At 72.3% G+C, this 54449-nt stretch carries 43 protein-coding genes and 1 pseudogene (1 of these 44 cut by a window edge); 21 read left to right on the top strand and 23 right to left on the bottom strand.

All coding sequences use genetic code 11. From position 1 onward, the window contains the following. Positions 1–131 precede the first annotated feature (131 nt). The gene (locus ACZ60E_RS18480) at positions 132–929 is read right to left on the bottom strand and encodes a hypothetical protein (RefSeq protein WP_469441666.1); all 798 of its coding nucleotides are present in this window, start codon (positions 927–929) and stop codon (positions 132–134) included. A 241-nt stretch (positions 930–1170) separates the two neighbouring features. Further along, the gene (locus tag ACZ60E_RS18475; RefSeq protein ID WP_384802360.1) at positions 1171–1410 is read right to left on the bottom strand and encodes a chaplin; all 240 of its coding nucleotides are present in this window, start codon (positions 1408–1410) and stop codon (positions 1171–1173) included. Between the two features lie 388 nt (positions 1411–1798). Between ACZ60E_RS18475 and ACZ60E_RS18470 the strand changes: the two genes are divergently transcribed. From ACZ60E_RS18470 to ACZ60E_RS18430, 9 genes are all read left to right on the top strand, one after another. Beyond that, a complete protein-coding gene (locus ACZ60E_RS18470) occupies positions 1799–2920 on the top strand; it encodes a DUF3344 domain-containing protein (protein ID WP_453792698.1) in 1122 nt (373 codons plus the stop codon). Positions 2921–3001: 81 nt separating this feature from the next. Continuing rightward, positions 3002–4201, top strand: coding sequence for a glycosyltransferase (locus ACZ60E_RS18465; protein WP_469441662.1), 1200 nt, complete (start codon positions 3002–3004; stop codon positions 4199–4201). Beyond that, positions 4198–5718, top strand: coding sequence for an exopolysaccharide biosynthesis polyprenyl glycosylphosphotransferase (locus tag ACZ60E_RS18460; RefSeq protein WP_469441660.1), 1521 nt, complete (start codon positions 4198–4200; stop codon positions 5716–5718). Before ACZ60E_RS18465 ends, ACZ60E_RS18460 begins: the two co-directional genes overlap by 4 nt. Before the next feature lie 4 nt (positions 5719–5722). After that, a complete protein-coding gene (locus tag ACZ60E_RS18455) occupies positions 5723–7063 on the top strand; it encodes an O-antigen ligase family protein (RefSeq protein ID WP_469441659.1) in 1341 nt (446 codons plus the stop codon). After that, positions 7060–8988 (top strand): murein biosynthesis integral membrane protein MurJ, encoded by a 1929-nt coding sequence (murJ, locus tag ACZ60E_RS18450; protein WP_469441658.1) that lies wholly within the window; start codon positions 7060–7062, stop codon positions 8986–8988. The genes ACZ60E_RS18455 and murJ overlap by 4 nt, the downstream gene beginning before the upstream one ends. A gap of 82 nt (positions 8989–9070) precedes the next feature. Further along, positions 9071–9790: a polysaccharide deacetylase family protein gene (locus ACZ60E_RS18445; protein ID WP_384802621.1), complete on the top strand. Its 720-nt coding sequence runs from the start codon at positions 9071–9073 to the stop codon at positions 9788–9790. Further along, complete coding sequence (locus ACZ60E_RS18440) at positions 9787–10929, top strand: glycosyltransferase (protein ID WP_469441656.1); 1143 nt, start codon at positions 9787–9789, stop codon at positions 10927–10929. The genes ACZ60E_RS18445 and ACZ60E_RS18440 overlap by 4 nt, the downstream gene beginning before the upstream one ends. Then, a complete protein-coding gene (locus ACZ60E_RS18435; protein WP_469441654.1) occupies positions 10926–11582 on the top strand; it encodes a YveK family protein in 657 nt (218 codons plus the stop codon). The genes ACZ60E_RS18440 and ACZ60E_RS18435 overlap by 4 nt, the downstream gene beginning before the upstream one ends. Beyond that, positions 11579–12748, top strand: coding sequence for a GNAT family N-acetyltransferase (locus ACZ60E_RS18430; protein WP_469441651.1), 1170 nt, complete (start codon positions 11579–11581; stop codon positions 12746–12748). Before ACZ60E_RS18435 ends, ACZ60E_RS18430 begins: the two co-directional genes overlap by 4 nt. A gap of 46 nt (positions 12749–12794) precedes the next feature. Here the strand turns inward: ACZ60E_RS18430 and ACZ60E_RS18425 are convergent, their stop codons facing one another. Beyond that, positions 12795–14105: a glycoside hydrolase family 26 protein gene (locus ACZ60E_RS18425; protein ID WP_469441650.1), complete on the bottom strand. Its 1311-nt coding sequence runs from the start codon at positions 14103–14105 to the stop codon at positions 12795–12797. A 157-nt stretch (positions 14106–14262) separates the two neighbouring features. Between ACZ60E_RS18425 and ACZ60E_RS18420 the strand changes: the two genes are divergently transcribed. Together ACZ60E_RS18420 and ACZ60E_RS18415 are read left to right on the top strand one after the other, a co-directional pair. Continuing rightward, entirely contained in the window at positions 14263–15564 is a 1302-nt protein-coding gene (locus ACZ60E_RS18420; RefSeq protein WP_469441648.1) for a carboxylate--amine ligase, read from the top strand. After that, positions 15564–16823: an NAD(P)-binding domain-containing protein gene (locus ACZ60E_RS18415; RefSeq protein WP_469441644.1), complete on the top strand. Its 1260-nt coding sequence runs from the start codon at positions 15564–15566 to the stop codon at positions 16821–16823. The genes ACZ60E_RS18420 and ACZ60E_RS18415 overlap by 1 nt, the downstream gene beginning before the upstream one ends. A gap of 93 nt (positions 16824–16916) precedes the next feature. Here the strand turns inward: ACZ60E_RS18415 and ACZ60E_RS18410 are convergent, their stop codons facing one another. The 3 genes from ACZ60E_RS18410 to ACZ60E_RS18400 all read right to left on the bottom strand — a co-directional run bounded on the left by ACZ60E_RS18410 (position 16917) and on the right by ACZ60E_RS18400 (position 18873). After that, the gene (locus ACZ60E_RS18410) at positions 16917–17831 is read right to left on the bottom strand and encodes a chaplin (RefSeq protein ID WP_469441642.1); all 915 of its coding nucleotides are present in this window, start codon (positions 17829–17831) and stop codon (positions 16917–16919) included. Between the two features lie 104 nt (positions 17832–17935). After that, positions 17936–18193, bottom strand: a complete 258-nt coding sequence (locus tag ACZ60E_RS18405) for a chaplin (protein WP_384802322.1) — start codon at positions 18191–18193, stop codon at positions 17936–17938. A gap of 263 nt (positions 18194–18456) precedes the next feature. Further along, positions 18457–18873, bottom strand: a complete 417-nt coding sequence (locus ACZ60E_RS18400) for a rodlin (RefSeq protein WP_384814202.1) — start codon at positions 18871–18873, stop codon at positions 18457–18459. Positions 18874–19125: 252 nt separating this feature from the next. Here ACZ60E_RS18400 and ACZ60E_RS18395 point away from each other — a divergent pair, with 252 nt between their 5' ends. Further along, positions 19126–19539, top strand: a complete 414-nt coding sequence (locus tag ACZ60E_RS18395; protein WP_107016148.1) for a rodlin — start codon at positions 19126–19128, stop codon at positions 19537–19539. Between the two features lie 195 nt (positions 19540–19734). Continuing rightward, on the top strand, positions 19735–20145 hold the full coding sequence (locus ACZ60E_RS18390; RefSeq protein WP_107016147.1) for a rodlin: 411 nt from the start codon (positions 19735–19737) through the stop codon (positions 20143–20145). A gap of 34 nt (positions 20146–20179) precedes the next feature. Here ACZ60E_RS18390 and ACZ60E_RS18385 read toward each other — a convergent pair whose 3' ends face one another. Continuing rightward, the gene (locus ACZ60E_RS18385; RefSeq protein ID WP_469441636.1) at positions 20180–22219 is read right to left on the bottom strand and encodes an AMP-dependent synthetase/ligase; all 2040 of its coding nucleotides are present in this window, start codon (positions 22217–22219) and stop codon (positions 20180–20182) included. Positions 22220–22362: 143 nt separating this feature from the next. Here ACZ60E_RS18385 and ACZ60E_RS18380 point away from each other — a divergent pair, with 143 nt between their 5' ends. Next, complete coding sequence (locus tag ACZ60E_RS18380) at positions 22363–24123, top strand: arabinofuranosyltransferase AftB family protein (RefSeq protein ID WP_469441635.1); 1761 nt, start codon at positions 22363–22365, stop codon at positions 24121–24123. Between the two features lie 383 nt (positions 24124–24506). Here the strand turns inward: ACZ60E_RS18380 and ACZ60E_RS18375 are convergent, their stop codons facing one another. From ACZ60E_RS18375 to iolC, 7 genes are all read right to left on the bottom strand, one after another. Continuing rightward, on the bottom strand, positions 24507–26198 hold the full coding sequence (locus ACZ60E_RS18375) for a vWA domain-containing protein (protein WP_469441633.1): 1692 nt from the start codon (positions 26196–26198) through the stop codon (positions 24507–24509). A 212-nt stretch (positions 26199–26410) separates the two neighbouring features. After that, complete coding sequence (locus tag ACZ60E_RS18370; protein WP_469441631.1) at positions 26411–27274, bottom strand: ABC transporter permease; 864 nt, start codon at positions 27272–27274, stop codon at positions 26411–26413. After that, on the bottom strand, positions 27271–30030 hold the full coding sequence (locus ACZ60E_RS18365) for an alpha/beta fold hydrolase (RefSeq protein WP_469441629.1): 2760 nt from the start codon (positions 30028–30030) through the stop codon (positions 27271–27273). Before ACZ60E_RS18365 ends, ACZ60E_RS18370 begins: the two co-directional genes overlap by 4 nt. Before the next feature lie 294 nt (positions 30031–30324). Then, positions 30325–31761, bottom strand: a complete 1437-nt coding sequence (locus ACZ60E_RS18360; RefSeq protein ID WP_384814231.1) for an APC family permease — start codon at positions 31759–31761, stop codon at positions 30325–30327. A gap of 269 nt (positions 31762–32030) precedes the next feature. Beyond that, a complete protein-coding gene (gene mmsA, locus ACZ60E_RS18355) occupies positions 32031–33551 on the bottom strand; it encodes a CoA-acylating methylmalonate-semialdehyde dehydrogenase (protein WP_469441626.1) in 1521 nt (506 codons plus the stop codon). Positions 33552–33585: 34 nt separating this feature from the next. After that, complete coding sequence (gene iolD, locus ACZ60E_RS18350; RefSeq protein WP_469441625.1) at positions 33586–35481, bottom strand: 3D-(3,5/4)-trihydroxycyclohexane-1,2-dione acylhydrolase (decyclizing); 1896 nt, start codon at positions 35479–35481, stop codon at positions 33586–33588. 372 nt (positions 35482–35853) lie between these two features. Then, complete coding sequence (gene iolC / locus ACZ60E_RS18345; RefSeq protein WP_469441622.1) at positions 35854–36828, bottom strand: 5-dehydro-2-deoxygluconokinase; 975 nt, start codon at positions 36826–36828, stop codon at positions 35854–35856. Positions 36829–37440: 612 nt separating this feature from the next. Between iolC and ACZ60E_RS18340 the strand changes: the two genes are divergently transcribed. Further along, positions 37441–38799 (top strand): family 43 glycosylhydrolase, encoded by a 1359-nt coding sequence (locus tag ACZ60E_RS18340; RefSeq protein ID WP_469441620.1) that lies wholly within the window; start codon positions 37441–37443, stop codon positions 38797–38799. Positions 38800–38817: 18 nt separating this feature from the next. On the opposite strand, the gene ACZ60E_RS18335 is transcribed toward ACZ60E_RS18340, so the two are convergent. Next, positions 38818–39588, bottom strand: coding sequence for an SDR family NAD(P)-dependent oxidoreductase (locus tag ACZ60E_RS18335; protein ID WP_469441618.1), 771 nt, complete (start codon positions 39586–39588; stop codon positions 38818–38820). Positions 39589–39742: 154 nt separating this feature from the next. On the opposite strand from ACZ60E_RS18335, the gene ACZ60E_RS18330 reads away from it, so the two are divergent. Continuing rightward, the gene (locus ACZ60E_RS18330) at positions 39743–40381 is read left to right on the top strand and encodes a TetR/AcrR family transcriptional regulator (RefSeq protein ID WP_469441616.1); all 639 of its coding nucleotides are present in this window, start codon (positions 39743–39745) and stop codon (positions 40379–40381) included. A gap of 175 nt (positions 40382–40556) precedes the next feature. Beyond that, positions 40557–40802, top strand: a pseudogene (locus tag ACZ60E_RS18325) (putative immunity protein); the annotation flags it as partial. A 45-nt stretch (positions 40803–40847) separates the two neighbouring features. On the opposite strand, the gene ACZ60E_RS18320 reads toward ACZ60E_RS18325, so the two are convergent. The 3 genes from ACZ60E_RS18320 to ACZ60E_RS18310 form a co-directional block, all read right to left on the bottom strand. Next, positions 40848–41888 (bottom strand): NAD(P)-dependent alcohol dehydrogenase, encoded by a 1041-nt coding sequence (locus ACZ60E_RS18320; RefSeq protein ID WP_469441614.1) that lies wholly within the window; start codon positions 41886–41888, stop codon positions 40848–40850. Positions 41889–41955: 67 nt separating this feature from the next. Next, entirely contained in the window at positions 41956–42759 is an 804-nt protein-coding gene (locus ACZ60E_RS18315) for an SDR family NAD(P)-dependent oxidoreductase (protein ID WP_384814252.1), read from the bottom strand. Positions 42760–42766: 7 nt separating this feature from the next. Continuing rightward, the gene (locus tag ACZ60E_RS18310; protein ID WP_453792673.1) at positions 42767–43435 is read right to left on the bottom strand and encodes a TetR/AcrR family transcriptional regulator; all 669 of its coding nucleotides are present in this window, start codon (positions 43433–43435) and stop codon (positions 42767–42769) included. Positions 43436–43761: 326 nt separating this feature from the next. Between ACZ60E_RS18310 and ACZ60E_RS18305 the strand changes: the two genes are divergently transcribed. Beyond that, positions 43762–43962, top strand: a complete 201-nt coding sequence (locus ACZ60E_RS18305; protein ID WP_384814258.1) for a helix-turn-helix transcriptional regulator — start codon at positions 43762–43764, stop codon at positions 43960–43962. A 123-nt stretch (positions 43963–44085) separates the two neighbouring features. Here the strand turns inward: ACZ60E_RS18305 and ACZ60E_RS18300 are convergent, their stop codons facing one another. Then, positions 44086–45156, bottom strand: a complete 1071-nt coding sequence (locus ACZ60E_RS18300; RefSeq protein WP_469441611.1) for a zinc-dependent alcohol dehydrogenase family protein — start codon at positions 45154–45156, stop codon at positions 44086–44088. Between the two features lie 142 nt (positions 45157–45298). Here ACZ60E_RS18300 and ACZ60E_RS18295 point away from each other — a divergent pair, with 142 nt between their 5' ends. After that, positions 45299–45538, top strand: coding sequence for a heavy-metal-associated domain-containing protein (locus ACZ60E_RS18295; RefSeq protein ID WP_453792671.1), 240 nt, complete (start codon positions 45299–45301; stop codon positions 45536–45538). 85 nt (positions 45539–45623) lie between these two features. Then, complete coding sequence (locus ACZ60E_RS18290) at positions 45624–47987, top strand: heavy metal translocating P-type ATPase (RefSeq protein ID WP_469441607.1); 2364 nt, start codon at positions 45624–45626, stop codon at positions 47985–47987. A 669-nt stretch (positions 47988–48656) separates the two neighbouring features. Here the strand turns inward: ACZ60E_RS18290 and ACZ60E_RS18285 are convergent. From ACZ60E_RS18285 to ACZ60E_RS18270, 4 genes are all read right to left on the bottom strand, one after another. Further along, positions 48657–49946 carry a citrate synthase gene (locus ACZ60E_RS18285; RefSeq protein ID WP_384807998.1) on the bottom strand — a complete coding sequence of 430 codons (1290 nt, stop codon included), beginning with the start codon at positions 49944–49946 and terminating at the stop codon, positions 48657–48659. Positions 49947–50334: 388 nt separating this feature from the next. Next, positions 50335–52596, bottom strand: coding sequence for an SF1B family DNA helicase RecD2 (recD2, locus tag ACZ60E_RS18280; protein ID WP_469441604.1), 2262 nt, complete (start codon positions 52594–52596; stop codon positions 50335–50337). An 85-nt stretch (positions 52597–52681) separates the two neighbouring features. After that, entirely contained in the window at positions 52682–53479 is a 798-nt protein-coding gene (locus ACZ60E_RS18275; RefSeq protein WP_469441601.1) for an SAM-dependent methyltransferase, read from the bottom strand. A gap of 73 nt (positions 53480–53552) precedes the next feature. Continuing rightward, positions 53553–54041, bottom strand: coding sequence for an ATP-binding protein (locus tag ACZ60E_RS18270; RefSeq protein ID WP_469441599.1), 489 nt, complete (start codon positions 54039–54041; stop codon positions 53553–53555). A gap of 262 nt (positions 54042–54303) precedes the next feature. Between ACZ60E_RS18270 and ACZ60E_RS18265 the strand changes: the two genes are divergently transcribed. Then, a protein-coding gene (locus ACZ60E_RS18265) for a helix-turn-helix domain-containing protein (RefSeq protein ID WP_469441598.1) crosses the window boundary here: on the top strand, positions 54304–54449 show its start. The gene runs 706 nt beyond the window's last position; only the first 146 of its 852 coding nucleotides appear in the window; it begins with the start codon at positions 54304–54306; its stop codon lies beyond the right edge, outside the window.

Here is a 54449-nt window from a genome sequence, read left to right as displayed (position 1 = left end):
TGGATAACCACAAACTACCCACACAAACAAACCCAAAAATCAAACCATGCAATAACGGCGGGCCCCCCCCGGGGCGCGCCCCCGGGGGGGCCCCCCCCCCCCCCCACGGCCGGGGCGGTGGCTGCTTCGCCTCAGCCACCGCTCCCCGACGGTGCGGTCACGTTCGTCGGCAGCTTGGGCAGTCCCGGCAGGTTCGGCGCGGGCAGGGCGCCGCCCACCGCCACCGCTGCGACGAAGTTGACCAGACCGCTCACGACCTGCTTCGCGGCCACCCCCAGAGCGGTGGCGTCTCCGGCGACCGCCGCCTCGGTCAGGGAGTCGACCGAGCTCTGCAGGGCCTTGAGCGCGTCGGCCCTGAGGTCGGGCGCGGCCACACGGCTCGCCGAGTCCGGCGCGGGCAGCGCGGGGGCACCGGGAAGCGCGGGCAGGATCGCCGGCGGGGCGGCCGGGATCTTGGGATCGGCCGGGCTCTGAGGAACGGCCGGGATCTTGGGATCGGCCGGTGAGTTCACCGCCGGTGTCTGCGGAACCGTCGGCGTCTGCGGCACGGCCGGTGTCTTCGCCGGCGGGGTCTGCGGGGCGGCCGGAGCGGACCCGGCGGCCTTGGCGATGGCCTCCTTCACCGCGTCGCCGAGCTTCGTGGCGTCGGCGGCGGGCAGCTTCCCGCCGTCGGCCTTGAGCGCGGCGGTGAGCAGGTCGGTGACCGGCTTCAGCACTCCGGCGACATCGGCGAGGCCGGCGGCCTGTGCCAATAGGGCGTCCGCCTCGGGCACCGGTGCCCGGACCGCTGTCGCGGGCGGGGCCGCCGCGGACCGGGCGTCGTGCGCCGGGTCGTGGTCGGCGGCCACGGCGACGGGTCCGGCGATCCCCAGCAGGAACGTGGCGCAGAGTGCGGAGGTCGCGATACGCCGCGCGGGCAGAGCACGCATGAAGGGTCCTTTCGATGGTGCGTCGGGTCCTGTGCCCACCGTGGAATCGGTGACCGCCGCCTGCAACCGATCACCCGCGCACCGCGGCGGCCCGCACCCACCGCCGTGACCGTTGTCCCTGATGAGCCGCCATGCCCGGCCCCGCCGAAGGCACTTGCCTGCCCTCCCCCCATTCGGGGCAACGCGGATCGGCCGCCCTCCCCTGGGGGGAGGACGGCCGATCAGGGGCCGGGCTTCGACGTCAGTCGTTGGCGCACTCGTTGCCGAACGCCGGGTTCAGCAGCGCGATGACGTTCACGGTGTTGCCGCACAGGTTGATCGGCACGTGGACGGGGACCTGCACCAGGTTGCCCGACAGGACACCCGGGGAGTTGGTGGCGGCGCCGTGCGCGTCACTGTCGGCGGCGGCGATGCCGGCGGTGCCCGCCATGGCGGCGGCGGCAACGGAGGTAAAGACCAGGCCCTTCGCGATACGCGACATGGAGAGGTGCTCCTTGGGATTGAAACAACAACCGGGCGGGATGCCCGGCTCTGGAATCAACGCGTGGCGACGGCGCGGGTTGTGCCTCCAAAAGAGTGACGCTCCGGGCCGTTACCAGAAGCGAGCCAGGCGGTTATTCCGAGACATGCACACGATTCCGACACACTTGACAGGTTTCACCGATAAATACGGATAGCGGCTACAGTTGCGTTCCTCCTCAGATCGTCACAGACCGCCCCAGATCACCTCAGATCACTTGAAACAGACGGGGAGTCATGTCGGCACCCGTGTGATGTCCGCGTCCCGTCCGCCGATGTCCCCGTCCCACCGGTCCGCAAGGGCCGGAACCTCCGCCGCCGCAATTCCCCCCGAAAGGGCAACGCCGGTCATGCGCAATTCCCTGGGTCTTCTGCTGCGCCGTGGGATGGTGGGAGCTTTTTCCCTCGCCTCGTTGTGGGTGCCGGGCGGACCGGCGTCGGCCGCCCCCGCCCCGCCGGGCGCCACGGTCGCACCGCCCGCCGCCGAGGCGGAGAGCCTGACGTTCACCCAGCGGTACCGCGCGCTCCGGCACGGCGGGATCGTCCGGGCCGCCAACTCGTCGATCACCTGCCGCACACCGGTCGCGCCGACTGCGGTGTCGTGCCCCGCGGCCCGCGCGGGTCTGGCGGCCGCGAACGACGGCTTCGACATGTTCTACACGGACATCGACAAGGACCCGAACACCTACAACTCCAGCAGCGCCGAGGTCCGTCTGCCGTCGGGCGCCCGCGTCTCGTACGCGCGGCTGTACTGGGGCGGCAATCTGCGGGTCGGTGAGCAGAAGCCGCCCAAGGACAACGGACGGGTGCTGATCGCCGAGGCCGGCGGCCAGTACAAGGAAGTGCTCGCGGACACCCTCGTCGGGCACCGGGCCGCCCGTGGCGCGGACGCCTTCCAGGCCTCGGCGGACGTCACGCGGCTGGTGCGGTCGAGCGGCGCGGGCGCGTACACCGTGGCGCAGGTCAATGTGGCGATGGGGCACTCGGCGGCCGGCGCCTGGGGCGGCTGGACGCTGATGGTGGCGTACGAGAAGAAGTCGGAGCCGCTGCGGCATCTGGCGATCTGGGACGGCTTCGGCCCGCTGGGGCCGGACGACGACCGGGCGGTCCGGGTGGGCGGCCTGCCGTTCCCCGCGGGGGCCGCGGGCCGTGTGGGGCTCGTCGCCTACAACGGCGACCGCGGGCGGACCGGCGACTCGCTCACCGTGTCGGACGGACGGGGCAGGGCGGTCCCGCTCGGCAACAGCGCCAACCCCCGTGACGACGTACTGAATTCGACGATCGGCGAGCCCGACGGGACGGCCGCCCCGCGGACGCCTTCGTATCCGAACACGCTCGGGTACGACTCCGACGTCCTCGATCTCCGCGAGGGCCTGCGGCGCGGCGGGGACCGGCTGGACTTCCGGCTGGTGTCGCGGCGGGACGCGGCCTGGGCCGGCGCGCTGTTCGTCGCCGTCGACGCGAAGCACTGATGCCCCTCCCCTCCTGTCCCGGCCCCGACCGAGTTCCACCCGCGCTCCCCGTGAGCGCCGCCCGTGAGCGAGGAAGCCCTCATGCGACTGTCACCGACCGGCCCAGGACCGAGGCCACGGGTCCTGCACGTCTCCCAGCCAGTGGACGGCGGGGTGGGCCGCGTGGTCACCGACCTGGTGCGGGCACAGCTGGCCACCGGCGCCGACGTCACCGTCGCCTGCCCGCCGGACGGCGGCCTCGCGACGGCGGCCGAGCTCCTGGGCGCGGGCGTGCGGCACTGGCACGCGACCCGCTCGCCCGGGCCGGGGCTCGCCCAGGAGGTACGGAGTCTGCGCCGGCTCGTGAGGGAGGTGCGGCCCGACGTCGTGCACGCGCACAGCGCCAAGGCCGGACTCGCGGCCCGGCTCGCCGTTCGCGGGCAGGTGCCGACCGTGTTCCAGCCGCACGCCTGGTCGTTCGAGGCGGTCGGCGGGGCCACCGGCCTCTTCGCCCTCAACTGGGAGCGGCTGGGGGCCCGTTGGGCCTCGCGGGTGGTGTGCGTCAGCGAGGCGGAGCGGCGCACCGGGCAGCGGTCGGGGATCAGGGGCCGGTGGAGCGTCATCCCGAACGGCATCGACACCCGCGGCTTCCACCCGGCGCCCGTGGAGACCGTACGGGCCGGGATTCCGTTGCTGGCGGGCGTCGACGCGGCGGCACCGCTCGTGGTGTGCGTCGGGCGGCTGTGCCGGCAGAAGGGACAGGACGTCCTTCTGGAGGCGTGGCGCGAGGTGACCCGGCGGGTGCCGGCCGCGCGGCTCGTGCTGGTCGGCGACGGGCCGGACGCGCAGGCGCTGCGGGCCTCGGCTCCCCCGTCCGTGCTGTTCGCCGGGGCCGTCACCGACACCATGCCCTGGTACCAGGCCGCCGATCTGGTCGTCCTGCCGTCCCGTTGGGAGGGCATGGCGCTGGCGCCGCTGGAGGCCATGGCCTGCGGGCGGCCCGTCGTGATCACCGATGTGGACGGGTCGCGCGAGAGCCTGCCGCCGGGCCAGGGGCCACGCTGCCTGGTGCCGTCCGAGCGGCCGGACGCGCTGGCCGGGGCCGTCGCCGAGCTGCTTCTCGACCCGCTGCTGCGCGAGTCGCTCGGTCACCAGGGACGCCGGTACGTAACGACCACGCACGACGTGCGGCGCACGGCCGCGGCCGTCGCCGACGTGTACCGCGATCTGATCGGCACCTGGCCGACCGGGCGGACCAAGGGCGTGGACCACACCGAGTACAGGGAGTCCATCCACACGTGACTGCGGAAAGTACCGTTCCCTCCCCCGGCGGCCGGCCGCGGGCGGCGGACCACGGATTCTCGCCCGTCTCATCCGTCTCGTCGGCCTCGTCGGGCTCGCCCGTCTCGGTCATGCCGCCACGCGAGGCCGTCGGCGGCTTCGCGTTCCCCAGCGGCAGACGGCCCTTCGTGCACCGCGTACGTGCCGTGCACCGCGTACGGGCCGTGCCGCGGCCCTCACGGCTGCCCCTGCCCGCCGTGGACATCGGCGCGGCGCTGGCCGGCGGCGCCCTCGCGCTGCCGTGGCCGCATCCGCTTCCGCTGGCCCTGCTGGTGCTCGCGGTGCTCCGGCTGAACGCGCACGCGTCGCTGTACCGCGCCACGTCCACCCCCGCCGTACCGGCCTTACTGGACGAACTGCCCGCCGTCTGCGCCCGGATCGCGGTGGGCTGGTGCGCGCTCGCGGCCCTGCTGGCCGCGTACTCCCCCGAGCACGCGCTGTCCGCCAGCGCCCTGGTCCTCGGCTGCGCGGTGCAGTCGCTGGTGAGCTGCGCGGGCCGGGGCGTCGTGCACGGCCACCGGCGCCGGACGCTCCAGCGGCGCCCGCGCGCGGCCCTGGTGGTCGGCCGCACCGTCGACGCGCAGCGCGTGGCCGCCGCCTTCCTGCGGCAGCCGGACTGCGGGGTACGGCCGGTGGGGGTCGTCGCCGACGAGGCGAGCGACGGCGAGGGCCTGCCGGTGCTGACCACCGGCGAGGAGGTCCAGCGGGCCCTCATCCAGAACGGCGTGCAGGACGTGCTCGCCGTGGCCCCCTCCACCTGGCCCGAACAGGCCTCGCTGCTGCGGACGTTGGGCGAGTCGGGCTGCGCCGTGTGGGAGGTGCGCGCGGACTCGTCGGCGTACGGGCGTTCCGACCGGCTCGCCGGGTTCGCCTGCCGCCGGCTGTCCCTGGGGCGCCGGTACGGGAGTGCCGGGAAGCGGCTGCTCGACGTGCTGGTCTCCGGCGCCCTGCTGCTGCTGGTCAGCCCGATGCTGCTGGTGTGCGCGGTCGTGCTGCGGGCCGTCGACGGGCCCGGTGTGGTGTTCCGGCAGGAGCGCATCGGCAAGGACGGGCGGCCGTTCACCCTGCTGAAGTTCCGTACGCACCGGCCGGTCGACGCGCACGAGGCGGCGACCCGCTGGAGCGTGGCGAACGAGCACGAGATGGTGTGGTTCTGCCGCTTCCTGCGGCGCACGTCGCTCGACGAGCTGCTCCAGCTGTGGAACGTCTTCTGGGGCGACATGAGCCTGGTCGGACCGCGCCCCGAACGGCCTTTCTTCGTCGGCCAGTTCAGCCAGACGTACCCCGGTTACGCGGCCCGCCACCGGATGCGTACCGGCATCACCGGGCTCGCGCAGATCCACGGGCTGCGCGGCGACACCTCGATCGAGGACCGCTGCCGGTTCGACAACGCGTACATCGACGACTGGTCGCTCTGGCAGGACGTCTGCATCCTGGCGCGCACCGCGGTATCGCTCGTGCGTCCGACGGGGAGCTGAACCGGTGACCCAGGTCCTGCCCGCCCCGCCGCTGGTCGCCGTCGTGGCCGCGGCGCCCCGCCGCTTCCTTCCCGTGCTGCCCGTGATCGCGCTGATCGTGATGCTCGCGCTGCCGGTCTCCGGGGACGGCGGCGGCACCCTGGCCGACGCCGTGTCCGGGCTGGTCGTGGTCTGCTGCGCGCTGCGTCTCGTACGCGGCCGGCGGCGCCCCCTGTCCCGTACCGCCGCGGTCGTGCTCGGGCTGCCCGTCGTCGGGGTCGCCGTCGCGACGGCCGACGCGGCTTCGGCCGGGGTGGGGGCCGAGGGGCTCGTGCGCTATCTGCAGATCTTCGTGCTGGTGCCGACGGCGGTGATGCTGCTGGTACGCGACCGCCGTGACGCACGCCTGGTCGCCTGGTCGCTCGTCGGGCTCGCGCTGTGGCAGGGAGGGCTCGGGGTCCACCAGTTCGTGACCGGGACCGGGGCCTCGTACCAGGGCGAGATGATCCGGGCCGTGGGCACCTTCGGGGCCACGGACATCATGGGCATGGCGGCCGTGGTGGCGTTCGGGCTGGTGTGCGCGCTCGGTCTGGCGCTCGGGTCGGGACCCGCGCGGCAGCGGACCGCGGCGGCGGTGTGCGCGCTGGCGCTGCTGCTGCCGCTCGCGCTGTCGTTCAGCCGGGGCGCGTGGATCGCGACGGCCGTGACCTGCGGGGCGCAGCTCGTACTCGCCGGACTGCGGCGGGCCGTGCAGGTGTTCGCGGCGGTCGCGGCGGTGGCGGTGGTCCTGGTGGGCGGGCTCGGGGTGGGCTCCGCGATGCTCCAGGAGCGGATCAGCAGCATCACGCAGGTCGCGGACGCGCCGGACCAGTCGGTGACCGACCGGTACACGATGTGGACGGCCGCCGTCGACATGTGGCGCGATCAGCCGCTGACCGGGGTGGGGCTGAAGGGCTTCCCCGACCATCGCGACGGGCACGCCTCACTCGCGCTGTCGTCGGGCAGTGACACGGACGGGGCGGGCGCCGGTTTCCAGCGCCAGCCGCTGCTGTCGCCGCACAACATGTATCTGCTGATCCTCAGCGAGCAGGGCCTGCTGGGGCTGCTCGCACTGGCCGGGAGCTGGCTGGCGCTGCTGGTTCTCGGGCTCCGGAAGCTCTTGCGCGCACGGCGTTCCGCGAGCGGCCTCGACTGCGCGCTCGTCGCCTGCGGGCTGCTGGTCTGGCAGCTGGTCGACTTCGTGTACGCCGACATCGGCGGCCCCTCGACCGTGCTGACCGCGCTGGTGCTCGGCTTCGCCGCGTGGTGGGCGCTGGCCGACGAGAACGCCCGCGACAGCGCCCACGAGAGGGCCGGAGAACGATGACGGTGACGCCTTCCCGGGCCGGGGACGAGGGAACGACGGCGCGAAGGGGCGGCCGTCGGCGGACGGGGGCCGCGAGCGACCCCTCCGCCCAGGACCACGGCACGGCCGTCGGGACAGGGGAGGAGGTCCTGCTGCCCGGCGCCCGCGCGGCGTCGGCCGGGACCGCGCACCCGGCCGCCACCGAGGCCTCCGCTTCCGGCGCCGCCTCCGGTGCCGACGTCGGCACCGAGCGGAACGGCCCCTCCGAAGTCCCCCCGCCCACCCGGGGATTCCTCGCCAAGGCCACGCTCGTCACCGCCGCCCTCTCCATCGCGGGCGCGCTGCTCGGTCTCGGCCGGGACCAGGCGCTCGCGCATCTCTTCGGGGCCGGGACCGAGACGGACGCCTTCCTGGTCGCGTGGACGGTGCCGGAGGTCGCGGCGACGCTGCTGATCGAGGACGGGATGGCCTTCGTGCTGGTCCCGGCGTTCAGCCTGGCCGTGGCACGGCGGGCCCGCGGAACCGGCGGCGGCGACCCGGTCCGCGCACTCGTCGCCTCCACCCTGCCCCGCATCGCGCTGGTCCTCGTGGGGGTCTCCGCGCTGCTGATCGCCGGGGCGCCCTACCTGGTCGCGGGGCTCGCGCCGGGACTGCCCGACCCCCGGCTCGCGGTCGACTGCACGCGGCTGACGGCGACCTGCGTCCTGAGCTTCGGACTCGCCGGCTACTGCAGCGCGGCACTGCGCGCCCACCGCCGCTTCCTGGCCCCGGCCGCCATCTACGTCGCCTACAACACCGGCATCATCACGGCGATGTTCGTCCTCGGCGGCCACTGGGGTGTGCGGTCGGCGGCCATCGGTGTCGCGCTGGGCGGCTGTCTGATGGTGGCGGCGCAGACTCCGTCCCTCGTACGGCAGTTGTTCGGCCGCCGGTCCGCGACGGCGGCCGTGACCCCGGCGGGAGCCGCGGCGGGGACCCGGAAGGCGTCGGACACCGAAGGGCCGGACGCCGCGGGGCCGGAGGCGGAACGGTCCGCGGAGCAGCCGCCGAAGCAGTCGGTGACGCACTCGGTGAATCTCGCCCTCGTCACCCCGGTCCTGCTCTTCGCCCTCTGCCGGCAGTCCCAGGTCCTCATCGAGCGCTACCTCGCCTCCAACCTCCCCTCCGGAGCCATCTCGCACCTGAACTACGCGCAGAAGGTGGCCCAGATCCCGATGACCCTCTCGCTGATGCTCTGCACGGTCACCTTCCCGGTGCTGGCGCAGGCGCTCGCCGAGGGCGACACCGAGCGGGCCCGCAACCGCGTCGAGCACGACGTCTCGGTCGCCGCGTGCATAGTCCTGCTGGGCGCTGCGGCGGTCTTCGCGTGCGCACCGCAGATCATCGAACTCCTCTTCCAGCGCGGCGCGTTCACCGCGCGGGACACGGCGGCGACGGCGACCGTCATGCGGGTCTACTCGGTGGGGCTGCTCGGCCACACCCTCGTGGGCGCGCTCGTACGGACGTACTTCTCGGCGGGCCGCCCCACCTGGTACCCGCTCGCGGCGATGACCGCGGGCATCGTGGCCACCTCGTGGATCGGCGCCGCGACCGTCGGTGCCTGGGGGGTGTCCGGGATCGCCGCCGCCAACGCGATCGGCATCACCCTCACCGCGGCGCTGCTGCTGTCCGGCATGAACGAGCGGCGCAGCGTGCCGATCCGCACCCGCCGGGTCGTCCACGAACTCAGCAAGCCGCTCCGCGCGGCCGGGTGCGCGGCCGTGGCGGGCGCCCTGTGCGCGAGCCGCTTCGATTCGCCCGCGCTCGCCCTGCTCACCGGTGGTCTGACCGTCACCCTCGTCTACGTACTGCTGCTCCGGTTGCTCGGCGTCCAGGCCGTCGCACCCGCCTTCCGAACCGCCCTCCGCTCCGTCACCCGAAGGCTGCCGCATGCCCGTTTCCGCTGACCCGACCGATCCCGTCGGCCCGACCGACGCCACCCGTACCGAGAGCCGCGCCCGGCCGGTCACGGCGCCCCTGTGGGTGGCGATGTACCACTCGGTGGGCGACTGTTCCGACGATCCGTACCGCATCACGGTCTCCCCCGACCGCCTCGACCGGCAGCTGGGCTGGCTGCACCGGCGGGGCCTGCGCGGGGTGGGCATGGCGGACCTGCTCGCGGCCCACGCCCGGGGCGAGGGCCGGGGCCTGGTGGGCCTCACCTTCGACGACGGCTACGCGGACTTCGCCGACAACGCCCTGCCCCTGCTCAGACGCTGGGGTTTCGGCGCCACCGTGTTCGTCCTGCCGGGCAGGCTCGGCGGCACGAACGAGTGGGATCCGCTCGGCCCCCGAAGACCGCTCCTCACCGCCGACGGCATCCGCCGGCTCGCGGACACCGAGGGCCTGGAGATCGCCTCGCACGGCCTCACCCATGTCGACCTCACCCTGGCCGACGACGCGCTGCTCGGCGCCGAGCTCGGCGGCAGCCGGGCCCTGCTCTCCGAGCTGACGGGCCGTGCGGTCCAGGGCCTGTGCTACCCGTACGGGACGGTCGACGAGCGGGTCGCCGACGCCGTCCGGGCCGCCGGTTACGGCTACGCGTGCGCGATCGACCCCGGCCCGCTCACCGGCCTCTTCGCCCTGCCGCGGGTGCACATCGGGGAGAACGACACCTCCTGGCGGCTGCAGCTGAAGTACCGGCTCAACCGGCTGCGCCGACGCGCGGTCCCCCTGGCGGCCGGCCCGGTGACGGAGGCGGCCCGGTGAAGGCCCTGCACGTCATCACCGGGCTCGGGGTCGGCGGGGCCGAGCAGCAACTGCGGCTCCTGGTGCGGAACCTGCCCGTCGAGTGCGACGTGGTGACCCTCACCAACCCGGGCGCGGTCGCCGAGGGCCTCGTCGCGGACGGCGTGCGCGTCACCCACCTCGGCATACAGGGCAACCGCGACCTCGCGGCGCTCCCGCGCCTGGCCCGGCTCATCCGCCGTGGCCGCTACGACCTCGTCCACACCCACCTCTACCGGGCCTGCGTGTACGGCAGGACCGCCGCGCGCATCGCCGGGGTGCGGGCCGTCGTCGCCACCGAGCACTCGCTCGGCGACTCGCAGATGGAGGGCCGCCGCCTCACCCCGGGCGTCCGGGCGCTCTATCTGGCCAGCGAGCGCCTCGGCCGTTCGACGGTCGCGGTCTCGCCCACGGTCGCCGAACGGCTGCGCCGCTGGGGCGTGCCGGGCCCGCGCATCGAGGTCGTCCCGAACGGCATCGACGTGGACCGCTTCCGCTTCGACGCGGCCCGGCGCGAGAGCACCCGGCGGCGGCTGGGGCTGCCGCAGGGTGCGTACGTCGTCGGGGGTGTCGGGCGGCTGACGGCAGGCAAGCGGTTCGAGGTGCTCGTGCGGGCGCTGGCCGAACTGCCGGACGACGTCTGGCTGCTGCTGGTCGGCGGGGGCCCGGAGGAGAACGTGCTGCGGCGGGCGGCGCAGCGCATGGGGGTCGCCGACCGGGTGCTGTTCACCGGCGAGCGCCCGAACGGGCCCGCGTCGCAGGGCGCTGCGGGCGGCCCCGACCTCGACCTGCCGTCCCTGACCGGGGCCATGGACCTCCTCGCCTCGCCGTCCGCGGAGGAGGCCTTCGGGCTCGCCGTCGTGGAGGCCCTGGCGGCCGGTCTGCCCGTGCTCTACGTCTCCTGCCCGGCCGTCGACGACCTTCCCCGGGACGCGGCGCCGTTCGCCCGGCGGGTGCAGGGCGGCGCCGACTCCTTCGTACGGGCCGTGCGGCAGGCGCGTGCGCAGGGCCCCGGGCCGCGCTCCGCGCCGGAGGCCGCCCACCACTACAGCATCGCCCGCAGTGCCGACCGGCTCATGGACATCTACACGGCCGCAACTCTGGGAGTGAGTTCCACATGACCGACAACCCCATCCGTGTCACCGGGCGGCCGGGAACGGCATTCGCGCGCGCCAGGGCGCTCCCGCCGTGGTCCCTGCTCGCGGCGGGCGCCCTTCTCGGCGGAGTGCTCGGCGGCTCGTACGGCGTCCTGAAGACTCCGCAGTACACCGCCACGAGTTACGTCATCGCCGTCCCCACCGAGCAGTCGGACCCGGCGGCGGCGCTCGGCTTCGCGCAGGCGTACGGGCGGGTCGCCACCCAGCTCGCGGTGCTCGGGGACGCCCAGGTGTGGGCGGGCGTACCGGTGTCGACCCTGCGGGAGAGCGTGCGGACGGCGACCTCGCCGGACGCGCCGATGGTCGCCGTGACCGCCACCTCCACCCGGCCCGACCTCGCCGCGGACATCGCCAACGCCGTGTCGCGCTCGCTGACCCGGCACGCGAACGACACCGAGAGCAGCACGCATGTGGAGCTGCTGCAGTTCTCGCGGGCGATCAAACCCACCGAGGCCTCCTCGGCGTCCGCGTCGGTGACCGGTCTCGTCGGCGCGAGCGCCGGCGGACTGCTCGGCGGACTCGCGCTGCTGGTACGCCCCCGCCGCGCCCCGGGAACCGCGCCCACGGCCTCGGTGCCGGGCCCCGCCACCGCCGCCGACGTCCACGGACAGCTGTGAGAGCCGCCGCGCCGCGGACCCGGCCGCGGACCGAGCTGCGTACGGAACTGTGCACGGACGAGCGGGAGTTCGGGCGGCTGGCCGAGGAGTGGGGAGAGCTGTACCGGCACTGCGGCACGGCGACCCCCTTCCAGAGCCACGCGTGGCTGCACTCGTGGTGGCTCTCGTACGGCACGCCCGGCCGGCTCCGGCTGGTGCTGGTCCGCGACGGCGGCGACCTGGTGGCCGCCGCCCCGCTGATGCTCGTACGGCAGCCGTGGCCGGCCCTCGTACCGCTGGGCGGGTCGATCTCCGACTTCGGGGACGTGCTGATCGAGGACGGCGAGCGCGCCGACCGGGCGGCCTCCGCCCTGGCCGACGGGCTGGCCGCGGCGGCGCGCACCGCGCTCATCGACTTCCGTGAGGTGCGGCCCGGTGGCGCGGTGGAGCGGGTGTACGCGAGCTGGCGCGGGCCCCGGCGGCAGGTGCCGGACTCGCTGTGCCTGGAGCTGCCCGCCGTGCCGATGGACGACCTGATCGGACGGCTGGCGACGGCCAAGGCCCAGCAGCGGGTCCGCGCCAAACTGCGCAAGCTGTCCACGCTGGGTGTCGAACGGCGGGCCGTACGCCCCGACGACGTCGACACGGCACTGCGCAGACTTCTGGAGCTGCACCGGCTGCAGTGGCAGGGCCGCAAGGTGACCACCGAGCATCTGCAGGATCGCTTCGCCGAACACCTGATCCGTTCGGTGGGACCGATGGTCCGCGCCGGGGACGCGGTGGTGACCGAGTTCCTGGTGGACGGGACCGTGGTGGCGGTCGACCTGACGCTCCTGTCGGACCGGCTGGCGGGCGGCTATCTGTACGGCGCGCATCCCCAGCTGCGGGAGCGCAAGGCGGACGTGGCGACGATGCTGCTGCACGCCTGCGCCCAGCACACCGGAACGGGCAACGGAACGGGCAACGGGACGGGCGGGCGCCGGGTGCTGAGCCTGCTGCGCGGCAACGAGCCCTACAAGCACCACTGGCGCCCGCAGCCCGTCGTCAACCAGCGTTTCCTGCTGGCCAGACGGCGGACGTCACCGCTGATGTCCGCCGCCGTCTGTGACGTGGCCGCCCGCAACCGGGGCAAGAAGCTGCTCGACCGGTTCCTCGACTGGAGGGGACGCGGTGGCGGCAGGCCGTGACCGGCCCGCCGCCTCCGATTCCTCCGCCTTCGTCTTCGCCTTCCGGTCAGCGGTTGCGCGACCACCAGTCGAAGCGCAGGCACAGCTTCCCGCCGAGCCAGTACTCCACCCAGTCGCCCAGGGCCACCGGCGAACAGTTCGACGGCTTCTCGGGCGTCGGGTCGGTGGGCTTGGGCGGCTCGGTCGGCTTGGGCGCCGGATCCGTCGGCTTCGGGGCCGGGTCGGTGGGCTTCGGGGTCTGATCGGTGCGGCCGAAGAGCACGGACCGGTAGATCTCGGAGGCCTCGGGGTTGTCGTCGCACTGCCACACACCGTGCGGGCAGTAGTCGGTGAGCGTGTTGTACAGCGGCTTGTGCTCGTCCAGCCAGGCGAGCATGCGCTTCATGTAGGTCGCGTTGTCGCCGTTTCGGAACAGCCCCCATTCAGGATAGGAGATCGGCTTTCCGTGCGCTTTCGCGAAGTCGACGTGCGCCTGAAGCCCGTAGGGCTCCGAAACGGCCTCGTCGAATGACTGTCCGCGCGGCTGGTCGTACGAATCCATGCCGATGACGTCGACCGTCTCGTCGCCCGGATAGCACTGGGTCCACGGAATGGCGTCCCGGCCGCGGTTCGGAGTGAAGTCGAAGCGGAACTTCTGCCCCGGCACCGCTCTCATGGCGGTGACGATCCTGTCCCAGTACTTCTTCCAGGCCTCCGGGTCCGGCCCGCAGCGATGGGTGTACGTGATGCCGTTCATTTCCCAGCCGAGCACGATGACGGTGTCGGGCACCTCAAGCTCGACGAGCCGCTCGGCCAGCTTGCGGAAGTGGTGGTCGAACTCCCCGGCCGCGCCGCGCCGCAGCAGACCGCGGACCTCCCGGTCGGAGACGCCCTCCTCGTTGCGCTCCAGCATCGGGACGTTGAGGACGAAGAGCCGGTCGGCCTCCTCCCGCCGCCAGTGGGCCCAGGCGTCGAGGAAGCCGGGCAGGCCCTCGATGTTGCTCCAGCGGTCGCCCGGCAGATACGTGTGCGCCACCCGCAGGTCGGCCCCGCCGAGCCAGCGGCTGAGCTCGGCGATCCGGGCCACCCCGCGGGGCCCGTAGTCCAGGTAGGCGCCGAAGGCCGGGCTCTCGGGGGCCTTCGGCGGCGCGGGCAACGGGGTCGCCCCTCCGGGGGCTGTCGGTGCGGCGACCGGCGCGGCGACCGGCGCCACGACACCGGTGGGCGCGGTCGGCGGCGGGGCGGGCGGCTCCCCCGCCCGTACGGCCGCCGCGTGTCCCGTCCCGGGCACGAGGGCGGCCGAGGCGAAGAGTCCGGCGGTGAGTACGGCGGCGACGTACGCCGGCCGTCTGGTTCGGGTCCGTTGCAGTGGGGCCATGTCCACTCCTCGCGTTCATTTCCACCGTCCACTGACACTCAGTCATATGAATATGAATTGCGCCAACCGAGGCCGGGCGCCGGGGAAATGCCCGCTCACCCGCACGGGTGAGAAATCAGAAGCGAAGAATCAGAAGCGATCCCAAGGAATCAGACCCATGCCGTCCTTCGACACCCGTGTCCCCGCCGTCCTGCTGCGCACCGACCGGAATCCCTTTCACCACGGCACGCTGGGAGCCGTACGCTCCCTCGGCCGGGCCGGAATCGACGTACACCTGGTCGCGGATTCCACCGGAAGTCCGGTGCGCGGTTCGCGTTTTGTGTGCCGGATGCATCCGCCGCCCTCTCCCGGGGCCCCGCCGTCCGAGATCGCCTCGACGTTGCGCCGAGTGGCGGCGCGGGTGGGCCGGCCCGCCGTACTGATCCCAATGGATGACGCGGGCGCCGTGGCCGTGGACCGGCTGCGGGCCGAACTCGCGCCCCGCTTCCTGCTGCCCCTCGCGCCCGCCGGTCTCGCCGAGCGGGTCGCGGACAAGGCGGAACTGGCCGCCGTGTGCGAGTCCGCGGGCATCCCGCACCCGCTGACGCTGGTCCCGGACGGTCCCGCGCAGGCGGCTGCGGCGGCCCGGCGGCTGGGGCTGCCGGTGGTGGCGAAGTGGAGCCGTCCCTGGCTGCTGCCCGCCGGTTCGGACCTGCGCAGCACGACGGTCCTGACCTCCGCCGAGGAGGCGCGGGCCCTGTGGCTGCGGGCCGAGGAGGCGGGCAGCCGTCTGCTGCTCCAGGCATTCCTCGCGCCGGGCCCCGACCGGGACTGGTTCTTCCACGGGTACGTGGACCGGTCCGGGGCGGTGTGCGGAGGCGGCACGGGCCGCAAACAGCTGGCCTGGCCGCGCGGCGCGGGGCTGACCGCGGTGGGCCACTGGACGCCGAACCCGGCCGTGCGCACGCTGGCCGAACGGCTCGTCTCGCAGCTCGGCTACCGCGGCATCTTCGACCTGGACTTCCGCCGTGACGGCGCGACCGGCGCGTACCACCTGCTCGACTTCAATCCGCGGCCCGGCGCGCAGTTCCGGCTGTTCGCCGACGGGGCGGGGCTCGACGTGGTGCGGGCCCTGCACCTGGACCTGACCCACCGTCCGCTGCCAACGCCCGTGCCCCTGCCGGGCCGGACCTTCGTGGTGGAGAACTACGCGCCGCTCTCGGCCGCCTTCCGCCGCGGGACCGAACTGGCCTGGCACGCCCGGGACGACCTCGCGCCCGGTGCCGCCCTGTGGGCGCTGTGGTCACGCCATGTGGGCCGGCGCGCGGTCCGGCGGCTGCCGGTCCGCCTGCGCCGGACGGCCTCCGTACCGGTCGCCGGCGCGGGCCCGGTACGACCGCCCACGCCTCCCGTACGGCCGACGACACCTCCTCCTCAGCCGACCCCCCTGTCCGACGAAGAGAAAGCGAGCAGTCACTGATGTACGACCTGCTGGTGGTGGGAGCGGGCCCCTACGGCCTGTCCATCGCCTCCCATGCCGCGGCGGCCGGTCTGAGCCTTCGGGTGTTCGGCCGGCCCATGGCCTCCTGGCGCGACCACATGCCCCGCGGCATGTTCCTCAAGTCGGAGCCGTGGGCCTCCAACCTCTCGGACCCCCAGGGCCGTCTGGGCCTGGCCGCCTACTGCGCGGAGCAGGGGATGGAGGCCCGGCACGGGGCACCCATCCCGGTGGAGGTGTTCGCCTCGTACGGGCTGTGGTTCGCGCGGCACTCCGTCCCGGAGGTGGACGAGCGCACGATCGCGCACATCCGCCCCTGCCCGGGCGGTTTCGAGGCGGTCACCGAGGACGGTACAAGCGTGCGCGCGAGGACGGTCGCGCTGGCGGTCGGCGTGCTCCCCTTCACCGAAGTCCCGGCTAGTCTGCGCGGGCTGACGCCCGAGCACGTCTCGCACAGCAGCCATCACAGCGATCTGAACCGTTTCGTCGGCAAGGACGTCACCGTGGTCGGCGGCGGCCAGGCCGCGCTGGAGACGGCGGCCCTGCTCGCCGAACAGGGCACCCGCGTCCGGGTCGTGGCCCGGGCCCCCGGCCTCTCCTGGAACGACGTCCCGCCGCCGTGGGAGCGCCCCTGGTGGCAGTCGGCCCGCGCGCCGCACAGCGGCCTGGGCCCCGGCTGGCGCAACTGGTTCTACGCCGAGCGCCCCGGCGCGTTCCGCCGTCTGCCCGAGCCCACCCGCGCCCGGATCGCCACCACGGCCCTCGGCCCCGCGGGCGCCTGGTGGATCCGCGACCGGGTCGAGCCGTCCGTCGAGCTGCTGCTGGGCCACGAGATCACGGCGGCCCACGGGTCGGCGGGCGGCGTACGCCTCGACCTGCTCGGCCCGGCCGGCGGGCTGACGTCCCTGGACACCGAACACGTCATCGCCGCGACGGGGTTCAAACCGACCCGGGAACGCCTGGGGATCCTGACGGCGGACGTGCACGAAGGCCTGGGCGCGTGTCCTGACGGATCGCCCTATGTGGGCCGGGAGTTCGAGTCGACCTGGCCGGGGCTCTTCATGGCGGGCCTGGTCACGGCGGCCGGCTTCGGCCCGGCCATGCGGTTCGTGCACGGCGCGTCGTTCACGGCCCGGACCCTCGTACGAGGGGTGCGGCGCCGGCTCCGTACGGGACCGGTTCTCCTGCCCGTGCCCGGCGCGCGGGAGCGGCGCGGGGTGCTGGGGGCGGCGGGACGCTGACCGCGCGGGTGCCGGATGCCAGGTGCCACATGCCGGATGACGGACGTCACGCGCCGGATGCCGGGCGGGTGGCGTCCGGCATCCGGCGCGTCGTCACCGGCGGGCGGCGACCCGGTTGCGGCGGTACAGGATCGCTCCGCCGAGCAGCAGCCCGGCGCCGGCGGCCGAGGCCGCGAGCATCCCGTCGACACCGGTGTGCGCCAGCTCCGGCCAGGGGCCCTCGCCGGAGGAGGGCGGGGACGGCTGCGTCGCTCCCGGCGGACCCGTGGTGGGCGGGACCGACGACGGAGGCCCGGTGGTGGGCGGCACCGTTCCGGGCGGACCCGTCTCGGGGGGCGTGGTCGTCGGAGGCGTGGTGTGCGGAGGCGTGGTGTGCGGCGGACCGGACGGGGGCCCCGAAGGCGGCCCGGACGGCGGGGTGTCGTCGTCGCCGTAGCCCCTCGGTCCGTCGTGCCCGCACGTGTCGCCGAACGCCGGGTTCAGCAGGCCGCCCGCGTCCGCGGTGTCGCCGCAGGCGTTCGCCGGTACGTCCACGGGGGCCTCGTCGACATTGCCCGTACCGACACCGGGCGCGTCGTGCGCACCGCCGTGCGTGGCGGAACCGCCGCCGTGGTGGTGGCCCGATCCGTGGTGGCCGGAGCCGCCACCATGGTCCGAGCCGTAGCCCTGGTCGGAGCCGTGTCCCCGGTGGGAGCCGTGGCCGTGGTCCGAGCCGTAACCGGCCGGGGCGCCGTGGCGGGACCCGTCCGGCTTGCGGTGCTTGCCCGTGGGGGTGGCGCAGGAGTTGCCGAACGACGGGTTGAGGCCGGCGGCCGCGTTCGCGGAGTTGCCGCACGCGTTCACGGGCACGCCCACCGGCGCCTGCACGTTGTTGCCGGACAGCACTCCGGGCGAGTCCGCCGCCACCCCGTGCCCGTCCGAGTCCGCGAACGCCTGGGAGCCGTACAGGGACAAGATGCTCGTCGCGGCGGCGGCCGCGACCATTCCCTTGCTCAGGGTCTGTCGCAACTTTGTTGTCTTCTCTGCTGGTAGAAGTGGGAAAAGCCGGCCTTGGCACCGGAATGCGGTCCAAGGCCGGCGTGACTCAGCCGTTCGGCTGGTGCGTTACGACGTCAGTCGTTGACGCACTCGTTGCCGAACGCCGGGTTCAGCAGGCCGATCACGTTGATCGAGTTGCCGCACACGTTGACAGGAATGTGCACGGGCACCTGGAGAACGTTGCCGGAGAGGACGCCGGGCGAGCCGACGGCCGCACCCTCGGCCTCGGAGTCGGCGAAGGCCGGGGCGCCCATGCCCATGGCCATGATCGCGCCGGCGATGACGACGGCACTCTTCTTGTGCTTCACGTACTTCCCTTTCTCTGCGGTCATGCCCAATGACGGCCGAAACCGGACGAGCCCAGCCTGAACGACTCGCACCATGACCTGCGGGCTGTTGAACGAGAGGGCGGGGGACGAAGAAACTACAGAAAGTGCGACTCGCCGGTATTTCACCCGAACGCCCGGAGCGGAATGGGCGGCGAAACGTCACTTCATAAAGACAGAAAAGGAAAGCGGAACATCACGCCGAAAAACCCGGGTCGCCCCGCCGCACAGAGCGGCGGGGCGACCCGGGCAGTCCTCGTGACGGCCGGTCAGCTGCCCGAGGCGCCGTTGCCCGAGAGCACCGGGATGTTGTCCAGGACGTGCGAGATCGGCTCGTCACCCTTCGCCTGGGTGGAGTTCTCGGCGCACTGCTGGTTCTGCGGGGCCGACAGGACCGGCACGTCCTGCAGCACGGTGACCGGCACCAGGACACCCACGAGCGAGGCCAGGTTGGCCTTGACGGGCACCCCGAGGCAGAGCTTGTTGAGCGAGCCCTGGACGAGCTGGCCCTGGGGGCTCATGTCGCCCTCGGTCTTGGCGTTGCCGTACACCTGCTCGGCCTGGTTGCCGTTGGCGGTGGTGACGCCGCTGTCGTTGCCGATGGCAAGCGCCTGCGGGGCACCCGCCGCCGCGACACCGACGACAGAAGCGGCGACCGCCGCCGTGGCCATTGCCTTCTTGAGCATTTCTCCGGTCCTTTCCTGCGCAGAGACCCGTGTTCCTGCTCCCGCATCAACCGGAGGCGGGCCGATTGGTTTCGAGGTGTCACCCGGTTGGCCCGTTCGACGGTCCGCAATTCACGGAAAGCTCCGCGCGCATGTGTAGTACAAACGGCATTCCCAAATGGGCCATCGGAGTGAACCGGAGCAACTATGCGGGCCGGGCGCAGTTGTCCAGGTCGCTCCGGTGGACGGGGTTACTCCAGAAGGGACCAGCAAGTGATCAAGAAGGTTATGGCTGCCGCGGCGGTCGCCGCTTCCGTCGCCGGTGTTACGGCTGCCGCCGCCCCCTCGGCGATGGCGATCGGCAACGACAACGGCGTCACCACCGCCAACGGCAACCACGCCGCGCAGATCTACGGCAACCAGGCGACGTACGGCGACATGAGCCCGCAGATGGCGCTCATCCAGGGCTCGCTGAACAAGCCCTGCATCGGCCTGCCCGCCAAGGCCAACCTGGCTTCGCTCGTCGGCCTGGTGCCGGTCACGGTCGCCCAGGACGTGCCGATCCTGTCGGCCCCGCAGAACCAGCAGTGCACCGAGAACTCCACGCAGGCGAAGGGCGACGAGCCCCTCTCGCACATCCTCAGCAACATCCCGGTGCTCTCGGGCAACGGTGCCTCCGGCAGCTGATCTGCCGCATCACCCTGTGGGCCGCCGGCCTTCCCGGCGGCCCACTCCCCCTGCCACGTCAACGGCGGCGCGTAGCTCCGGTCCCGAGGAAAGCCTGTGGGCCAATCGGGGCAAACCCCGCAACCGCACCGTCCACCGCACTGTTGATGAATATGCGGCTCCGTTACGGGGGCCACTCTCCGAAAGGGAACGAAAATGAAGAAGCTGATGGCGACCGCGGCACTTGCCGCCTCTGTCGCCGGTCTGTCGGCCGTCGCCGCGCCCCAGGCGCTGGCCATCGGCAACGACGACGGCGTCACCACCGCCAACGGCAACGGTTCCGTCCAGAAGTACGGCAACCAGGCCACGCACGGCAAGATGAGCCCCCAGCTCTCCCTCGTGCAGGGCTCGCTCAACAAGCCGTGTGTCGGTCTGCCGGTCAAGGCCAACCTGGCCTCCCTCGTCGGCCTGGTGCCCGTCACCGTCCTGCAGGACGTGCCGATCCTGTCGGCCCCGCAGAACCAGCAGTGCACCGAGAACTCCACCCAGGCGAAGGGCGACGAGCCCCTCTCGCACATCCTGGACAACATCCCGGTGCTCTCGGGCAACGGCGCTGCCGGAAGCTGACTTCCCAGCTCCACCGAGCTCCGCGAACAGCGGGTCACCCCTCGGGGGTGGCCCGCTGTTCCCGTGTGTGCGATTCCGGTGCGTGATGTCCCGGCGCCGGTGTCGGGGTCGGCGTCGGGTTGTCGTAGAGCGCGTCGATGTCCTGCGCGTACGCCGCCGTCACGGCGTGGCGCTTGATCTTCAGGGACGGGGTCAGCAGGCCGTTGTCCTCGGTGAACTCGCCCTCCACCAGGGTGAAGTCCCGGATCGACTCCGCCCTGGAGACGGCCTGGTTCGCGTGGTCCACGACCTTCTGGACGTCGGCGCGCAACCGGGGGTCGCCGACCAGCTCGGACAGCGGGGTGTCGGCCGGCATCCCGCGGACGTACAGCCAGTGGGTGAGGTCCTCGCGGTCCAGGGTGATCAGGGCGGCGATGTAGGAGCGGTTGTCGCCGACGACCACGCACTGGCCGACCGGGGGCCGGCTGCGCAGGCGGTCCTCCAGGACGGCCGGGGAGACGTTCTTGCCGCCGGAGGTGACGAGGATGTCCTTCTTGCGGCCGGTGATGGTGAGGTAGCCGTCCTCGTCGAGCGAGCCGAGGTCGCCGGTGGCGAACCACTCGTCGGTCAGGACGGCGTCGGTGGCGGCCGGGTCGTTCCAGTAGGCACCGAAGACGATGCCGCCCTTGATGAGCACCTCGCTGTCGTCGGCGATCCGCACGGCCGTGCCCGGTACGGGAAGCCCGACCGTGCCGGGGCGGGGCCGCAGGGGCGGCACGATCGTCGCCGCGGCGGTGGTCTCCGTCAGCCCGTAACCCTCGTAGACGAGGATCCCGGCGGCGTAGAAGAAGAGGCTGAGCTCGCGGTCGAGCGGGGAGCCGCCGCTGATGGCATAGCGCGTACGGCCGCCGATCTCCTTGCGGACACGGCGGTAGACCAGCAGGTCGTACAGGGCCCAGGCGGCGTAGAGACCGGGTCCCGGCCCCTTGCCGCGGCCCAGGAACCTGTCCAGGTGCAGCTCGCCGAAGCGGACGGCGACGCGGTGGGCGCGGTCGAAGGAGGCACCGCGGCCGATGCGTTCGGCGGTGGCGCGGCCGGTGCCGTGGATCTTCTCGAAGAGGTAGGGCACGCCGACGAGGAAGGTGGGCCGGAACCCGCGGAGCGCCGGGCGCAGTTCGTCGGGCTTGATGCTCGGGAAGTGGCCCAGCTCGATCCGTGCCATCAGACAGGAGATCTGGAGGGTGCGGCCCAGGATGTGGGCGAGGGGCAGGAAGAGGAGGGTCGAGGCCTGCTGGCCTGTGACCTCCTTGAAGACGGGGTGGAGGAGTTCGACGGTGTTGGCGGCCTCGGCGTACAGGTTGGCGTGGGTGAGGACGCAGCCCTTGGGCCGGCCGGTGGTGCCGGAGGTGTAGCAGATCGTCGCGACGGTGTCGGGGGCGAGGGCGCTGCGGCGCTTGGTGACCTCCTCGTCGGACAGGTCGCGTCCCAGCGCGGTCAGTTCGGCGATGGCGCCACCGCGAACGCTTCCGTTACTGGTGCCCTCGTCGGCTTCGGCGTCGAGCTGCCAGATCTGCGGGGGTGCCGGGTGGTCGGCCGTGCCGGTGGTGACCGCCGCCGCGTTCTCCGGTGTCTCGACGACGACGAGACGGGTGGCGGAGTCCCGGACGATCCACTCGATCTGCTGGGGCGAGGAGGTGGGGTACACGGGGACGGACAGGCCGCCCGCGGCCCAGATCGCGAAGTCGAGCAGCGTCCACTCGTAGCGGGTACGGGACATCACCGCGACCCGGCCGCCCGGTTCGAGGCCCGCCGCGATCAACCCCTTGGCGACGGCGGTGACTTCACGGGCGAAGGCGGTGGCCGTCACCGGCTGCCAGGTGCCGCGTTCCCTGCGGCGCAGGACCACGGCGTCGGGGGCCTCGGCCGCGTTGGTGAAGGGCAGGTCGGCGATGCTGCCGGTGGTGGTTCCCGGCGCGAGGGCGGGCGTGCGCGCCTCACGGACCGTGCCGCTCCCGTCCCTCGTGAGCTCGACCTGGACACGGCCTCTCGGATCGGTGCGCTTCTTCGCCTGCTTCAGTTCCCTGCGTACGCCCATGACGGCTCCCGGTGGCGGCTCGCGGTGCGGTGGCGCTTGCCCGTTGCGGTGACGCTTACTTACTTCGGAGTAAACTTACTCATGCGTAGGGGATTTTCAACAGGTCCGTCAAGCTCGGCCGGACGTGGGCCGATGAACGGATCATGACGTCGACGCACTCCCCCGCCCGCCCCTCGCACTTCTTCCACGGCTGGAGCCGTCCGCCCTCGTCGTCCGTCCTGTCCCTGCCGCCCGGCTCCGGTCCTGGTACCGCGTGGGCGGACCGGCTGCGGGTGGCGGTGTGGGCCGTGCCCGCGCTCCTGATCGCGTACGCGGGGTTCCGGCGGCGGTGGATGTCCGACGACGCCTACATCTACGTACGGACCGTGCGGCAGGTGCTCGCGGGGAACGGGCCCGTGTTCAACGCGGGTGAGCGGGTCGAGTCGTCGACCGGCACCCTGTGGCAGTGGCTGCTGGTCGCGGCCGGGGCGGCGGGGGTCGATCCGGCGACGGCGGCGGTGTACGGGGGTCTGCTGCTGACCGCGACCGGGTTCGCGCTCGCGGGGATCGGTGCGCTGCGGACGTACGGCGGGCGGACGGCCGTGCCGCTGGGTTCGCTGGTGCTGCTCGGGCTGCCTCCTGTCTGGGACTTCGCGACCTCGGGACTGGAGACGGGGCTCGCGACGTGCTGGATCGCGGGGTCGTGGCTGGCGCTGACGACGAGGCCCGCCTCTGTCGTGACGTCTCTCGTCATCGGTCTCGGACCCCTGGTGCGGCCCGATCTGGGGCTGGTGACCGTGGTGTTCCTGGGGGCCCAGTGGCTGCTGGTGCGGCCGTCGTGGCGGGGGGTGTTCGCGGGGGCGGGAGCGGCGGGGGCGCTGCCGGTCGCGTACGAGGTGTTCCGCGCCGGGTACTACGGGCATCTGGTGCCGCTGCCCGCCGTGACGAAGGAGGCCTCGCAGAGCCTGTGGGGGCGGGGGCTGATCTATCTGGCGGACTTCGCGCATCCGTATCTGCTGTGGGTGCCGGCGCTGTTCGTGGCAGCGGCGCTCGTTCCGGCCCGCGGGGGTTCGCGCGGGCCTGGCGTCGGCTTGCGCGGGCCGGAGGTGGTGCGGGTCGTTTCCGCGCTCGCGCCCGTCGTCGCCGGACTGCTGTGCTGGCTGTACGTCGTGAAGGTCGGCGGTGACTTCATGCATGGACGCATGCTGCTGCCCGGGCTGCTGTTGATGCTGCTGCCCGTGTTCGTCGTCCCGGCGACACGGGTGGGCACGTTGGCGGCGGTCGGCGTCGGTCTGTGGGCGGTGGTCTGCGCGGGCTGGCTGCGGATGCCGTACGGGGGACAGATCGGGCCGGCGGGGATCGCGGACGAGCGCGGGGTGTACGTGCGGCACAACGCCGATCCGCATCCCTTGCGGCACACCTTCGCGGGGGCGCCGCACCATCTGCGGTACGCGCGCGCGGTGGCGGCGGCCGGCCGCACGGGCGTGCCTGTGGTGGTGCTGGGCAAGGACGGGTGGGTCCGAGGCGCCTCCGGCGGGGTGACGGCGAGTTATGTGGTCCTCGGGTTCAACGGCTCGGTCGTTCCGCTGGACGGGGCCGCGCTCGATCCGATCGGGCTCGCGTATCCCCTGGCGGCGCACTCCGAACGGGTCGGAGCGGGGCGGGTGGGCCACGACAAGCACCTGCCGGCGGCCTGGCTGGTGGCCGACCGGGGAGTGGGGATGCCGCCCCCCGGGGTCTCGCCCACCGAGGTGGCCGCCGCGCGGCGGGCACTGCGGTGCGGGGCTCTGGCCGAGCTGGACGCGGCTGTTCGGGGGCCGTTGACCGGGGGGCGGTTCTTGCGGAATGTGACTGGGGCGTGGGGGCGGACGTCGTTGCGGTTCCCGAACGATCCGGTTGTGGCGGAAAGGCACCTGTGCGGGTGACCTCCGGTCGGGGGTTGGTTGTTGACTGCGGGTGACCTCCGGTTCGGTCGGGGGTCGGCTGCGGGTGCGTGGGGGTTGCTCGCGCCGTTCCCCGCGCCCCTGAGGGGGTGGGTGGCTGCGCGCCGAGCGGACGTGCCGGCCCGGTGGGGGTGACCCGCGCCGTTCCCCGCGCCCCTGACGGGGCGGGGCGGGGGCGGGCGTGATGCCGTGGCCGACCGACGGCCTGTCTTTTAGGGGCGCGGGGAACTGCGCGGGCAACCCCCGCCGGGCCGCACCTGGCCTGCGGCCTCAGGTTCCTGCCCCTCAGGGGCGCGGGGAACTGCGCGGCCAGCCCCCACCGGAGCCGCACCCGCCCCTCGGCCTCAGGCCCGCCCCTCAGGGGGCTAACCGTCCAGTGTTGTTGCCTGGGTGATTGTGTTTGACAAGGCGTCGATCTCGGGGCTTTCTGTGGTTGCTGCCAAGTTCGAAGCGTGGCGGCCGAGTTCGCGCAGCGGCAGCGCCCCCGGCAGCCCGCCGGAGCGCAGCGCGTCCGCGAAGTATGCTGCGATCGCCGTCACCTGGAGTCCGCTTCGGGCGGTTGTCGTGGTCCACAGGGGGCCGGCGAGCGCGGCAGCCTCCACCCGGCCCGTCTCCTCGTGCGGGACCCGGGTCGAGGGGTCGAGCCAGCGTACGGTCGCCGTCGCCACGTGCCCCCTCGCGCCCGGCTTGACCCGTACCGCGTACAGCGCGGTCACCGTGTGCCCCGGGCCCGTCTCGCCGCCGTCCACCCGGTCGTCGCGGAAGTCCTCGTCGGCGACCTGCCGGTTGTCGTAGCCGATCAGGCGGAATTGGTCCACGGTGGCGGGGTCGAAGGACACCTGGGCTTTCGCGTCCCGCGCCGTCAGGTCGATGTTGCGCGGCAGTTCGTCGCAGAAGACCTTGCGGGCCTCCTCCGCACCGGACACGTACGTCGTGTGCCCGTCGCCCTTGTCCGCGAGGCGTTCCATCAGCGCGTCGCCGTAGTCGCTGCCCACGCCGACCCCGAAGAGCGTGATGCCGTGCTCGCGGCGGGCGTCCGCGATCCGGTCGAGGATGGCGTCGGCGTCGGTCTCACCGGTGTTGGCGAGGGCGTCGGAGAGCAGCACGACCCGGTTGGTGGCGCCTTCCCGCAGCCCTTCGACGGCCGTACGGTAGCCGGTCGTGACGCCCGCGCCGAGGTTGGTCGAGTCGGTGGGTTCGAGGGTGTCGATCGCCTCGTGGACGCGGCCCCGGTGGTCGCCCAGGCGTGTCATCGGGAGCACGGTCCTCGCCTCGTCGCTGAAGCTGACCAGCGCGACCGCGTCGTCGTCGCGCAGCCGGTCCGTCATGACGTCGAGGGACTCCTTCGCCAGGTCCAGGCGGCCGGGTTCGGCCATCGAGCCCGAGACGTCGATGACGAAGGTGAGGGCGGCGGGCCGGCGTTCGCCGCTGTCCTCGGCCTCCCGGGTGGCGAGGCCGACGCGGAGGAACCGCCAGTCGCGGTTCTCCTCGCCGAGGCCGTTCCCGGGGGCGGCCGTGCGGGCGCCGTCCATCGTCACCGTGAAGCCGTTGCCGTCGGGGCGCTCGTAGTTCTGGCGGAAGCTGTTGATGAATTCCTCGGGGCGGACCGTCGACGGATCGGGCCGCCGGCCTTCCCGGAGGGTCCGGCGCGCGTACCCGTACGACGCGGTGTCGACGTCCAGGGCGAACGTGGAGAGGTAGTCGGCCGGGGGCGCGGTCTCCCGGAGTTCGCCCTTCCCCTCGCCGTCCTCGTAGCCCTGACCGGTTCCCCCGCCGGTGTCCGGCGGGGCCGTCGGCTGGGCCGGGGCGGGGGCCGGGAAGCCGTTGTCCTCCCGGGTCCTGCTGCTGCCCCGGTCGTTCGAGTCCTCGCCGACGCCGCCGCCGCAGGCGGTGAGCAGGAGTCCGAGCGAGACGGTCGCCGCGACGAACGCGCCACGCACCCGCCGCCCTCGCCGTCGCGCCCGCACGCGCGGTCGCCGCGAGCCCGGCGGCCCTCCCCGAGTGTCCGCCCGCTCTGTCCGATATCGCTCTGTCCGATGCCGTTCGGTGCGCCTCATGTGTGTCCCCTCGGTGACCGCTGTGAGCCGACGTCTGTGACTGTGACGGCCGGGGCGGGCGGAAGGAGCGGGCCGAGGCGTTGCGGATGGATCTCGATGCGGCCACGGTGGGCGCCGGTCGAGACCGGCGGGTGACCCTCCGGAGACCTGGGGGTCACCGGAGGGTCCGGAGGATGCCGGGAGGGCCGGACGGAAGCCGCGTAACGGGGCTTCTACGACACCACGTCCTTGCGGGCGAAGCCGCGGAAGGCCAGGGCGAACAGCACCAGCGCGTACGTGACCGAGACGGCCGTGCCCTGGATCATGCCGCCCCATTCGGGGGTGGGCTGCACCGCGTCGGCCCACGCGAACTGCCAGTGCGCGGGCAGGAAGTGGCGCCAGTCGCCGAGGGCGGTGACCGCGTCCAGTACGTTCCCGACGATCGTCAGGCCGACCGCGCCGCCCACCGCGCCCAGCGGGGCGTCGGTCTTCGTCGACAGCCAGAACGCGAGCCCGGCGGTGACCAGTTGGGACGCGAAGATGAACGCGATCACGATCACCAGGCGCTGGGCCGCCGTGCCCGCGGACAGGGAGCCGCCGGTGGGGATCTCCAGCGGACCCCAGCCGTAGGCGACCGAGCCCACCAGCAGCGCGACGACCGGCAGCAGCACCATCGCGGCGAGGCTGAGGCCGAGCGCGACCACGAGCTTGGACCACAGGAGGCGGGCCCTGGGCACGGGCGCGGCGAGCAGGTAGCGCAGGGAGGACCAGCTGGCCTCCGAGGCGATGGTGTCGCCGCAGAACAGTGCGACCGGGATGACCAGCAGGAAGCCCGCCGAGACGAAGAGGTTCGTCGCGGCGAAGTTGGCGCCCGAGGCCGTGGCCGTGTCCATGAGGGTGACCCGGCCCTCGCGGCCCTCCGGCTGGCCGCCGATCGCGAAGGCCACGACCAGCACGAACGGCAGGGCGGCGAGGATCGCCCCCATGACCAGCGTGCGGCGCCGTTTCAGCTGGCGCATCAGTTCGACGCGCAACGGCAGGGTGCGCCCGGCCCGGTAGCCGTCCGCAACTTCGGCACGCTCTACAAGTGTGCTCACGCGGAGCCTCCGATCAGGGTCAGGAACGCGTCCTCCAGGCGGCGGTGGGGGCCGAGGGAGGCCACCGGTACTTCCAGCCGGACCAGCTCCACGAGGAGCCGGGCGGCTGCCGCGGAGTCGTCGACGGTCGCGGAGTCGCCGGCAACCGTTCCGGAACCCGGCACCTCGGAACCCGTAGCCCCGGAGTCCACGGTCGCCGGGACGCGCGCCGACAGCCGTATCAGCAGGCCGTCGTCCGTGCGGATCGCCGAGTCGATGCCCGGGAGCGCCGCCACCTTCTCCACCAGCGGGTCCGGGATGTCGGTCGCGAGGCCGACGAGGAGCGTGTCTCCGGAGCCGATGATCTCGTGGACCGGGCCGGCCTGGACGAGTCGGCCGCGGTCCATGACGACCAGATGCGTGCAGGACTGCTCGACCTCGGCGAGGAGGTGGCTGGACACGATGACCGTGCGGCCCGCGGCGGCGTAACGGATCATGACCTCGCGCATCTCGCGGATCTGGGGCGGGTCGAGGCCGTTCGTCGGCTCGTCGAGGATCAGCAGGTCGGGCAGGCCGAGCATGGCCTGGGCGATGGCGAGGCGCTGCCGCATGCCCTGGGAGTACGTGCGGACCGCGCGGGACAGCGCGTCTCCGAGGCCCGCGATCTCCAGCGCCTCCTCCAGGTGGGCGTCCTCGGGCGGACGTCCGGTGGCCTGCCAGTACAGGTCGAGGTTCTCGCGGCCGGACAGGTGCGGGAGGAAGCCCGCGCCCTCCACGAAGGCGCCGACCCGGGAGAGGACCGGGGAGCCCGGCCGGATCGCGTGCCCGAAGACCCGGATCTCGCCGCCGTCGGGCTTGATGAGGCCCATGAGCATGCGCAGGGTGGTGGTCTTGCCCGCGCCGTTCGGGCCGAGCAGACCGAGGACCTGGCCCCTCTCCACGCGGAACGACAGGTCCCGTACGGCATAGCGGTCGGACGACTTCGCGTACCGCTTGCTCAGGTCGGTGATCTGGAGCGGGACTTCGGCGAGCGCCGGGTCGGGCGGGGTCGTGGTGGTGCGGCGGCGGCCCGTGAGCAGCAGGGCCAGCGCGGTCAGCGCGCCGGCGATCGGCAGCCACCACACCCAGGCGGGCAGCCCCGCCGCCCCGGTCGTCACACCGGGCGCGGTCGGCACGGCGAGGTCGCTCTTCAGGGAGACGGTGTACGTGGCCGGGGTCAGCGGGGACGCGTAGCCGAGGTCGGTCGAGGCGAGGACCAGGCGCAGGTGGTGGCCCTCCTGCACCTCGTGGTCGATGGCGGGCAGGGTGAGGCGGACGTCCTTGCCGCTGTCGCCGGTCGCGACACGGATCGGGGTGACCAGCTGGGACGGCAGGACCTGCTGCCGGCCGCCGGGGCCGACGTCGTACACCTTGGCGAAGAGCACGGCCTCGTCGGTCGTCGACTTCACGTTCACGGTCACGGTGGGCGAGCCGGTGATCCGCAGGTCCCTGGTCACGGGCTCGGAGTCGAAGCGCGCGAACTGGCCGGGGAAGTCGAGCGACACCCCGACGCCGAGCGAGGACAGCTGGGAGAGGCCGCCGGCGCCGCCGAGCCCGGGGAGGGCCGAGATGCCGGGCGGGCTGGCGCCCGCGGGGTTGGAGAACTCCTGCTCGCGTCCGCTCAGCGCCACCTCGCGGTCGCCGCCGGTCAGGCCGGGGTAGGTGTCTCCGTCGGCGCCGCGCAACTGGGCGCCGCCGTCGGTCGAGTCGATGCCGCCGGTGCGGGTGACCCGGAACGCGGGTCCCGTGTCGGCGTTCTTGTCGTCCTTCAGGTAGCGGTCGAACCAGGAGGTCACGCGGGCCTGTACGCGGTCCGTCTCCATGTCTCCGCCGTCGTGGCCGCCGGCGATCCAGTCGACGTCCACGGGGGCGCCGTTGGCCTTGACCGCCTTGGCGATCTTGTCGGCCTGGCCGAGCGGGAAGAGGGAGTCGGTCTGGCCCTGCATGATGAGCGTGGGGACCTTGATGCGGTCGCCGACGGCGGAGGGGCTGCGCTCCTCCAGGAGCTTCATCGCCGCGGCATCCGGCTTTCCGGACTCCGCGACGCGCTCGTACATCTCGCAGAGCTGGGCCTCGAACGTGTCGCAGCCGCCGCCGGAGTTGATGAACATCCCGGCCCAGAGCTTCTTGAAGACGCCGTTCGGGAACAGGGCGTCCGAGAGGTTCCAGTACGTGATCGCGGGGGCGATGGCGTCCACCCGCTGGTCGTAACCGGCCGCGAGGAGGGAGACCGCGCCGCCGTACGAGGCTCCGGCGACGCCGACCCGGGGGTCGCCGGCCTTGTCGAGCTGGACCTCGGGGCGCTTCGCCAGCCAGTCGATGAGCTTGGAGACGTCGGCGACCTCGCCCTTCGGGTCGTTCAGGCCGATCTTGCCGGTGGATCTGCCGAAGCTGCGCGAGGACCACGTCAGGACCGCGTAGCCGTCGCGGGCGAGGTCCTCCGCCTGCTTGCGCACGTCCTCCTTGTTGCCGCCGAAGCCGTGGGTCAGCAGGACGGCGGGGCGGCGGTCGCCCGAACCTGCGGAACCGGTGGAGCCTGAGGTGAAGTACGACGTGTCGATCCTCACCCCGTCCGCGGTGGGGATGACGCGGTCGGCGCGGTGCACCGCGGGTGCGCCGTCGGAGGCGACCGCGGTCCATGTCCCGGCGCCGGCGAGCACGGCGACGAGGGCCGCGGCGGTCCATCGGCGCGGGCCTCGCAGCCATCGTCGTGGTGCTGCGGGCATTCGAAGATCCATGGTTCAACCGTACGGGGCCCTGCCGGGTGGGGGTGGGGTCGGTGGGGGGAGCTTGGCGGTATCCCGTAGGAGTACGGCTGCCTTGCGGTGTACCGCGGGTGCGGTATGCGCGGGTGCCGTGCGGCGCGGAGGGGGTGGGGGCTTTGACCGTCGGCGGGTGCGGGGGCCGTGCGGCGCGGAGGGGGTGGGGGCCTTGACCGTCGGCGGGTGCGGGATCGTCGTGGCTGGGCGCGCAGTTCCCCGCGCCCCTTGGGGGCTTCGCCCCCTGAAAAGATTGCGCCGTTCCCCGCGCCCCTAGTGGGTGTCCGGGATCGTTACCAGCCAGCGGGTTGTTCGGCGGGGGCGTAGGTACAGGGCCCAGTAGAGGGTTGCCGCTGCTGTGATGCCGCCTGTCCAGGCCAGGTACGTCGGGTCCTGCATGGTGAGGACGTAGGCGAGGACCGCTATGAGGAGGACCGGGAGCGTCGGCCAGAGCGGCATGCGCCAGGCCCGGGTGTGGGCGTGGGGGCCTCGGCGGGCCAGGAGCGCGGCCACCGCCACCAGGATGTACATGCTCGTGACGGAGACGCCCGTGATGCCGTACAGGGTGTCGAGGTTGACGAAGCAGAGCACCGCGCCGGGGACGCCCACGACCAGCGTCGCCACCCACGGGGAGCCGAAGCGGCCGAGCTTCGACAGGACCTTGTTGACCGGCTCGGGCCAGGCCTTGTCGCGGGCGGAGGCGAACAGTACGCGGGAGTTCTGGATGACCATGACGATGCCCGCGTTGATGATGGCGAGCGCCACGCAGAGGCTGACGAACGTGCCGACCGCGGAGTTCGACCACGCGGCGACCATGCCGCCGATGTCTCCGCCGGTGAGCGCGGCCAGGTCCGGGGCGCCCAGGGTGATCGCCGCCACCGGCACGAGGATGATCACCGTGGAGATGGCGAGGGTGGCCAGGACCGTACGGGCCACGTTGCGGCGCGGGTTCTCCAGTTCCTCGGAGAGGTAGACGGCGGTCGAGAAGCCCTGGGTGACGAAGAGGGCGATCGCGAGCCCGGAGACGACCAGCATCACCGTCACGGTGTCCGGGTGCCCGCCGGAGCCGGCCACCTCCATGGACACCAGGCTGCCCGCCCCGCGCTCGGCGTGCGCGAAACCGAGGACGGCCACGACGGCCGCCGCGATGACCTCAAGGACCAGGAAGATCCCGGTGATCCAGGCGTTGGCCCGCAGGTCGAGCAGGCCAGCGAGGGTGGCGAGCCCCATCACGCCCGCGCCCGCCCAGGACGCGTCGAGGTGCACGAGGGGCGCGAGGTAGTCGGCCGTGCCCATCGCGATCACCGGCGGGACGATCATCACGACGAGGAGCGACAGGACGAAGACCAGCCAGCCCGCGAGCCGGCCGGCCATCGTCGACACCATGGCGTACTCGCCGCCCGCGCTGGGGATGAGGGTGCCCAGCTCCGAGTAGCAGAACGCCACGGCGATACAGAGCAGCGAGCCGATGGCGACCGTCAGGGCCGTCGCCGTGCCGAGGGACCCGAACAGGTCGGGGACGACCACGAAGAGCGTGGAGGCCGGTGTCACGCAGGAGATCGTGAGCAGGGTGCCGCCGACGACGCCGATGGACCGCTTGAGCGTACGGGGACCGGTACCGGCCTCGCCGGGACCGCTGTCCGGTGCCCCGGGGACGGGGGCGGGGGCAGGGCCGGGGGCGGAGTCGACGGTGCGAAGCGTGTCAGTCATGGAGCGGTTCCGATCGACTCGTGCGGCGGGGGTGCGTGCTCCCGTGCCGCATCGAACCCTGCGGAATCCGAATCGTCAACGGTCCTCGACCTACGGAATCCGTAGGTCGAGGGGGACTCAACTGCCGTTCTTGGCAGGGTGGGGCAAGCGGCCTCAGCCATCGGCGCCCGTGCGGGAACCGCAGCACGGGCGCCGAAATTCACCGGCGGGTTTCACCGGTGGAGCGATGTACCGGTGGAGCGATGCGCCGGTGGAAGGTGCGGTCGGACTCAGTGGTTGCGCGGGAATCCCAGGTCCACGCCGGCCGGGCCCTCCGAGGGGTCCGGCCAGCGGGTCGTGACGACCTTGCCACGGGTGTAGAAGTGCGTGCCGTCGTTGCCGTAGATGTGGTGGTCCCCGAAGAGGGAGTCCTTCCAGCCGCCGAAGGAGTGGTAGCCCACCGGCACCGGGATCGGCACGTTCACGCCGACCATGCCCGCCTCGATCTCCAGCTGGAAGCGGCGGGCCGCGCCGCCGTCCCGGGTGAAGATCGCGGTGCCGTTGCCGAAGGGCGAGCCGTTGATCAGCGCCACCCCCTCGTCGTACGTGTCCACGCGCAGCACGCACAGGACCGGGCCGAAGATCTCGTCCCGGTAGGCGTCCGAGTCCGTGGGGACCTTGTCGAGCAGCGAGAGCCCGATCCAGTGGCCGTCAGCGCATTCGGGGTGGTCCTCGACCGTGTACCCGGTGCCGTCGAGGACGACCTCGGAGCCCTGGGCGGCGGCGCCCGTGACGTACGAGGCGACCTTGTCGCGGTGGGCCGCGGTGATCAGCGGGCCCATCTCGGAGGCCGGGTCGTTCCCGGGGCCGATCTTGATCTTCTCGGCGCGCTCGCGGATCTTCGCGACCAGTTCGTCGCCGATCGTGCCGACCGCGACGACGGCCGAGATGGCCATGCAGCGCTCTCCGGCCGAACCGTAGGCGGCGGAGACGGCCGCGTCGGCCGCCGCGTCCAGGTCGGCGTCCGGGAGGACCAGCATGTGGTTCTTGGCGCCGCCGAGGGCCTGGACGCGCTTGCCGTTGGCGGAGGCGGTGGTGTGGATGTACCGGGCGATCGGGGTGGAGCCGACGAAGGAGACGGCCTTGACGTCCGGGTGCTCCAGGAGGCGGTCGACGGCCACCTTGTCGCCGTGGACGACGTTCAGCACGCCGTCCGGGAGGCCCGCCTCCGCGAACAGCTCCGCGAGCCGGACGGCCGCCGACGGGTCCTTCTCGCTCGGCTTGAGCACGAAGGTGTTGCCGCAGGCGACGGCCAGCGGGAACATCCACATCGGCACCATCGCCGGGAAGTTGAACGGCGTGATGCCCGCGACGACGCCGAGGGGCTGGCGGATCGAGGCCACGTCGACCCGCGAGGCCACCTCGGTCGACAGTTCGCCCTTCAGCTGCACGGTGATCCCGCACGCCAGGTCGACGATCTCCAGGCCGCGCGCGACCTCGCCGAGCGCGTCCGAGTGGACCTTGCCGTGCTCGGCGGTGATCAGGGCGGCGATCTCGTCGCGGTGGGCGTCGAGGAGCGCTCGGAACGCGAAGAGGATGCCGGAGCGCTTGGCGAGCGAGGAGGTGCCCCAGCTCGCGTAGGCGTCCTTCGCGGCGGCGACCGCGGCGTCCACCTCCTCTACGCTCGCGAAGGCGACCTTCGTGGTGACGGCGCCGGTCGCGGGGTCGGTGACCGGCCCGTACGTGCCCGCCGTGCCCGCAGCGTTTTCGACGGGCTTGCCGCCGATCCAGTGGTTGACGATCTTCGTCATGCCCGAGAACTCCTTGTCATGCCCGAGAACTACGTCACAGATGGCGGCGCCGGGTGGAGGCCAGCCGTTCGTACAGCGCGCGTGCCTTGACCGCCGACGGTCGGGTCGCGGTCTCGGCCACAGGAACATCCCACCAGGCCTGGGCCGGGGGCGCGCCCGACACTGTGTCTGCCGTTTCGGTCTCCACGTAGACACATGTGGGAGTGTCGGCGGCCCGTGCCTCGGCGAGGGCGGTCCGCAGGTCGTCCACGGTCTTGGCGCGCAGCACCCGCATGCCGAGGCTCGCCGCGTTGGCGGCCAGGTCGACGGGGAGCGGGCGCCCCGTGTACGTACCGTCCTCGGAGCGGTGCCGGTAGGCGGTGGCGAAGCGCTCGGCGCCGACCGCCTGGGAGAGGCCGCCGATGGACGCGTACCCGTGGTTCTGCAGGATGACCACCTTGATGGCGATGCCCTCCTGGACGGCGGTGACGATCTCGGTGGGCATCATGAGGTACGTGCCGTCGCCGACCAGCGCCCACACGGGCCGGTCCGGGGCCGCCATCCGGATGCCGATCGCGGCCGGGATCTCGTAGCCCATGCAGGAGTAGCCGTACTCGACGTGGTACTGGTCGCGGGACCGGGCGCGCCAGAGTTTGTGCAGGTCGCCGGGGAGGGAGCCGGCCGCGTTGACGATGATGTCGTCGCCGGTGACGAGGTCGTCGAGCGCGCCGAGGACCTGCGGCTGGGTGGGCCGCGCGTAGGGGTCCTCCGCCTCGAAGGCCGCGTCGACGCGGTGCTCCCAGCGCTCCTTGTCGTCGGTGTACTCGGTGACGTAGGCGGGCCCGGCGCGGTGGCCGTGCGGGGCGAGGGCCGCGGTGAGGGCCTCCAGCGCGGTGCGCGCGTCGGCGACCAGCGGCTGCCCGGCCATCTTGTGGCCGTCGAAGGAGGCGATGTTGATGTTCAAGAAACGTACGTCCGGGGCGGCGAAGAGGGTGCCGGAGGCGGTGGTGAAGTCGGTGTAGCGGGTGCCGATCCCGATCACCAGGTCGGCGGTGCGGGCGAGTTCGCAGGCGGTCGCGGTGCCCGTGTGCCCGATGCCGCCGACGTCCGCGGGGTGGTCCCAGGCGAGCGAGCCCTTGCCGGCCTGTGTGGAGGCGACCGGGATGCCGGTGAGGTCGGCGAACTCCCGGAGCGCGTCCTCGGCCTCGCTGTGGTGGACCCCGCCGCCCGCGACGACCAGGGGCCGCCGGGCCGTCCGCACGGCCCGTACGGCCGCGGCCAGTTGTGCCGGGTCGGCGACCGGACGGCGTACGGTCCACACGCGTTCGGCGAAGAACTCGTCGGGCCAGTCGAAGGCCTCCGCCTGGACGTCCTGCGGGAGCGCGAGGGTGACGGCGCCGGTGTCGAGCGGGTCGGCGAGCACACGCATCGCCTGGAGGGCGGCCGGGATCAGGGCCTCGGGGCGGCTGATCCGGTCGAAGTACTTCGACACCGGGCGCAGACAGTCGTTGACCGACACATCGCCCGCGTACGGGACTTCGAGCTGCTGGAGGACCGGGTCGGCGGGGCGGGTCGCGAAGACGTCGCCGGGCAGCAGGAGCACCGGGAGGCGGTTGATCGTGGCGAGGGCGGCGCCGGTGACGAGGTTGGTGGCGCCGGGGCCGACGGACGTGGTGACGGCCTGCGCGGAGAGTCGGTTCGACTGACGTGCGTAGCCCACCGCCGCGTGCACCATGGCCTGTTCGTTGCGGCCCTGGTGGTACGGCATGCCGTCGCCGTACTCCACGAGCGCCTGGCCGAGGCCGGCGACGTTGCCGTGGCCGAGAATGCCCCAGGTGGAGTCGATCAGGCGGCGCCGCACACCGTCGCGCTCGGTGTGCTGGACGGTGAGGAACCGCACCAGCGCCTGTGCGACCGTCAGCCTTGTCGTCGTTGACCTCGGCTCTGTCATCGGTGGCCCTCTGTGCTCTCTGCGTGTCACGGGTGGAATCACGGGTTGAAGCTGATCCGCCACGTCATACGTCGGAACGGGCCCTCCGTCTCTATGTCCCGCCCGTCAATCCGAACCGCGCGTACGGGAAGGGGAACCTCCGGCGCGGAGCCGTAGCGGGCGGGGAGTCGTCGCTCGCACTTCGCTCCTGCCAGGGCGAAGCGGACTTCCGCGCCGGAGGCGATCTGTGCCCGGGCACCACGGGGGCATGACCGAAGCCGGTGGCTTCGGCGAACACGCTCTCCGCGCCCAGGTGTTCATACACTTTGCCCTCTTTATTCCCCTCTGTGCGCACCGTACAACCACCGCCCGGCGGAAGCACGGCACTCCCGCTCACTGCGGCACCGCCCCGGTCACGAGGGCTTCCTCGACCTCGGGGAGCGTCGGCATGGCGGAGGAGCACTCCAGCCGGGAGGCGACGATGGCGCCCGCGGCGTTGGCGTGGCGCATGACGCGCTCCAGGTCCCAGCCGGCCAGCAGGCCGTGGCAGAGGGCGCCGCCGAAGGCGTCACCGGCGCCGAGGCCGTTGAGGACCGTGACCGGCAGCGGTGGCACCTCCGCGAAGTCGCCGTCGCGGTGCACGGCCAGGACTCCCTTGGGGCCCTGTTTGACCACGGCCAGTTCCACGCCCGCGTCGAGGAGGGCGCGGGCCGCCGCGTGCGGTTCGCGCAGGCCGGTGGCGACCTCCACCTCGTCGAGGTTGCCGACGGCGACCGTGGTGTGGCGCAGGGCCTCGGCGTAGAAGGGGCGGGCCTCGGAGGGGTCGGTCCAGAACATCGGCCGCCAGTCCAGGTCGAAGACCGTCGGGCCCGATCTGGCGCGGTGGGCCAGCGCCGCGAGCGTGGCCGTGCGGCTGGGCTCCTCGCTCAGGCCCGCACCCGTGACCCAGAAGATCCGGGCGTCCCGGATGGCGTCCAGGTCCAGTTCGTGGGCGTCGATCTCCAGGTCGGGGGCCTTCGGCTGCCGGTAGAAATACAGCGGGAAGTCGTCCGGCGGGAACACCTCGCAGAAGGTGACCGGTGTGGGCAGCCCGCGGACGGGGGTCACCCAGCGGTCGTCGACGCCGAAGTCCCGCAGCGCCTCGTGCAGATACGTGCCGAAGGGGTCGTCCCCGGTCCGCGACACCACGGCCGTGCGCCGGCCGAGCCGGGCCGCCGCGACCGCCACGTTGGCCGCCGAGCCGCCGAGGAACTTCCCGAAGGACGTCACCTGCGGGAGGGGCACGCCGGTCTGCAGCGGGTAGAGGTCCACGCCGATGCGCCCCATGGTGATGAGGTCGTACGCACTGGACTCCGCTGACTCGACCATCGAGTTCCCTCCGCATCGGTGGACCCCAGGTCTAGCGGCGCCGATAGAGCCCTGTCAATTGGTTGTCCGGACATTCTGACCATGTCTTGGGACGGACGGGGTGGATCGGGGGCGGGGTGGAGGCGGCTGCGGGGTCGGGTGCGGGTGCGTGGGGGCTGGTCGCGCAGTTCCCCGCGCCCCTTGGCGGTCAGGCCCCGGCGGATTGAATCGCTGGTGTGCGGATCGGGGCGGATCGCAAGCGGGGTAGGGGCGGCTGCGGGGTCGGGTGCGGGTGCGTGGGGGCCGGTCGCGCAGTTCCCCGCGCCCCTTGGCAGTCAGGCCTCGGCGGATTGAATCGCTGGTGTGCGGATCGGGGCGGATCGCAAGCGGGGTAGGGGCGGGGTCGGGTGCGGGTGCGTGGGGGCCGGTCGCGCAGTTCCCCGCGACCCTTGGCAGTCGGGCCTCGGCGGATTGAATCGCTGGTGTGCGGATCGGGGTTGGGTGCGGGTGTGCGTGGGGGCCGGTCGCGCAGTTTCCCGCGACCCCTGGCGGTCAGGTCCCGGCGGATTAAATCGTCGGTGTCTTGACGTAGATCATCCGGGCTTTTCATGCTGGCAGCATGCGAGTTGACCGATGACCGGCCTTGAGAACCGACCGCCCGTCGGACGCCGTGCACTGCTGGCCGGGGCCGCCGCCGGCCTGGGCGCCGCGGCGGCCCTGCCCGCTCAGTCCGCGTCGGCGGCGTCGGACTCCGCATCCGCGGCGGTGACCGCGTCGGCGTCCGCCTCCGCGTCGGGGCGGCGGTATCCGGCGAACTGGCCCGATCCCGCCCCCTACGGCCTCGCCGACACCCGCCCGGACCTCTGGCCGAGGGACGACAACTCGTTCGTGCTGCCGCTGGAGCTGCGGCCTCGCGACGAGGAGCGCGGGGTGGTGTGGATGCGCGACACGTACGTCAACTGCTTCGTCGTCGACGGCCGCCCCCTCTACGTCGCCACCGGCACGACCCGGGTGCCGGGGCTCGACACGGCCGGACCGTGGAACGACGGCATCTTCGTGTGGACCGCGCGCTCCCTCCAGGGGCCCTGGAGACTGGCGGACACGACCGGTGTGCGGCCCGGCGAGGAGAAGGGCAAGGTGTGGTCGCCCGAGTTCGCCGGGGAGAACCGGCCCGGCCGCACGGTCGTCGCCCCCTGGCAGGAGTACTGGTACGACGACCGCTTCGGCAAGCGCGGCCAGGCCTGGGCGCCCGAGCTGCACCGCTTCGACGACAAGTGGTACCTCGTCGCGTGCATGGGCGACCACTCGAAGAAGGTCGGCTCGTTCATGCTCGTCAGCGAGGGCGGCGTCGAGGGCCCGTACCGGCTGGTCGAGGGGAATCTGGAGAAACCCTTCGGGGACTCGTTCATCGGCGGCCCCGCCTTCATCGAGCCCGGCGCCTACCACCACATCGACGGCAGCCTGTACTCCGAGGGCGACGCCGCGTGGCTGGTGCTGCACAACAACCTCTACGCCAGGTTCCGGGACGACATGGAGGACATCGTCCCCACGACGGACCTTCCCGCGTTCAGGCAGTCGCCGTACTCACCGGAGCCGTACCTCGAAGGCGCGTACGTGTTCAAGCACGGCGGCAAGTACTTCCTGCTCCACGCCGCGTGGGACCGCACCTCGGTCAACGCCGACGGCACCACCCGCCAGGCCTACGACACCGCCGCGGCCGGCCGGGTCCAGTACCAGTACGACGCCGTCGTCGCCGTCTCCGACACCTTCGAGGGACCGTACTCGCAGCGCTGGACCGCCGGTGTCGGCGCCGGCCACAACAACTTCTTCGAGGACCACCGCGGGCAGTTGTGGGCGACGTTCTTCAACAACCCGAACTTCGGTTACTGGTCCAACGCCTCGCGGCTCGCCGAGGCCGCCGTGCCCGGTGTCGTACGGGTGGAGTGGACCGGTCCGAAGGGCAACCGTCTGTACGTCCGGCGCCGCGACTGAGGCCCCCGGCCGCGGCTCCTACGCGGCGATGACGGCGACCCCGGTCCTGCCCCCGTCGACGTCCACCACGGTTCCGTGGACGAAGGACGCCTCGTCGCTCGCCAGCCAGAGCACGGCGGACGCGATGGCCTCGGGCGTGCCGACGCCACCGGCCGGGGTGCCGTTCATCATGATCTCGCCGGGCCCCGGCTCGGCGCCCGCCGGGGCCGGGGGCAGGATCACGCCGGGCGACACGGCGTTGACCCGCACGCCGAGCGGGGCGAACTCCGCGGCCCACGCCCGCGTGAGCGTCTCCATGGCTCCCTTGGTGGAGCTGTAGAGCGCGCCGCGGGGGACGCCGAGCCGCGCGATCCACGAGCCGAGGTTGACGATCACCCCGCCGCCGGAGTCCGCCATGGCCGGGACGACGGCGGCGGTGAGGAAGAACGGCGCCTTCACGTTCACGCCGTAGACCTGGTCGAAGGTCTTCTCGTCGGTGTCGGCGGTACCGGGGGACGGATAGATCCCGGCGTTGTTGACCAGGATGTCGATCTGTCCGCCCAGGGTCTTCCGGGCCCGCTCGGCGAGGTCCTGGGAGGCCGCCGCGCTGCCGTCGAGGTCCGCCGCCAGGAAGTCGGCCCGGCCGCCCGACGCGCGGATGCCTTCGACCACCCGCGCGCCGCGTTCCGGGTTGCGCCCGGACACGACGACATGGGCCCCCTCGGCGGCGAACGCCTCCGCGATCGCCTGCCCGATGTTGCTGGTCGAGCCCGTGACCAGCGCTGTCCTGTTCCGCAGCCGCTCACTCATGACGTGATCTCCCTTGTCTTCGGCCTGTCCTCCGGCTTGCGCGGACCACTGTGCGCCGCAGAAAATGGACCGGCAAGTCCAGAACGGAGGTACCGTCGGTACGGCCGGTACGGCCGGTCAACGCGACCGGGGCCGGGAACACGAGGAGGCGGGGATGGCGGAAGCGGCGACCGTGAAGGGCCGGGCGACCCGGGCCCGTATCGTCGAAGGGGCGGCCGAGGTGCTGCGCGAGCGGGGCGTCGGGTTCACGACGCTCGACGACATCCGCGCCCGCACCGGTACGAGCAAGAGCCAGCTCTTCCACTACTTCCCCGCCGGCAAGGACGAACTGCTGCTGGCGGTGGCCCGGTTCGAGGCGGACCGCGTCCTGGCGGACCAGCAGCCGCACCTGGGGCGCCTGGACTCGTGGGAGTCCTGGCGGCAGTGGCGGGACGTGCTGGTGGAACGCTACGAACGACAGGGCAACCACTGCCCGTTGGGGTCCCTGTTCCTCCAGGTCGGGCGGGACCGGCCAGGTGCCCGGGCGATCGTGACGGAGCTGATGCGCCAGTGGCAGTGGCAACTCGCCCGCGGTATGAGCGCCCTGCAGACGAACGGACTGGTGTCGCCGGCCCTCGACGTGGACAGGGAGGCCGCCGCGCTGCTGGCGGGCATCCAGGGAGGCGTGACCATCATGATGTCGACGGGCGACTCGGCCCATCTGAAGGCGGCGCTGGACTCCGGGATCGGCCATCTGCGGGCGGCGGCGCCCGCTGCCGTCCGCCCCGCGCCGCCCGAGGAGGCGCGTTCATGATCCTCCCGAAGGTCCGCGACCCCCGCGCGGCGGGTGGGCGTGAAGGATTGCGCAGTTCCCCGCGCCCCTGAGGGAAGGGGCTGGTCCGTGGTCCGTGTGGTGCGGGCCGGATGTGGCTGGTCGCGCAGTTCCCCGCGCCCCTCTGGGGTGAGGCTGGGCCCAGATGGTCGGGTGCGGGGCGGCCCGGCATGCCGCGTACGCCGCCGGGCAGGCCGGGGTTGTCGCCCATGTGGCCGCCCATGAACTCGGCGCCGCCGCCTACGCGATCAAGGCCGCCCGCGCCGCCGAGGGCGAGAGCGAGTCCGCGGGCCGACGTGAGTGCCGCTGGCAACGCGAGCAACTCCCGCCGGAGATCCGCGAACTCGTACTCGACGACCAGCGACTGCGCAACGACATCTGCTGGTCGGCCTTCACCCCGTGACCGACCTGTCCGCGCCGACGCTCCCGGTCAGCCCCCTGAGCCCGCTCAGCCGTGCGGGAGGATCACCGCTCGGCCGTTGATCTTGCCTGCGTGCAGGCGTTCGTAGGCGAGTGGGGCGTCGTCCAGGGAGAAGGTCTCGGTGTGTACCGAGACCGCGCCGGAGCGGGCCAGTGCGAGGACCTCGACGAGTTCGCCGCGGGTGCCCCAGTAGGGGGCGCTGACCGAGACCTCGAAGGGGAGCTGTCCGAAGCCGACGGGGAGCGTTCCGCCGCCGATGCCGACGATCGTGATATCGCCCTCGACCGCCGCGACGGCTCCCGCGGTGGCCAGGGTGGGCTGCGCCCCGACGAAGTCGAAGACCGCCTCCGCCCCGACGCCGCCGGTGAGTTCACGCACCTTGGCGGCGGCCTGCGCGTCGGACAGGACCGTCTCGTGGGCGCCGACCGCGCTGGCCAGCCGCAGCTTCTCCTCCGTCACGTCGAGGGCGATCACCCGGGCCGGGGACATGGCCCGCAGCAGCTGGATGGCGACATGCCCGAGCCCGCCCGTGCCGATGACCACCGCGGTCGAACCCGGTACCAGCTTCGGCAGCGAGCGCTTGATCGCGTGGTACGGCGTCAGGCCCGCGTCCGTCAGCGAGACCGCCGCAGCCGGGTCGAGGCCGTCCAGCGGCACCAGGTGCCGGGGATCGTCCACCAGCAGGTACTCCGCCATCGAACCCGGTGCCCCGAGCCCCGGCGGACGGATACCGAGCTCGTCTGCGCGCAGGCAGTAGTTCTCCTTGCCCTCCGCGCACTTGGCGCAGCTGCCGCAGCCCCAGGGGCCGTACACGGCGACCGCGTCGCCCTCGCGCACACCGGTCACCCCCGCGCCGAGCGCGGCGACCGTGCCCACGCCCTCGTGGCCGAGGGTGAGCGGCAGCTCGTACGGGAATCCCTCGGCGGGCCAGCTCATCACGGCGATGTCGGAGTGGCACACGCCGGCGGCGGTGACCTTCAACAGGACCTGACCGGGGCCGGGTTCGGGGTCGGGGACGACCACGACCTCGGGAGCGGCGCCGATGGAGCGGTACTGCAGTGCCTTCATGGCCTTGCTTCTTTCTCTGTCTGTTTCGCTCTGCTGCTGCTCTGCTGCTCCTGCGTTTCCGTGGTGCTCAGACGGCGGTGTAGGCGCCGTCGACCAGGTGGTAGCCGCCGGTCACGAACGAGGCCCGCGCGGACAGCAGGAAGGCGATCAGTTCGGCGACCTCCTCGGGGCGGCCGAGGCGGCCGGCGGGGTGCAGCGCGACCAGGCCGTCGTAGGCCTCCTTGTCCATGCCCTGGAGCAGCGGGGTCTCGATGAAGCCGGGGCCGACGACGTTGACGCGGATGCCCTTGGCGGCGTACTCGGCGGCAGTGGTCTTGGTGAGGCCCACCACGCCGTGCTTGGCGGCCACGTACGCGGAGGAGCCGGCGAAACCGACCGAGCCGAGGATGGAGGCGACGTTCACCACGGCACCGCCGCCGGCCGCCTCGATGGCGGGCAGCTCGTGGCGCAGGCTGTAGAAGACGCCGTTGAGGTTGGTGAGCACCACGCGGTCGTAGGCCTCGATGTCGTACTCGCCGGTCGGGGCGCTCGGGCCGCCGATGCCGGCGTTGTTCACGGCCAGGTGCAGTCCGCCGAAGGTCTCGACGGCGAAGGCGACGGCCGCGGCCACGGAGTCGGGGCTCGTCACGTCCACCGCGACCGCGGCGGCCTTGAAGCCCTCGGCGCGCAGCTCGGCGGCGGCCTTCTCGGCGCCCTCGGCGTTGTAGTCGGCGATCACGACGGCGGCGCCGCCGGCACCGAGACGGCGGGCGGTGGCCAGGCCGATGCCGGAGGCGGCGCCGGTGACGAGCGCGGTCCTCCCGGCGAACTCGGTGGCGTAGTCGGTGACGGATGCGTTGCCGGTGACGGGGGTGGTGCCGGTGGTGCTCATGGTGCTCTCACTTTTCGGGGGTGTCGTACGAGACCGCGGACGCGGCCTCGTGGGTCAGGGCGTCGTAGGCCCGCTCCACCAGGGCGGCGAGGTCCTCGGCCGCCGAGTCGGGGCCGGACGCGCCGCGCGCCCAGATGCGCAGCGCGGCGGTGAGGACTCCGGCGGCGGCGTCGACCACGACGGCGGGACGTACGTCCAGTACGTCGTCGGTGCCGAGCCGGTCGGCGAGGATGCGGATCGACTCGTCCTGGGCGTCGACCCGGATGCGTTCGTACGCCGCGAACAGGGCCGGCTCGCTGTCGAGCAGGGCCAGCAGCCGTCGCATCCGGGGGCGTACGTGCCAGGCCGGGTCGTCCCGGTCGGCGAGCCAGTCGCGTACGGCCCTGCGGTAGGCGAGCAGCGGCGGTTCGGCGGCGGGCCGCTCGCGCAGCAGCGCGTTGATGCGGTCGCCGTCACCTCGTACGAAGTCGAGGGCCGCGTCCTCCTTGCCGTCGAAGAGCCGGCTGAAGGTGCGGCGGGTGACGTCCGCCCGCTCGGCGATCGCCTCGACCGTGGTGGCGGCGAGTCCGCGCTCCAGGATCAGGTCGACCGCGGCGGTCGCGAGGGCGTTGCGGGTCTGCCGGGCCTTGCGCTGCCGGCGGTCCTCGGTGGTGGTGCTGGGCTCCGTTGCCTCCATACCCTCAGAATACTCCTCCATGTCCCAATGAGACATGTTTCCCATTGGGACATTTTCATGAAGGGGGCGGGCTCCCGATGGGGCGGGTTCGCGGTGGAGCAGATTCCTGCTGGGGCCCAATGCGTCACGCGTGTCACAAAAGACACCCCTCTGTCACACATGTCACGTGTACGCGGGTCTTGCGTCACACCCGAGCGACAGCCCCTGCCGCGTTGTCACTCTGTGTCGTTCACCGAGCACAGGCTTGTGATCGCCAGCGCAGTGCCCGGCTCCCCCGACGGCCGCCCCTCGGCCGCCGCTGCGGCGCGCGCAGGGAGGTGCTTCTGATGACCGACCGAAGGCTCTGGTCGTACAAGGAGATCGCGGCGCACATCAAGGTGCAGCCGGACACTGTGCGGTCCTACCGCAAACACGGGCTGCTGCCCGCGCCCGACCATGTGGAGAGCGGCAAACCGTACTGGTACGCCGACACCGTCCGGGCCTGGGTCGCCTCCCGGCCGGGCAACAGGGGCCGCCGGGACCGCTGACCGCCCGTCACCGCGCCCGGCGGCAGGGCGCTCGGCACGGCGCCCGGTACGCGAGGGGGTCCCGCACGTCCACCGTGCGGGACCCCCTCGTCCGCGTCGGCGCCGCCGCACGGCCCGTCGCCGTCACGCCCAGGGTTCGACGACCGTGACACCCGCCCCCGACACCACTGCCGACGCCACTCCCGGCACCGCCCCCGGTGCCGTCCCCATCGCCGCCAGCGCCGCGGGGGCCGCCTCCAGGGAGATCGTGGACGTCACCAGGAGGTCGGGGCGCAGGAGCCCGGCCCGTACGGACTCCAGCATCGGCGGGTAGGCGTGCGCGGGCATGCCGTGGCTGCCGAGGAGTTCGAGTTCGAGGCCGATCACCCGGGACATCGGCACCTTCGGGTCGTCGGGCAGCAGGCCCACCTGGACGTGCCGGCCGCGACGGCGCAGCCCGGCGATCGAGGCCGCGCAGGTGACCGGGGAGCCGAGGGCGTCGAGGGAGAGATGGGCGCCGCCGCCGGTCAGGTCGCGGACCGCCTCCGCCGTGTCGCCGGTCCGGGACGCGTCCACGCAGTGCGCGGCGCCGAACCGCCGCGCGAGGTCCAGCGCGCCGGGCGAGAGGTCGACCGCGACGACCCGCGCCCCGGCCGCCGCGGCGATCATCACCGCGGACAGTCCGACCCCTCCGCAGCCGTGCACCGCCACCCACTCCCCCGGCGCCACCCGCCCCTGCGCGACCACCGCGCGGAACGCCGTGGCGAACCGGCAGCCGAGCGAGGCGGCCGTGCCGAAGGCCAGTTCGTCCGCCACGGCGACGAGGTTCACGTCGGCGTGGTCGAGGGCGACGTACTCGGCGAAGGACCCCCAGTGCGTGAACCCGGGCTGGGTCTGTCGCTCGCACACCTGCTGGTCGCCCGCCGCGCAGGAGGCGCAGCTTCCGCAGGCGCAGACGAAGGGCACGGTGACGCGGTCGCCGGGGCGGTGGCGGGTCACCAGGGCGCCCACGGCCTCGACGGTTCCGGCGAGTTCGTGTCCGGGCACGTGCGGCAGCGCGATGCCCGGGTCGTGGCCCTGCCAGCCGTGCCAGTCGCTGCGGCAGAGCCCGGTGGCCTCGACGCGCACCACCACGCCGTGCGGCGCGGGCGCCGGGTCCGGCACCTCCCGCACCTCGGCCGGTTCCCCGAATCGCTCGAACACCACTGCCCTCATGGCCGCCACCCCTCCGCTGTCCCCAGCCCTTTGAACGTACCCCCTAGGGGTATACTGTGAGTACCGTGAAAGCCCGTGGGCCACACACGCCTCATGTATCCCACGCAGCACGCGCCCCATACCTCTCGACGAGGAGAACGACATGACCGCCCACACCGACACCCCCGGCTCCGTCACCACCGTCTACCAGGTGAGCGGGATGAGCTGCGGACACTGTGAAGGCTCGGTCTCCGGCGAGATCTCCGGGATCGCGGGCGTCACCTCGGTGAAGGCCGTCGCCTCCACCGGCGAGGTGACCGTGATCTCCACCGCACCGCTCGACGAGGAGGCCGTCCGCGCCGCCGTCGACGAGGCGGGCTTCGAGCTCGCCGGCCAGGCCTGAGACCGCTTTTCCCCACTCCGCACCGGGCCGTACCGACCAGCTGATACTGGCTCCGTACGGCCCGGTTAGTTCCCTGGAGCAGGACATGACCAGCACCGGTACCAGCAGCAGCACGACCGCCAGCACAAGCACCACCGCAGCCCCTCCGGCGTCCCGGGTCGACCCGCAGGTCGACCCACAGGTCTCCTCGCAGGTAGAGCTGACCATCGGCGGGATGACCTGCGCCTCCTGCGCGGCCCGGGTCGAGAAGAAGCTCAACCGCATGGACGGCGTCACCGCCACGGTCAACTACGCGACGGAGAAGGCGAAGGTCGCGTACGCGGACGGGGTCCAGGTCACCGACCTGATCGCCACCGTGGTCAGGACGGGCTACACGGCCGAGGAACCCCCGCCGCCCGCTCCCCCGGAGCCCACGGAACCCTCGGCGGACCGGGACGCCTCCGCCGGCGAGGACCCGGCGCACAAGCGTGACCCCGAACTGGCCGCGCTGCGCGAACGCCTCGTCGTCTCCGCGCTCCTCGCCACCCCCGTCGTCCTGCTGTCGATGATCCCGGCGCTGCAGTTCGACAACTGGCAGTGGCTCGTGCTGACGCTCGCCGCGCCGGTCGTCGTCTGGGGCGGACTGCCCTTCCACCGGGCCGCCTACACGAACGCCCGGCACGGCGCCGCCACCATGGACACCCTCGTCTCGACGGGCACGCTGGCCGCGTTCGGCTGGTCCCTGTGGGCGCTGTTCTGGGGCGACGCGGGCATGGAGGGCATGCGGGACGAGGGCTTCTCCCTCACCGTCTCCCGCGAGCAGGGCGCCTCGGCGATCTACCTCGAAGTCGCCGCCGGGGTCATCGCCCTCATCCTCCTCGGCCGCTATCTGGAGGCCCGCTCCAAGCGGCAGGCGGGCGCCGCCCTGCGCTCCCTGATGGAACTGGGCGCGAAGGACGTCTCCGTCGTACGGGACGGCCGTGAGGTCCGTGTGCCGGTGGGCGCACTGGCCGTGGGCGACCGTTTCGTCGTACGCCCCGGGGAGAAGGTCGCCACGGACGGCACGGTCGTCGAGGGGACCTCGGCCGTCGACGCGTCGATGCTGACGGGCGAGTCCGTGCCGGTGGACGTGACGGTGGGTTCGGCCGTCACCGGGGCGACCGTGAACGCCGGCGGGCGGCTGCTCGTCGAGGCGACCCGGGTCGGCACCGACACCCAGCTCGCCCGGATGGCGCGGCTGGTCGAGGACGCCCAGAACGGCAAGGCCCGGGTGCAGCGCCTCGCCGACCGGATCTCCGGAATCTTCGTACCCGTGGTGCTGCTGATCGCGGTCGCCACCTTCGGGGTCTGGCTCGGCGTCACCGGCGACACGGCCGCCGCGTTCACCGCGGCCGTCGCCGTACTGATCATCGCCTGCCCGTGCGCCCTGGGGCTGGCCACCCCGACCGCCCTCATGGTCGGCACGGGCCGCGGCGCCCAGCTCGGCATCCTCATCAAGGGCCCCGAGGTCCTGGAGTCCACCCGCCGCGTCGACACGATCGTCCTGGACAAGACCGGCACGGTGACGACGGGCCGTATGACCCTCCAGGAGGTGTACGCGGCCGACGGCACCGACACGGCGCGCGTGCTGCGGCTCGCGGGGGCCCTGGAGCACGCCTCGGAGCATCCGATCGCACGGGCGGTCGCGGCGGGCGCCGAGGAGCGGACCGGGGCCCTGCCGGCCGTGGACGGCTTCGAGAACGTGCCCGGGCTCGGTGTCCGCGGCACGGCCGAGGGCCACGCGGTGCTCGTGGGCCGCGCCCGGCTCCTCGAAGAGGCCGGGATCACGCTGCCCGACTCCCTGGCCGCGCTGCGGACGCGGGCCGAGGAGGAGGGGCGTACCGCCGTCGCCGTCGCCTGGGACGGCACCGCGCACGGGGTCGTGACCGTCGCCGACGCGGTCAAGGAGACCAGCGCCGAGGCGGTCCGCGCGCTGCGCGCCCTGGGGCTCACGCCGGTGCTGCTGACCGGGGACAACCGGACCGTCGCCGAGTCCGTGGCCCGCTCCGTGGGCATCGACCCCGCCGACGTGATCGCCGAGGTGCTGCCCGAGGGCAAGGTCGACGTGATCAGGCGGCTTCAGGCCGAGGGCCGGGCGGTCGCGATGGTGGGCGACGGCGTCAACGACGCCGCGGCGCTCGCCACCGCCGATCTGGGTCTGGCGATGGGCACGGGCACGGACGCCGCGATCGAGGCGAGCGATCTGACGCTGGTCCGCGGGGACCTGCGGGCGGCGCCGGACGCGATCCGGCTGTCCCGCAGGACGCTCTCCACGATCAAGGGGAACCTCGTGTGGGCCTTCGGATACAACGTGGCGGCACTGCCCCTCGCCGCGGCCGGCCTGCTGAACCCGATGATCGCGGGAGCCGCCATGGCGTTCTCCTCCGTGTTCGTGGTGACGAACAGTCTGCGACTCAGGGCATTTTCATGACGAAGAGGTAGGACTCCCCTAGAGTCCGGCACACCTCTTCACATAAGCTCTTCACAAGGCTCGCGCATCATCCTTACGCTAGGGCTCCGATAGTCATATCGGGGCTCTTGCGTATCTTCAGGACATACGCAAGAGACGCAGGTCACAGTGATGTGAACGTAACCATCGAAGGGGTTCGTGAGTCTAGATTGACGATGTCAGACACGTCTTGGGGGGCGTTTCTGGCATCTGGGGATGTCTTGGGGGACGTTCCTGGGAACGCGTTGCCGGGGCACGTACGACGGGGAGCTTTGAGCGGCCCTCCCGTACGTACGGGTCCCGGCAGACCGCACCAGCAGGAGGCAGTACGGCAGCACGCGGTAGGTAGTACGCAGTAGGCAGAATTTTTGTTCATTCTGCTCGTTTTGCTCGCAGCGATTCAGGCGCTGCCTTCAGACGCCCGGCCGGATCCCGTGGGGGGAATCCGCACCGGGACATGGGAAGGCGCCCCGACTCCGGCCCGTGGGGGGACCGGCAGCGGGGCGCCTTCTTTATTGCCTCATCCCTTACGGGACATCGCTCTTCGTCATCTGCGGGGCGGGGCAACCCCCGGCCCCGTGAGGGGCGCGGGGAACTGCGCGGCCCGCCACGACGGACCCGCAGTCGAGAACCCGCGGCACCGAGAAGCGCTCAGCGCTCCTCGACGGGCTTGAAGTCCCGCTCGACAACACCCGTGTAGATCTGTCGCGGACGCCCGATCCGGGACCCGGGCTCCTTGATCATCTCGTGCCACTGGGCGATCCAGCCCGGAAGGCGACCGAGGGCGAACAGGACCGTGAACATCTCGGTCGGGAAGCCCATGGCCCGGTAGATCAGACCGGTGTAGAAGTCGACGTTCGGGTAGAGGTTGCGCGAGACGAAGTACTCGTCGGAGAGCGCGTGCTCCTCCAGCTTGAGCGCGATGTCCAGCAGCTCGTCGGACTTGCCGAGGGCCGAGAGGACGTCGTGCGCGGCAGCCTTGATGATCTTCGCGCGCGGGTCGAAGGACTTGTACACCCGGTGGCCGAAGCCCATCAGGCGGACGCCGTCCTCCTTGTTCTTCACCTTGCGGATGAAGGAGTCGACATCGCCGCCGTTGGCCTTGATGCCTTCGAGCATCTCCAGGACCGACTGGTTGGCGCCGCCGTGCAGCGGGCCCCAGAGGGCGCTGATGCCGGCGGAGATCGAGGCGAACATGTTCGCCTGCGACGAGCCCACCAGACGGACGGTGGAGGTCGAACAGTTCTGCTCGTGGTCCGCGTGCAGGATGAGCAGCTTGTCGAGCGCGGAGACGACGACCGGGTCGAGCTCGTACTCCTGCGCGGGGACCGAGAACGTCATGCGCAGGAAGTTCTCGACGTAGCCCAGGTCGTTGCGCGGGTAGACGAAGGGGTGACCGATCGACTTCTTGTACGCGTACGCCGCGATGGTCGGAAGCTTCGCGAGCAGCCGGATCGTCGAGAGGTGGCGCTGCTCCTCGTCGAACGGGTTGTGGCTGTCCTGGTAGAACGTCGACAGCGCGGAGACCACCGACGACAGCATCGCCATCGGGTGGGCGTCACGGGGGAAGCCCTGGAAGAACCGCTTGACGTCCTCGTGCAGCAGGGTGTGCTGCGTGATCTCGTTCTGGAAGGTGGAGAGCTCGTCGACCGTGGGCAGCTCGCCGTTGATCAGCAGCGAGGCCACTTCGAGGAAGGTGGAGCTCTCGGCGAGCTGCTCGATCGGGTACCCGCGGTAGCGGAGGATGCCCTGCTCGCCGTCGAGATAGGTGATGGCGGATTTATAGGCGGCGGTGTTCCCGTAACCGCTGTCCAGTGTCACCAGACCGGTCTGGGCGCGGAGCTTCCCGATGTCGAAGCCCTTGTCGCCGACGGTGCTGTCGATCACCGGGTAGGTGTACTCGCCATCGCCGAACCGCAGTACTACAGAGTTGTCGCTCACGTCATCCCTCACCGACGTTGTGCCTCTTCTTCGAGGTGCCCTGACTGTCTCTACCATCCCCCATTTGGCGCAGGAGAGTGCACTCGGGGTCGACCATTGGGCCTATTGGCGGCACTCAGTGCCGCCAACCTGTTCATCCTGCCCGCTTCCCCGGCCTTCCGAAAGTGCCGTGTGAGGTTTCCGACTCGTTTGATCGATCATTTTCGGCTGCGGCCCCGGTGGGGGCTGGTCGCGCCGTTCCCCGCGCCCCTGAAAGATTGCGCCGTTCCCCGCGCCCCTTAAAGGCAAAGGCCGGGGCGCAGCCCCGCTTTTGAGGGGCGCGGGGAACTGCGCGGGCGACCCCCACCGGCCCGCACTCGGTATACGACCGCCGGGGCCGCGGACAGGCTCACGCAGGGACGCGCGTGCCGGTCAGGCGGAAGGCCAGTGCCGTGCAGCGGCGCCCCGCGGACACCGTGCGGACCGCCTGGCCCAGCGCCTTCCGCGACCCCACCAGCACCACCAACCTCTTCGCCCGCGTGACCGCCGTATAGAGGAGATTGCGCTGCAGCATCATCCACGCCCCGGTCGTCACCGGGATGACGACAGCGGGGTACTCGCTCCCCTGGGAGCGGTGGATCGTCACCGCGTACGCATGCGCCAGCTCGTCCAGTTCGTCGAACTCGTACGGCACCTCCTCGTCCTCGTCCGTCAGCACCGTCAGCCGCTGATCGTCGAGGTTGAGCGAGGTCACGACCCCCACCGTGCCGTTGAAGACGCCGTTCTCGCCCTTCTCGTAGTTGTTGCGGATCTGCGTGACCTTGTCGCCCACCCGGAAGACCCGCCCGCCGAACCGCTTCTCGGGGAGATCGGGCCGGGCCGGTGTGACGGCCTGCTGGAGCAGCCCGTTGAGCGCGGCGGCCCCCGCCGGCCCCCGGTGCATCGGCGCGAGCACCTGCACATCGCGCCGCGGATCGAGCCCGAACTTCGCCGGGATGCGCCGCGCCGCCACATCCACCGTGAGCCGCCCGGCCTCCTCCGTGTCGTCCTCCACGAAGAGGAAGAAGTCCTTGAGCTTGTCGGTGACGGGCTGCTGTCCGGCGTTGATCCGGTGGGCGTTCATGACCACACCCGACTGCTGGGCCTGCCGGAAGACCTGGGTCAGCCGGACCGCGGGTACCGGCCCGCCCTCCGCCAGCAGGTCGCGCAGCACCTCGCCCGCCCCGACGCTCGGCAACTGGTCCACGTCCCCCACGAACAGCAGATGCGCTCCCGGCGGCACGGCCTTGACCAGTTTGTTGGCCAGCAGCAGATCCAGCATCGAGGCCTCGTCCACGACGACGAGGTCGGCGTCCAGGGGACGGTCCCGGTCGTAGGCCGCGTCGCCTCCGGGCCGTAGCTCCAGCAGCCGGTGCACGGTGGAGGCCTCCGCGCCGGTCAGCTCGGCGAGCCGCTTGGCGGCCCGGCCGGTCGGCGCCGCGAGGACCACCTTCGCCTTCTTCGCGCGAGCCAGTTCCACGATCGACCGGACCGTGAAGGACTTGCCGCAGCCGGGCCCGCCCGTGAGCACCGCGACCTTCTGGGTGAGCGCGAGCCGCACGGCCTGTTGCTGCTCGGGCGCCAGTTCCGTCCCCGTACGGCCCTTGAGCCAGGCCAACGCCTTGTCCCAGGTCACGTCCCGGAACCCGGGCATCCGGTCCTCGTCGGTACGCAGGAGCCGCAGCAACTGGGCGGACAGCGACAGTTCGGCCCGGTGGAAGGGCACGAGGTAGATGGCCGTCACGGGCTCCCCGCCGTCCGGCCCCGGCACCCGCTCCCGTACGACACCGGGGTCCTCGCCCTCTTCGGCCGGGGCGGCCAGTTCCGCCAAACACTCGATGACCAGGCCCGTGTCCACCTGGAGCAGTTTCACCGCGTCCGCGATCAGCCGCTCCTCCGGGAGGAAACAGTGGCCCTGGTCGCTGGACTGCGACAGCGCGTACTGCAGTCCGGCCTTCACCCGCTCCGGGCTGTCGTGCGGGATGCCCACGGACTGGGCGATCTTGTCGGCGGTGAGGAAGCCGATGCCCCAGACGTCGGACGCGAGGCGGTAGGGCTGGTTCTTGACGACCGAGATCGACGCGTCGCCGTACTTCTTGTAGATCCGCACCGCGATGGACGTGGACACCTCGACGGTCTGGAGGAAGAGCATGACCTCTTTGATCGCCTTCTGTTCCTCCCAGGCCTCGGCGATCTTCTTGGTGCGCTTGGGGCCGAGTCCCGGCACCTCGATGAGGCGTTTCGGCTCCTCCTCGATGATCTGGAGCGTGTCCAGCCCGAAGTGCGTGGTGATGCGGTCGGCGAAGACCGGCCCGATGCCTTTGACCAGGCCGGATCCGAGGTAACGGCGGATGCCCTGGACCGTGGCGGGCAGCACGGTCGTGTAGTTCTCGACGGTGAACTGTTTCCCGTACTGCTGATGGGAACCCCAGCGGCCCTCCATCCGCAGGGACTCCCCCACCTGGGCGCCGAGCAGCGCACCGACGACCGTGAGGAGATCACCGCCGCCGCGACCGGTGTCGACGCGCGCGACCGTGTACCCGTTCTCCTCGTTGGCGTACGTGATCCTCTCCAGTACGCCCTCCAGAACCGCCAGGTTCCGGGCCTCGCTCCCCGCCCCTTGATTGGACATGATCCGACGCTACCGCCCACGTCTGACATCGCGGACCGGCACCCGTACCCGTACGGGCACCGGCACCGGCACCGGCACCGGCGGCTCAGCCTGCCTTGCGGGCCACGCCTCCGTAGAAGCCGATCTCCTCCGACCTGGCCGGCGGCGGAGCGTCCGGGCGCCAGAACGGAGCCTGGGCGAGGCCGGGTTCGACCAGTTCGAAGCCGTCGAAGAAGCGCTCGACCTCGGCGCGGGACCGCAGGTTCAGCGTGGCGCTGGCCTTGCTGTAGACGGCCTGGGCATCGCGGCGATCGGCGAAGTCACCCGTGGCGTGCGAGAGCACCAGGAAGCTTCCGGCCGGCAGCGCGTCGCGCAGCGTGGCGACGACCTGCTCGGGTTTGTCCGCGTCGGTGAGGAAGTGGACGATGGCGACGAGGAGTACGGCCACCGGCTCGTCGAAGTCGATGACCCTGCGGACGTCGGGGTGGTCCACGATGGCCCGCGGGTCGCGCAGGTCGGCGAGGACGATGCTGTTCGCGCCGGAACCGCTGAGCAGCGCGTCGGCGTGCGCGCTGACGATCGGATCGTTGTCGACGTAGGCGACGCGCACGTCCGGCGCCACCTCGTGGGCGATCTCGTGCACGTTCGGGGAGGTGGGCAGCCCGGTGCCGATGTCGAGGATCTGGCGGACGCCGCTGCCGACGACGTACCGGACGGCCCGCCGCAGGAACTCCCGGTTGGCCCGCAGCCCTATGCGCACCTCGGGCGCGGCGGCGGCGAGGGCGTCACCGGCCCGCTGGTCCACCTCGTAGTTGTCCTTGCCGCCCAGCAGGTAGTCGTAGATCCGCGCGGGGTGCGGCCTGCTGGTGTCGATCTCCTCGGCACGGAAACCGTCCTGACTCACGCTGCACTCCTCTCGACCACCGCCCGCCAGGCCTCTTGCCCGCGCACGGCTGCCGACAGCCTTCCACAACAACTCAGTTGTGCATGAACGCAGTTGACGGCCGCGCGGCCAGTTCGAACCACACCACCTTCCAGCCGGCCGTCCGGGACCGGGCGGCGAGGGGGTAACGCCCCCAGGCGTCGGCCAGCGCGTCGACGAGGAACAGGCCCCGGCCGAAGTCCTGGTCGGTGGTGCAGGGCAAGGGGTCGGGGAGTTCGGGGTGGTTGTCCATGACCCCGATCCGGACGACTCCGCGGCGGGTACGGAGTCTGACGGTGACCGGGCCGTCGGAGTGCTGCACGGCGTTCGAGACCAGCTCGGAGGTCAACAGCTCGGCGGTGTCGACGAGTTCCGCGGCGCAGGCGTAGCCGAGAAGGGCGGTGCGGATGGTGTGCCGGGCGATACGTGGGGCTCTGGGGTCGTTGGTGAGGTGCAGGTGGCAGCCCCAGGTGGCGGGAGGGAGCGGGACGGGACAGGTGGAGGCGGTTTCGGGCACGGGGGACCCCTGACTGGCTGGATGCATGGATGGACGGTGCGCGGCGGCCGGTGGCTCGTCTCCCTGACACGGGCCCGCCCCTGCCGGGCAGGGGGTTCCCTCCCAGGGCAGGGGGTTCCCCTCCCAGGGCGGGGGGTTCGGGCAGGCTCGGGTGATGCACTGCCGACTGCCTTGTGTAAGCGGTGCACTACAGAAAGTAGACCCACTGGAGTCACTGTGTCCATCAAGCTGGAGGTAATTACCCCCTTCGTGTGCGCGCCCTTGTCTTTCCTGCAGGCAGACTGTCCGAATGTCAACCAGAACCGCCCCGACGCAGCGGCAGAAGCGACTTGGTTCCGAGCTGCGCAAGATGCGGGTGGCGGCGGATGTCACCACGGAGTACGCCGCAAGCCTCCTCGGCATCGACAGGACGCGACTCTCCAACATGGAGTCGGG

Source organism: Streptomyces sp. NPDC102514 (genome assembly GCF_055584525.1).
This window is presented reverse-complemented; position numbering and strand designations above follow the sequence as displayed.

Bases quoted from the DNA above. Each gene is read 5' to 3' on its own strand.
- ACZ60E_RS18480 (WP_469441666.1), bottom strand. From the start codon at position 929: ATGCGTGCTCTGCCCGCGCGGCGTATCGCGACCTCCGCACTCTGCGCC.
- ACZ60E_RS18475 (WP_384802360.1), bottom strand. From the start codon at position 1,410: ATGTCGCGTATCGCGAAGGGCCTGGTCTTTACCTCCGTTGCCGCCGCC.
- ACZ60E_RS18470 (WP_453792698.1), top strand. From the start codon at position 1,799: ATGCGCAATTCCCTGGGTCTTCTGCTGCGCCGTGGGATGGTGGGAGCT.
- ACZ60E_RS18465 (WP_469441662.1), top strand. From the start codon at position 3,002: ATGCGACTGTCACCGACCGGCCCAGGACCGAGGCCACGGGTCCTGCAC.
- murJ (WP_469441658.1), top strand. From the start codon at position 7,060: ATGACGGTGACGCCTTCCCGGGCCGGGGACGAGGGAACGACGGCGCGA.
- ACZ60E_RS18445 (WP_384802621.1), top strand. From the start codon at position 9,071: ATGTACCACTCGGTGGGCGACTGTTCCGACGATCCGTACCGCATCACG.
- ACZ60E_RS18435 (WP_469441654.1), top strand. From the start codon at position 10,926: ATGACCGACAACCCCATCCGTGTCACCGGGCGGCCGGGAACGGCATTC.
- ACZ60E_RS18425 (WP_469441650.1), bottom strand. From the start codon at position 14,105: ATGGCCCCACTGCAACGGACCCGAACCAGACGGCCGGCGTACGTCGCC.
- ACZ60E_RS18420 (WP_469441648.1), top strand. From the start codon at position 14,263: ATGCCGTCCTTCGACACCCGTGTCCCCGCCGTCCTGCTGCGCACCGAC.
- ACZ60E_RS18415 (WP_469441644.1), top strand. From the start codon at position 15,564: ATGTACGACCTGCTGGTGGTGGGAGCGGGCCCCTACGGCCTGTCCATC.
- ACZ60E_RS18405 (WP_384802322.1), bottom strand. From the start codon at position 18,193: ATGACCGCAGAGAAAGGGAAGTACGTGAAGCACAAGAAGAGTGCCGTC.
- ACZ60E_RS18400 (WP_384814202.1), bottom strand. From the start codon at position 18,873: ATGCTCAAGAAGGCAATGGCCACGGCGGCGGTCGCCGCTTCTGTCGTC.
- ACZ60E_RS18390 (WP_107016147.1), top strand. From the start codon at position 19,735: ATGAAGAAGCTGATGGCGACCGCGGCACTTGCCGCCTCTGTCGCCGGT.
- ACZ60E_RS18385 (WP_469441636.1), bottom strand. From the start codon at position 22,219: ATGGGCGTACGCAGGGAACTGAAGCAGGCGAAGAAGCGCACCGATCCG.
- ACZ60E_RS18380 (WP_469441635.1), top strand. From the start codon at position 22,363: ATGACGTCGACGCACTCCCCCGCCCGCCCCTCGCACTTCTTCCACGGC.
- ACZ60E_RS18375 (WP_469441633.1), bottom strand. From the start codon at position 26,198: ATGAGGCGCACCGAACGGCATCGGACAGAGCGATATCGGACAGAGCGG.
- ACZ60E_RS18365 (WP_469441629.1), bottom strand. From the start codon at position 30,030: ATGGATCTTCGAATGCCCGCAGCACCACGACGATGGCTGCGAGGCCCG.
- ACZ60E_RS18360 (WP_384814231.1), bottom strand. From the start codon at position 31,761: ATGACTGACACGCTTCGCACCGTCGACTCCGCCCCCGGCCCTGCCCCC.
- mmsA (WP_469441626.1), bottom strand. From the start codon at position 33,551: ATGACGAAGATCGTCAACCACTGGATCGGCGGCAAGCCCGTCGAAAAC.
- iolD (WP_469441625.1), bottom strand. From the start codon at position 35,481: ATGACAGAGCCGAGGTCAACGACGACAAGGCTGACGGTCGCACAGGCG.
- iolC (WP_469441622.1), bottom strand. From the start codon at position 36,828: ATGGTCGAGTCAGCGGAGTCCAGTGCGTACGACCTCATCACCATGGGG.
- ACZ60E_RS18340 (WP_469441620.1), top strand. From the start codon at position 37,441: ATGACCGGCCTTGAGAACCGACCGCCCGTCGGACGCCGTGCACTGCTG.
- ACZ60E_RS18335 (WP_469441618.1), bottom strand. From the start codon at position 39,588: ATGAGTGAGCGGCTGCGGAACAGGACAGCGCTGGTCACGGGCTCGACC.
- ACZ60E_RS18330 (WP_469441616.1), top strand. From the start codon at position 39,743: ATGGCGGAAGCGGCGACCGTGAAGGGCCGGGCGACCCGGGCCCGTATC.
- ACZ60E_RS18320 (WP_469441614.1), bottom strand. From the start codon at position 41,888: ATGAAGGCACTGCAGTACCGCTCCATCGGCGCCGCTCCCGAGGTCGTG.
- ACZ60E_RS18315 (WP_384814252.1), bottom strand. From the start codon at position 42,759: ATGAGCACCACCGGCACCACCCCCGTCACCGGCAACGCATCCGTCACC.
- ACZ60E_RS18310 (WP_453792673.1), bottom strand. From the start codon at position 43,435: ATGGAGGCAACGGAGCCCAGCACCACCACCGAGGACCGCCGGCAGCGC.
- ACZ60E_RS18305 (WP_384814258.1), top strand. From the start codon at position 43,762: ATGACCGACCGAAGGCTCTGGTCGTACAAGGAGATCGCGGCGCACATC.
- ACZ60E_RS18300 (WP_469441611.1), bottom strand. From the start codon at position 45,156: ATGAGGGCAGTGGTGTTCGAGCGATTCGGGGAACCGGCCGAGGTGCGG.
- ACZ60E_RS18295 (WP_453792671.1), top strand. From the start codon at position 45,299: ATGACCGCCCACACCGACACCCCCGGCTCCGTCACCACCGTCTACCAG.
- ACZ60E_RS18290 (WP_469441607.1), top strand. From the start codon at position 45,624: ATGACCAGCACCGGTACCAGCAGCAGCACGACCGCCAGCACAAGCACC.
- recD2 (WP_469441604.1), bottom strand. From the start codon at position 52,596: ATGTCCAATCAAGGGGCGGGGAGCGAGGCCCGGAACCTGGCGGTTCTG.
- ACZ60E_RS18270 (WP_469441599.1), bottom strand. From the start codon at position 54,041: ATGCATCCAGCCAGTCAGGGGTCCCCCGTGCCCGAAACCGCCTCCACC.